This window comes from Streptomyces sp. NRRL S-340, from assembly GCF_000720185.1.
In the GTDB taxonomy this organism is placed as follows: Bacteria; Actinomycetota; Actinomycetes; order Streptomycetales; family Streptomycetaceae; genus Streptomyces.
The window spans coordinates 57,672-115,342 of record NZ_JOIY01000019.1; the positions used below are offsets into that span (position 1 = coordinate 57,672).

A 57,671-nucleotide genomic window follows, 5' to 3' on the forward strand; every position below is an offset into this window, starting at 1 on the left:
GCCGTGTGGCGTGTGACGTGTGACGAGGCTGATCGGAGGTGGGGCGGCGGGGAGGATCCGGTGTCGGGACCGGTCCGTGGCACCGGCGGGGCCGGTCGCGGGTCCGCGGTGGCGTTCAGCAGTGGAGGGGGTTGGTGACGGTGACGTAGACGGACTGGGTGTCGACCGGACCGACGAGTTCGTCCAGGCCGTGCAGCCGGGTCAGCAGGTTGGCCTTGCACGGCAGGACCGGTGAGTCGAGCAGGCGGGCGGGCAGCGTGGAGCGCATGCGCCCCGGGCCGGTGGCGGCGTCGGCGAGGAAGCGGCGGAAGGCGGCCAGGAGCAGGCTCTCGTCGGCGAGGCGCTGGGAGCCGAAGGCGCCGATGAGCCCGAACACGTTGTTGAAGCCGAGGTAGTAGAGGAAGCGGTCGTCGGTGACCTCGTCGGAGACGAAGGTGTCGCTCCGGGCGCCGATGCCGGGCAGCCGGGCGTCGAGTTCCGCTTGCCGCGAGGCGCGGAAGTAGTAGCCCTGGTTGTCGCGGTAGCGACCGCCTGCGGGCCAGCCGTCGGCATCGAGCAGGAGCAGCGTGTTCTGCTGGTGCGCTTCGAGGGCGATCCCCGCCTCGCCGTCCAGCCACAGCACCGGCCGGATCACCTGTTCGAGGTAGCGGAGGAACCACTCGGCGGCGACGGCTCCCCGCGGACGTCCGGTTCGGGCGGCGAGACGCATGATGACCTCGGCGAGGCGGGAGCGCGTCGCCTGACCGGCCGCCGCCCGGGACCGGCTCTCCCCCGGTGGCGGGCACGGCGCGCTCCAGGGGGAAGGCCTGGGGGCGACGAGCCCGGCGACACAGGAGACGTCGTCCGCCGGGCCGAAGGGATTGTGACGGATCATCACGTCCAGCCCCGGCACGGGGGCCCCGTCCTGGTCGTCGACGGCCACCCAGGCCGGGTCGCGCACGATGTCGAAGCCGGGGTGGGCCGCCCGCCACTGCTGGGAGAGACCGCTGCGCAGCAGGCGGTGGACCTCGACGCCGCGGTGCAGTTCCTTCCGGAGGTTCTCACGACGGGAGTTGGTGATGCGAAGGCCCAGGGAGAGCTTGAGCATGGCGGGCGCGCCACTGCGGTGGACGGTCCTTACGGAGGAGGTCGGATGCCAGTCGGGGCCGTGAGGCCCTAGGTCGAGCAGCAGGCCGGCGTCGAGGAGTGCCCTCACCTCGGGGCGATGCAGTACCTCGCGCATCTGCCAGGGGTGCAGGGGCAGGAGTGCGTGGCCGTCGGGCACCCGTGGTCCGTCTCCGGCGAGCCGGGCGGTGATGCGGTCGGCGGACACGGGTCGCCCGGACTCGGTCCAGGCCGAGTCGGCGGCGAGGGCGGCGGGTGCCACCGCCATCCAGTGCAGGGCGAAGGATCCCCGTGACTCGGGTGAGTAGTGCCGGGCCTCGGCTTCCGAGAGACCCTCCCGGCCCTTGGGGGCCGGGTGCAGCGGATGTCCGAACAGGAGGGCTTGTTCAGCGGAGAGGAAGCGGTCGGGTCCGTCGTCCGGGTGGGCGCGACGGTCGGCGAGGAAGAGAGCGGTACGGCGGACGGAGTCGGCGACGCGGGCCACCAAGTCGACCGCCTCGCCCTGGGCTCCGGTGTCGGTGGAGGCTGCCGGCGCCTGCGGTGTCAGGGGTGGAGCGGCCGGATCGGCCGCTTCCCGGGCGAGCAGTGCGGCGACCGTGACGGCGTCGGCCGGTGCGGCGCCCTGGGGAGCGCCGGCCAGGCGGGGCGGCCCGAAGCGGTGCCAGCCGGCCGGTGACCAGTGGTGGACCGGCACCAGCAGCGCGGTGCCACTGGCCGGGAGGGGGATGCGGAGGAAGCCGTCCTGGGGATCGCGGACACCGGTCTCACGGACCCAGCAGCGCAGCAGGTTCTCGACCCCGGCGGCCTGGGCGGCTGCGAACGGGTCGGGGTGATCCAGCAGGTCGGCCGGGACGTCTCGGCCGGCAGCGGCCGTCGCCTGCGGCGGCTGGTGGGGGGAGGGAGTGCCCGGCTGATGAGGGACCGTGTCGTTCGCCTCGGGGGGAGGAACGGAGTGACCGCGGTGTGTGGGGGTGGTGTTCAAGGCGGTTCCTCGGTGTCGGGGGCCGTCCGTGTCGCACGCGCTGCCTGCGTCGGCAAGGTGGGCCGCGTCGTCTGTGTGCTCTGTGCGGTCTGTGTGATCTGTGCGATCTCTATGGTCTGTGCGCCCTCTGCGACGTCTGGGGTTCTCGGCCGTCTGTCGGTGCGTGTCCGGAGACGGGGGCGGCCGGCGCGGTGGGCCACGGGGGTCTGGCCGCGGGCGTCAGTCCGTTCCGTCCGGGCCGGTGGTGGACGGCGGTCGCCGTCCCAGCGGGGGGAACTGCCCGCCCACGCGTCCGGGCCGGCTCAGGGCTGCCGCTCCGACCGCGTCGCACAACCGGTCGAGCACCGCCGTCGCCTGCTCGTCGGTGAGGGTCAGCGGGGGCAGGAGCCGGACCACACTGGCGTGACGGCCGCCGAGTTCGACGATCAGACCCCGTCGCAGGCACTCCCTCTGCACGGCGGCGGCGATCCCCGGCGCGGCGGGCGGCCGGCGCACCGCGGGGTCGGCCGGTGGCGCCACGGACCGCCGGGTGCCGTCGCCCGCCGCGCCGGGGATCGCCGCCGGGCCGGCGGGGGCCGGTCCCGCACTGCCCCCGTCCGCGGCGCCTGCCGCCCTCTCCCCCGGCTCCGTGGCCGCTTCCGACTCCGCGTCGGGATCGACCAGTTCGAGGCCGAGCATCAGCCCGCGGCCCCGCACGTCACCGACGCAGGCATGGTGCCCGGCCAGTTCACGGAGCCGGGAGAGCATGCGGGAACCGAGGACGGCGGCGCGTTCGGCGAGACGGTTCTCGCGGACGTGGGCGAGGGTCGCGGTGCCCGCTGCCATGGCGAGCTGGTTGCCGCGGAAGGTTCCGGCGTGGGCGCCCGGTTCCCAGACGTCGAGGTCGTCGCGGTAGACGACGACGGCCAGCGGCAGGCTGCCGCCGATGGCCTTCGACAGCACCATCACGTCCGGCGTCACCCCGCTGTGGTCCACCGCCCAGAAGGCGCCCGTGCGGCCGACTCCGGTCTGGATCTCGTCGGCGATCAAGGGCACGGACCGTTCCTCGGTGAGCTGCCGGATGCGGCGCATCCAGGTGTCCGGCGCGGGGATCACCCCGCCCTCGCCCTGCACGGGTTCGAGGATCATCCCGGCGGGCAGCGGGACCCCGGACTTGGGGTCGTCCAGTACGGACTCCGTCCAGCGGGCGGCGAGTTCGGCCCCGCGGGAGCCGCCGAGCCCGAAGGGACAGCGGTAGTCCTGCGGGTAGGGCAGCCGCGCGACCCGTACGTCGCAAGCGTGACCGGACGCGGCGAGCGCGGCCTCGGTCATCCCGTGGTAGGCGCCGGTGAAGGCCATGATGCCGCCGCGTCCGGTGGCCGTCCGGACGAGTTTGAAAGCGGCCTCCACAGCGTCCGTCCCCGCAGGCCCGCAGAACTGCACGCGGGCCCGGTCCGCGAGGCCGGCCGGCAGGGTGCGGAACAGCTCGGTGACGAAGGCGTCCTTGACGGGGGTGGCCAGGTCGAGGGCGTGCAGGGGCGCGCCGGAGTCGAGGACCTTGCGGACGGCTTCCAGGACGACGGGGTGGTTGTGCCCGAGGGCCAGGGTGCCCGCGCCCGAGAGGCAGTCCAGGTAGCGCCGGCCGTCCGCACCTTCGATGGTGAGCCCGCGCGCCCTGACCGGCACGATCGGCAGGACGCGCGCGTAGGTGCGGGCCGCCGACTCACGCGCGGACTGGCGCCGCAGGATCCCGTCGTGCAGGAGGTGCGCGTCGTCCGACGCGCACCTCTCGTGCGCAGACTCCGTCACGGTCACGGCTCCCTGTCCTCCGCTGTCCCAGGACACCGGCCTGCGCCTTGGCGGCGGGCCGGACTGCGGGTCCCACTGCCGCACGGCATCGAGCGCCTGCGGCCCCCTCGGCCGCGTGGCGTCGATGTCGCGGCCGCGCTGAGGGCCGTACGCCCGGCGCGGACACGGGCACCGGCGACGACGGCGTCTTCGGCGGTGCGGCGTTCGAGGGCGCGTGGGTCTGGTCATGGACAGCGGGAACCCCACCGCTATAACCGCGGACGATCCTTGCGGTTACGGGTCCGCTCAGGGTCAGGGTCAGGCGGGCGCGGGACCGGGTTCACGGAGCGGCACCGCTCAGGTCAGGGACGCCTGCGACTCGACGACCACGCCGTAGAGGTCTCCGATCGTCGCCAGGGCGCTGTGGTGGATCTGCCGGGCGTCCAGCCAGGTGCCCACCGCCTGGAGCGGGCGCGTCGCGCACGCGTCGGCGACCACCGTGGGCCGGTTGCCGCGCAGGAACGCGCCCTCGGCGGTGAACAGCACGCACATGTGCGTCATGAATCCGATGACGATGACGTCCTCGTTGCCGGCGGCGTCGACGTGCTTGCCGAGTTCGGTGTCGACGAACGCGTTGGGCGCCTTCTTCACGACCACGGGCTCGCCCTCGGCCGGCGCGACGCTCGGGTGGATCCGGCCGGTCTCCGCGCCGATGTCGTACGGAGTGCCTTCGCCGCCGTCGTGGACGACGTGGATGACCTTCGTGCCCGCCTCCCGGGCCCGGGCCAGCAGGGCGGCGGCGGAGTCGAGCGCGGGCCGCCAGCCTGCCAGCTCCATCACTCCGCCGACGTAGGTGTTCTGGTAGTCGACCAGGATCAAGGTCGAGTGCGCGAGCGAAGCCGGCGTCGCGTCGAGGCCGTTGAGTTCGCGCAGAGTCGTCGTCGTCATGGAAATACCCCTCAGCCGATGCACCGAGCAGTCGAAGCCACTCGGGTTCCTGGAGCGCGGCCGTGCGTGCGGTGACCGGCCACGCACATGAACCTACGAGCCACCGCCGCGTGTCGGCAATGTCGCCTAACCTGCAGATCCAGACATCAGTCCGGACACGGTTCCGGGTGCAGCAGCGGACATCGGTTCCGCCGGACGGACGGAGATCCCGTGAGCGTCGTGGAACGACTCGTCGTCATCGTTCTCTTCGAGGGGGTCGACCTGCTCGACGTCACCGGCCCGCCCGAGGTGTTCTCCCTGGTGCAGCGCGAGATGCCGGAGCCGACGGGTTACCGGGTGGTCCTCGCCGCAGAGACGATGGACCCCGTCACCACGTCCGCCGGCGTACGCCTGCTCCCCGACACCACCTTCGGCGAGGTGGCACGAGGCGGCGTCGACACCCTCATCGTGCCCGGTTCCGTCGAGGCGGACGGCCGGCGGGGCGTACGGGCCCGGACCGACCCCGCGGTGGTCGACCGGGTGAGCACGCTCGCCGGCCGGGCGCGGAGAGTCGCCTCCGTCTGTGTCGGGGCGCACCTCCTGGCCGCCGCGGGACTCCTCGACGGCAAACGCGCCACCACCCACTGGTCGACCGCCCGGCAACTCGCCGACGAGCACCCCGCGGTGCGGGTCGACGCCGATCCGATCTTCATCCGGGAGGGCGACACCTGGACCGGCGCGGGGATCAGCGCCTGCCTCGACCTGTCGCTCGCCCTCGTCGCCGACGACTTCGGCGAGACGGTCGCGCTGCGTGTCGCCCGCCAGCTGGTGATGTACCTGAAACGGCCCAGCGGGCAGAGCCAGTTCAGCGTGCCGCTGGAACCCGTCTCGCGCACGCGGCGCGTGGAGGACCTCCGTCACCACATCCTGCGGCACCTCGGGGAGCAGCTCACCGTGGCGGACCTGGCCGAGCACGCCCGCCTCAGCGAACGGCAGTTGACCCGGGTCTTCAAGGCCGAGCTGGGCATGACACCGAGCGCGTACGTGGAAGCGGCCCGCGTGGAAGCGGCGCGCGGTCAGCTGGAGTCCACCGACGCCACCCTCGAACGCATCGTGTCGGTGTGCGGGTTCGGGACGGCGGACACGCTGGTCCGGGCGTTCCGCCGCCGGCTCGGCACGACGCCCACCGAGTACCGGCGCCGCTTCCGCTCCCCCTTCGGCGAACCGGCGCCGAACCGGGAGTTCTCCGGTTGATCGGCCAGGTCAGACGGCTTGTAGCCGAACCGTTGCCGTTCCGTGGGCGGTGGCCCACAGCAACCGCATAGTGTGTGGTGCCGTTCCGGCCGCCGTGGCCGAGGCCCGTGTCCCACCCGGGACCGGTGTGCCGTCCCGGCGGTATCAGCACGTCCGTTCACAGCAGGGGGAGTCGAAACATGCGACCCATACGCCCATCCGTCACCGTTCGCCGGGGAGGGCGCGCCCGGCGCTCGCCCTTCCCCGCGCTGGCCGCCGTCGCACTGGTCTCGACCCTCGCGCTCACCGCCACCGGCTGCAACTCGGACGACACCGGCGCGGCCGGCGAGCCCTCCGCCTCCGCGGCCGCCGGTGGCTCGGGGGCCACGGGCGACGGCAAGATCACGATCCCGGACGACATCCGGAAGAAGCTCAAGGAGCACGGGATCGACGTCGACAAGTGGAAGAACGGCGCCTGGAAGAACTGGAACAAGGACGACTGGCTCCGCGAGGCGAACGACTTCGTCAACCCCATCATCCAGGGCCTGTGGGACCCGGACCGCATGCGCCGGGCCAACGACCCGGACAAGGGCGTCGACGACAACGACATCTCCGGTGACCAGGGCGTCACGGACCCGGCTCCGGCGCCCGTGCAGGCTCAGAAGGTGGCGCCGCCTTACCACACCAGCGCGGCGACGGCGGGCAAGGTCTTCTTCGACTCCCCCGAGGGCACGATGGTCTGTTCGGCCACGGTCGTCGAGGACCCGGCCCACCCCGGCAAGTCCAACCTGGTGTGGACGGCGGGGCACTGCGTGCACGCCGGCAAGAAGGGCGGCTGGTACCGCAACATCGCCTTCGTGCCGTCGTACAACGACGCGGGCCGCAGCACCGCTCGACTGCAGGGCGCCACACGGGAGCAGGTCGCCCCGTACGGGGTGTGGTGGGGCGACTGGGCGCAGACCTCCGACCAGTGGATCAAGCAGGGCGGCGCGACCGGCGGGCAGGGCGCGAGCTACGACTTCGCCGTCATCCACGTCACTCCGGAGAAGGGCGGCAACGGCAAGTCGCTGGAGGAGACGGTCGGTTCCGCGCTTCCGGTGAACTTCGACGCGCCGGCCGTGCCGAAGGTGCAGAGCATCACCGCGACCGGCTACCCGGCCGCGCCGCCGTACGACGGGCAGTCGCTGTACCAGTGCCAGGACAGGCCGGGACGTCTGTCGGTCGCGGCCGCCGACCCGACGATGTACCGCATCGGCTGCACCATGACCGGCGGGTCCTCCGGCGGCGGCTGGGTCGAGAAGGGCACGGACGGCAAGCCCGCGCTGGTGTCCAACACCTCGATCGGCCCGGTGACGGCGGGCTGGCTGGCCGGTCCGCGGCTGGGCACGGTGGCCAAGGGCGTCTACGACTCGGTCAGCAAGAAGTTCGCCGTGCAGTGAGCACGGCCGCAGGCCGGTGACCCGGCCACGGCGGCGGGGTGTCCTACGGAAACCTTCACCACCCCGCCGCCGTTCGTACCCGTCCCCACCTGCATAGTGGGGCAGCACACACACGAACCAACGGGGGTTCATCACATCATGCGTTCCACACGTACGTCCGCAGTGCCCCGGCGCGCGCGCCGGGGCACTGCCCTCGCCGCCACCGGTCTCGTCGCGGCGCTGACGCTCACCGCCACGGCCTGCGACGACTCGGGCGACGGCGCGAGCGGCAAGCCCGGCACCAGCGGTTCGCAGGCCGTGGGCGGCTCCCGGGCCACCGGCAGCGGCGACGGCAGGGGTCACCTCCCGGCCGACCTCGCGAAGAGGCTCAAGGACCACGGGATCGACGTCGACCGGTGGAAGAACGGCGGCTGGAAGAACTGGGACAAGGACAAGTGGCTCAGCGCCGCCAAGGACTTCGTCAACCCGGTGATCAAGGGGCACTGGAAGCCTGAGCGGATGAAGTCCGCCAAGGAGGCCAACAAGACGGTGTCCACTCAGGACTCCGCCGCCGGCCAGGGCGTCAGCGACCCGGCGCCGCGGCCCGTCCAGGCCCAGGCCGAGAAGACCCCGTACCACCAGCACGCGGCCCCGGTCGGCAAGGTCTTCTTCGACTCGCCGCAAGGCTCGATGGTCTGCTCCGGCACGGTCGTCAAGGACGTCAACCACCCGGGCAAGTCGAACCTGGTGTGGACCGCGGGTCACTGCGTCCACGCCGGCCAGGGCGGCGGCTGGTACCGCAACATCGCCTTCGTGCCCGCCTACAACGACCTCGGCCGGTCCGCGTCGCAGCTGAGCGGCGCCAGTCCGACCGAGGTCGCCCCGTACGGCGCCTGGTGGGCCGACTGGGCGTCCACCTCGGGCCAGTGGATCCAGGGCGGCTCGGAGACGGGCGGTGCCGGTGCCGCGTACGACTACGCCGTGCTGCACGTGAAGCCGGAGACCGGCGCGAAGTCGCTGGAGGAGACGGTCGGGGCCGCACTCGACGTGGACTTCTCCGCCCCGCAGGCGCCGCAGGTCGCCACGATGGGTGCCTGGGGATACCCGGCCGCGCCGCCGTACAACGGTCTGACGATGTTCCGCTGCCTGGACCGGCCGGGCCGGCTGTCGCTGAGCCCGTCCCTGCCGACGATGTACCGGATCGGCTGCACCATGACCGGCGGGTCCTCCGGCGGCGGCTGGTTCCGCGTGGTGGGCGGGAAGACCGAACTGGTCTCCAACACCTCCATCGGTCCGTCCGACAACACCTGGCTCGCGGGCCCGCAGCTGGGCAAGGGCGCCGAGGCGCTGTACGAGAACATGAGCCGGACCTACGGCGGCCGGTGACACCGGCATGACGCGGGCCCGCCCCCCTTCCGTCGAAGGGGGGCGGGCCCGTGTGCTGCTCGCGCCGGTGGTGGCCGGAGCGGGTCAGAGCGCGGGAACCGGCGTGTACGGCGTCAGGTCCGCGGCCAGTTCCTCGTGCACCAGTGCCTTGAGCAGGGTGCCCTCCGCGGTGTGCTCCTCGGAGATCACCTCGCCCTCGGTGTGGGCACGGGCGACCAGCTTGCCGTGCGTGTAGGGCACGAGCGCCTCGATCTCCACGGAAGGGCGCGGCAGCTCGTGGTCGATCAGGGCGAGCAGCTCCGCGATGCCGCGGCCGGTGCGGGCCGAGACCGCGATCGAGTGCTTCTCCACCCGCAGCAGCCGCTGCAGCACCAGCGGGTCGGCCGCGTCCGCCTTGTTCACCACGACGATCTCGGGTACGTCGGTGGCGCCGACGTCCCTGATCACCTCGCGCACGGCGGCCAGCTGCTCCTCCGGGTCCGGGTGCGAGCCGTCGACCACGTGCAGGATCAGGTCGGAGTCGCCGACCTCCTCCATGGTGGAGCGGAACGCCTCGACCAGGTGGTGCGGCAGGTGCCGGACGAAGCCGACCGTGTCGGCCAGCGTGTACAGCCGCCCGCTCGGCGTCTCGGCCCGGCGCACGGTCGGGTCCAGGGTCGCGAACAGCGCGTTCTCGACCAGGACACCGGCGCCGGTGAGGCGGTTGAGCAGGGAGGACTTGCCGGCGTTGGTGTAGCCCGCGATGGCGACGGACGGCACCTTGTTGCGGCGCCGCTCCTGGCGCTTGATCTCACGGCCGGTCTTCATGGCCGCGATCTCCCGGCGCATCTTGGCCATCTTCTCGCGGATCCGCCGCCGGTCCGTCTCGATCTTGGTCTCACCGGGACCTCGGGTGGCGAGGCCGCCGCCCTTGCCGCCGCCCATCTGCCGGGACAGCGACTGGCCCCAGCCGCGCAGCCGCGGCAGCATGTACTGCATCTGCGCGAGCGCGACCTGCGCCTTGCCCTCACGGGACTTGGCGTGCTGGGCGAAGATGTCCAGGATCAGCGCCGTGCGGTCGATGACCTTGACCTTGACGACGTCCTCGAGGTGGATCAGCTGGCCCGGACTCAGCTCACCGTCGCAGATGACGGTGTCCGCGCCCGTCTCCAGGACGATGTCACGCAGCTCGCCGGCCTTGCCGGAGCCGATGTAGGTGGCCGCGTCCGGCTTGTCGCGGCGCTGGATCACGCCGTCGAGGACGAGGGCGCCCGCGGTCTCCGCGAGGGCGGCCAGCTCGGCGAGGGAGTTCTCCGCGTCGTGCACGGTCCCCGAGGTCCAGACGCCGACGAGCACCACGCGCTCCAGACGGAGCTGCCGGTACTCGACCTCGGTGACGTCCTCCAGCTCGGTGGAGAGACCCGCGACACGGCGCAGGGCCGCGCGCTCGGAGCGGTCGAACTGGTCGCCGTCCCGCTCTCCGTCGATCTCGTGGCTCCAGGCGACGTCCTCTTCCATCAGGGCATCGGCCCGGAGACCTTCGGGATAGGTGTGCGCGAGACGCTCGGCGGCCTGGGAAGAGGAAGAAGAGGAGGTCATTGGGTCCTTACGTCGTTGGGAATCCGTGCTGCGGCGACGGGTCGGCGGCCGCGGGCGAAGCGCCTCGGCAGCTGTTCCGTCACTTGTCACAACGCGCGGGTGTCCCGGGAGATTCCCGTGCGCCGTGCCGTGCCGACACGACGATCGTCGCACGGCACGGCCCGTCTCGTCACGGCGTTATTCCCGGCTGTCCGGCTGTCCGGCTCGCCGCTTGGCCCGCTCACTGCTTCCGGTGGGCGTCCCGCGCCCACGCCGCCTTCGCCACCGTCCTCGTCGGTGCTGTCTTCGCCCGTCCGGACGTCCTCGCCGTCTGTGCCGCCTTCGCCGGTGCGGTCCTGGGCGGCGGTGTCTGCTTCCAGTCCGGGTGGCCCGGCATGGGCGGCGTCTTCACACCGTAGAGCCAGGCCTTGAAGAAGCCGCCGAGGTCCCGTCCGGCGACGGCCGAGGCCAGACGTTCGAAGTCCGCCGTGTTCGCCGTCGAGTCCCGGTGCTCGCGCACCCAGGCGCGCTCCAGCCGTTCGAAGGCCGGCCTGCCGATCTCCTGGCGCAGGGCGTAGAGGACGAGAGCCGCGCCGTCGTAGACGTTGGCACGGAAGATGCCGATCTTCTGGCCGGCCTTGGGCGGCTTGGGCAGCGCGGGTGGCCCTCCGGCCTCACGCCAGCGGTCGGAGGCCCCGTAGGCGGCCTTCATCCGGGCCTCCATGGACTTGTGCGCCTTCTCGTCGGCGTACAGGGCCTCGTACCAGGTCGCGTGTCCCTCGTTGAGCCACAGGTCGGACCAGCTGCGCGGACTGACGCTGTCGCCGAACCACTGGTGGGACAGTTCGTGCACCATCACCGACTCCACGTACCACTTGGGCCAGGCCGGATCGGTGAACAGCTCCTTCTCGAAGAGGGAGAGGGTCTGCGTCTCCAGTTCGAAACCGGTGGTGGCGGACGCCATGAGCAGGCCGTACGTCTCGAACGGGTAGCGTCCGACCTTGCTCTCCATCCAGGCGATCTGGCCGGGGGTCCTGGCCAGCCAGGGTTCGAGCGCCTCGCGGTCCCCGGTGGGGACGACGTCGCGCACGGGCAGGCCATGCGGACCGGTGCGGTGCAGGACGGTGGAGCGGCCGATGGAGACCTGTGCCAGCTCGGTGGCCATGGGGTGCCCGGTGCGGTACGTCCACGTGACCTGTCCGCCCCTTCGGGCGGTACCGGCGGGCAGCCCGTTGGCGACGGCCGTGTACCCCTCGGGGACGGTGACGTGGAAGGTGAACCTCGCCTTGTCGGAGGGGTGGTCGTTGCACGGGAAGACCAGGTGGGCGACGTCGGCCTGGTTGGCCATGGCGAGCCCGTCCGCGGTGCGCACCCAGCCGCCGTCCCGGCCCTTCTCGGACACCGGGTCACTGGTGTGGTGCACCGTGATGCGCGCCCAGCCGTGCCCGGGCAGCGGGACCTGGGGGGTGACCACCAGGTCCTCCCCCGCGGCGGCGAAGCGGGCCGGGAGTCCGTCGACCTCCACGGAGTCGACCTCGCCGTGCGTGAAGTCGAGGTTCAGGCGGTCGAGGTCCTGGGCCGGCCGGACGTCGATGGTGGTGACGGCCCGCAGCGGCTTGCTGTTGTCCCCGGTGTAGGTGAAGGACAGGTCGTACGACGTCACGTCGTATCCGGGGTTGCCCAGCTGCGGGAAGAGCCGGTCGCCCACGCCGAGCGCGGTGGGCGGGGCGCTCGCGGCGAGGAGACAGGCGCAGGCGCCGGACGCTGCGGACGCGAGGAGGGTCGCCTTGAGGGTTCTGAGGCGACGCGGGACACGGGGTCGGAGGGTGCGCGGCATGCACCACGGCTATCAGCGCGCGGCGCCGCCGCGGCGGCGACGCGCGCCCTTCCCACTCGAACGGGGCCCTCGGGAGTGCGTGCGGCCCGCGCCGGCGCGCGGGACGTTCCGGGGGTGCGCGGAGTGCGCGCCGGGCGCGCCGCCGGAGGCACCCGCCCGGGGCGCGGGCGCCCGCGCCGGGCGGGCGTCACGGACTCGCGCCCGGCGCAGACCGGTTCTCGCGCCGAGCGGGCACCGGAGGCTCGGGGCGCGGTGGCGCGGGACGCACGCGCCGCGGTGGCGACGGACGTTCGCGGCAGGGGGCCCGCGCCGGGCGGGGACCGTCGGGCCCTGGGTCAGTCTCCCGGCGGCTGCGACTGGGCGCGGCTCACGTCGTAGACGCCCGGGACGTTGCGCATCGCCCGCATGAGGGCGGGCAGACGCGCGGCGTCGGGGAGCTGCAGGGTGTACGTGTGGTGGACGCGCTGCTGGGCAGGCGGGGCCACCGTGGCCGAGACGATCTCGACGCCTTCGAGGGCGATGGCCTCGGTCAGATCGGCGAGCAGGTGCGGGCGGCCGAACGATTCGGCGAGCAGGGTCACGCGGCAGGCGGCGGTGTCGCCCCAGCGCACGCCGATCTCCGCGCGCCCCGCGCTCTTCATCCGCGCGACCGTGGCGCATTCCACGCGGTGCACCGTCACCGCGCCCCCGCGCACGGCGAAGGCGGTGATCCGGTCGGGCGGCACGGGCGTACAGCAGCCGGCGAGCCGTACGGGGGCGCGGGGCAGGTCGGCGACGACCACGGTGGCCGTGCCGGGGCGCTCCTCCCGTGCGGACGGCGCGGCTCCGCCGGCCCCAGCGGCCGACCCGGGCCCACCGGTCGTCTGTCCGGGGCGGTCGGCCCCGCCGGGAGGGAGCGCGCCCGGTCCGTTCACCCCGGTGAGCCCGTCGGGGCCCCCTGGGGTGTCCGCCGCTCCCGGGGAGGCGTCCTCGCGGGTCCCGGGGGTGCCGTCCGGGTCGTCGGCCGGGACGGGATGCGCCGCGAGCCACCGCTGGATGGCGATGCGGGCGGCGGGGGTGTGGGCGTGCTCCAGCCACTCACGGGAGGGCTCGGAAGCGGGGTCCTGGCCCATCAGGAGCTGGACGGTGTCGCCGTCCTGGAGGACGGTGCTCAGCCTGGCCAGTCGCCCGTTGACGCGGGCGCCGATGCACGCGTGCGCGTCCTCGCCGTACTGGGCGTAGGCGGCGTCGATACAGCTGGCGCCAGCGGGGAGGCCGAGTGTGCCGCCGTCGGGGCGGAAGACGGTGATCTCGCGGTCCTGGGCCAGGTCCTCGCGGAGCGTGGACCAGAAGGTGTCCGGGTCGGGGGCCGCCTGCTGCCAGTCGAGCAGCCGGGAGAGCCAGCCGGGGCGCGTCGGGTCGACGCGCTCGCCGTCGCCCGTCGGCTGGTCCTCCGCGGGCGGCGCGTACGGGTTGCCGAGCGCGACGACCCCGGCCTCGGCGGTCTTGTGCATCTGGTGCGTGCGGATGAGGACTTCGACGACCTGGCCGTCCGTGGCCGCCCGCTCGGTTCCGTCCGGGCGGGACGGCGGGAGGGCGACGGCGGTGTGCAGCGACTGGTACAGGTTGAACTTGGGTACGGCGATGAAGTCCTTGAACTCGGCGACGACCGGTGTCATACAGGTGTGCAGTTCGCCGAGGACGGCGTAGCAGTCGGCGTCCTCGTTCACCAGGACGAGCAGCCGGCCGAAGTCACAGCCGCGCAGCCGGCCGCGTTTGCGGGCCACGCGGTGCAGGGAGACGAAGTGCCGTGGCCGGACCAGGACTTCCGCGGTGATGCCGGCCTCGCGCAGCACGCCCCGGACCTGCTCGGCCACCTCGGTGAGCGGGTCGTGCGGACGGCTCGCGTTCTCCGCGATCAGTTCGCGGGTGTGCGCGTACTCCTCGGGGTGGAGGATGGCGAAGACCAGGTCCTCGAGTTCCGTCTTGAGCGCCTGCACACCGAGCCGTTCGGCGAGCGGGATGAGCACGTCCCTGGTCACCTTGGCGATGCGGGCCTGTTTCTCGGGACGCATGACGCCGAGGGTGCGCATGTTGTGCAGCCGGTCGGCGAGTTTGATCGACATCACGCGGACGTCGTTGCCGGTGGCGACGAGCATCTTGCGGAAGGTCTCGGGTTCGGCCGCGGCGCCGTAGTCGACCTTCTCCAGTTTGGTGACGCCGTCGACGAGGTAGCGGACCTCCGCGCCGAACTGGTCGCCGACCTGGTCGAGCGTCACGTCGGTGTCCTCGACCGTGTCGTGCAGCAGGGAGGCCGTCAACGTGGTCGTCTCGGCGCCGAGTTCGGCGAGGATGAGGGTGACGGCGAGCGGGTGCGTGATGTAGGGCTCGCCGCTCTTGCGCATCTGGCCGCGGTGCGAGGACTCGGCCAGCAGGTAGGCGTGGCGCAGGGGTTCGAGGTCGGCGTCGGGGAAGTGGGCGCGGTGTGCCTCGGCGACGTGCCCGATGGCGTCCGGGAGGCGGTCGCGGGCGGTGGGGCCGAGCAGGGCGGCCCGGCCCAGTCGGCGCAGGTCGATCCGCGGGCGGGCCCGCCTCCGGGGCGCCGACGGCGCCACCGGGCCCGGGGCCGCAGGGTTTGTGGCATCCGCACTCATGGGCACCTCCGGCTGCGTGGACCGGCGGACGGGATGCCCCAGGGCGTACGCGGCTCAGGGGTTGGCGTCGGACCCCCCGTCCGGGCCGGTGCTTGATGCTATCGAGCCCAGCACCCTCAGCCGACCGCCTCTCGGAGAGCGTGAAACGGATCACCCATTCGAGCGACGGCCCGAGAGGTTTACGGTTTTCGGTCAGGTGACAAGCGGGCACCCGTGGATTTCCCCCGAGGCCCGCCCCCGCCGCCTGGGTCCTGCCCGGCGAGGCGGGCTCCGGCCCTGCGATGTCCGGCCGGGTCCCGGTTCAGCCGACCGCTGTTTCCAGCCATTCCGTGTCGATCTCGCCCTCGGCCACGATCACGGCGGGGCCGGTCATCTCGATCTCGCCGTCCGGCCGCTCGGTGATGACCAGGGTGCCGCCGGGCACGTCGACCCGGTACGTCACCGGCGTGCCCGCGGCGGCGGGGTCGGCGCCGTCGCGGCGGGCGGCGGCCACGGCGACGGCACACGCGCCGGTGCCGCAGGAGCGGGTCTCGCCGGAACCGCGCTCGTGCACGCGCATCGCGACGTGGCGGGGGCCGCGGTCGACGACGAACTCGACGTTGACCCCGTCCGGGTAGGCGGCGGCCGGGCGGAACGGCGGCGGGGAGAGCAGGTCGCCGGCGTCCGCGAGGTCGTCGACGAAGGCGACCGCGTGCGGATTGCCCATGTTGACGTTGCGCGCGGTCCACTCTCGCTCGCCGACGCTCACGGTGACGTCGCCCTCGGGGAGCCGGGCCCTGCCCATGCCCACCGTGATGTCACCGTCCTTGGCGATGTGCACCGTCTTCACGCCCCCGCGGGTGGCGAGGGCGAGGTCGCCCTCCGTCGCGTGCCCGGCGTACTGCAGGTAGCGCGCGAACACGCGTACGCCGTTGCCGCACATCTCCGCGACGGAACCGTCGCCGTTGCGGTAGTCCATGAACCACTCCGCCTCGGCCGCCATCTCCCGGGCCTCCGGGTGCGCGGCGGCGCGCACGACGTGCAGCACGCCGTCGCCGCCGATGCCCGCGCGGCGGTCGCAGAGGGCGGCGACGGCGGCCGGGGACAGCTCCACGGCGTTCTCCGGGTCGGGGATGATCACGAAGTCGTTCTCCGTGCCGTGTCCCTTGAGAAAGGCGATGCGGGTGCTCATGCCTCGATCGTACGGGGTGGGTACGACGATCCCGCGATCACGGCCGCCGGCCCGGCCTTCTCACCGGCGGGGGACACGGAGACCGGCGCGGAAGGCCCTGGACCGGTCGGGGAGGCCCCTGGCGGAGCGGCGGCGGCTGACGGGGAGGCGCGGCGGGGCGCGGCGGGGCGGAGAGTGCTCAGCGCAGGCCCGCGACGCGCCACACCGCCAGGGTGACGACCACGGCGACCAGCAGGACGTACACGCCGATCATGCCCCAGGCGGGCCGCCGGCCGGTGTCGCGCGGCGACAGCCCCGGCCAGGTGTACCCGACGCGGCGGGCGGCCATCGTGCCCCAGCCTGCCGCGCAGAGGCAGATCAGCAGCCCCAGCATGGCGATCATCGCGCCGCTGTCGCCGTCGAAGGCCAGCGGGAAGGCGAACATCAGCGAGCCGACGGCCGCCAGGCCCACGATGGGCGCGAGCTGCCAGATGCGCAGCCGCCGCTGCGGACGCAGCTCGACCTCGACCTCGGGTCCGGCGAACATCTCCTCGGGCTCCGGACCGTCGTCCGTGACACCGCCCTGCGTCTCGTCCGGGCCGTCGGGGCTCAGCGAGTCCTCGTCCTGGTCGTCACCGGCGCGTTCCACGGTGATGCGCTCGGTGCCTCGCGCGGTGACGCGCTCGGTGTCCGCAGCGGTGATGCGCTCCGTGCTCTGTGCGGTGTCGCGAGGGCCGGCCTCCATCGCCACGCGCCCTCCCAACCAGGACTCATCTGTCGATCGAAGTCTGATGATGGCACGGCGCCGGAGGCCTGGATGACGGCCTGGGCTTCCCGATGCCATCACGTGATCAGGCTGTAACCGGTCGTTCCACCAACGCCATGGCCAGGTGCGGAAGTTCCCGGAGATCGGTGGCTGCCCCGCTCAGCCAGTGCACGCGCGGGTCGCGCCGGAACCAGGAGTCCTGGCGGCGCGCGAAGCGTTTGGTGGCACGCACGGTCTCCGCGCGCGCCTCCTCCAGCGTGCACTCCCCCGCGAGTGCCGCGAGGACCTGCTGGTACCCGAGTGCGCGGGAGGCCGTGCGCCCCGCGCGCAGGCCCCGCGCCTCCAGCGCGCGGACCTCCTCCACGAGCCCGGCGTCCCACATGCGGTCGACCCGGCGCGTGATGCGCTCGTCCAGCTCGGGACGCGCCACGTCCACACCGATCTGCACGGTGTCGTAGACCGAGTCGTGACCCGGGAGGTTGGCCGTGAAGGGCCGGCCGGTGATCTCGATGACCTCCAGAGCGCGCACGATACGGCGTCCGTTGCTGGGCAGGATCGCGCGTGCGGCCTCCGGGTCGGCGGCGGCGAGCCGCGCGTGCAGGGCGCCCGAGCCGCGCAGCGTCAGCTCCTCCTCCAGCCGGGCCCGCACCTCGGGGTCGGTACCGGGGAACTGCAGGTTGTCGACGGCCCCGCGGACGTACAGCCCGGAGCCGCCGACCAGGATCGGCCAGCGCCCCTCGGCGAGCAGGGCGTCGATGTGTTGCCGGGCGAGCCGCTGGTACTCGGCGACGGAGGCCGTGACGCTCACGTCCCAGACGTCCAGGAGGTGGTGCGGTACGCCGCCGCGCTCCTCGGGCGTCAGCTTGGCGGTGCCGATGTCCATCCCTCGGTAGAGCTGCATGGAGTCGGCGTTGACGACCTCGCCGCCCAGGCGCTGGGCCAGGAACACGCCGAGATCGGACTTTCCGGCCGCGGTGGGGCCGACGACGGCGATGACGCGGGGGGCGGGGGGTGCGCTGCTCACCGCACCAGTCTCGCAAACCTTCGGCGGGCTCCTCGAACGAGTTACGTGACGGCACGCGAACAGGGTCGTTGCCCGTTGCGAGGTTCCCGCGGCCGGATACCGGCGGGCGGTGGTTCGGGCGTCACGCACAGACGCACCGGGCTACGCGGGATGCCGCCCGCACGAGTAACGTATGGAGTTGATATGGGCGTTTTTGCAAGGATTTTCCGGAGGTCGAAGGCGACTGAGGAGGTGCCGGGCGCCGGGGAGCCGGCCGGCCCGGCGGCGAGCGGCGCGGCGGCGGCCGGGTCCGAGGCGGTCGGCGGTGCCGCGGCCGAGGGCGCCGCGGACGGTGCGGCGGACGCGGTGAAGGCCGCGCGGACGCCCAACAGCGGCGACGACACGGCGGGCGCGCAGGAGGACAGCGCCGCCGAGGGCGTGGAGATCCCCAAGCAGCAGTCCGCCGACGAGGCGGCAGGGCACGGAGCCGGAGAGGGCGCCCGCAGGTAGCTCTCCCGCCAGGGAAGGTGAACCATGGGTCTGCTGGACAACATGAAGGCCAGGCTGGGCCCGGCCAGGGACAAGGTGTCGGACCTCGCACAGCGCCACGGGGGCTCGATCGAGCACGGGCTCGACAAGGCCGCGAGGATGGTCGACGAGAAGACCAAGGGCAAGTACAGCGACAAGATCCACGCGGGCACGGGCAAGGCCAAGGAGGCCGTGGACCGGCTCGCGCACCGGGACGGGGCGGCCCCGGGCGGGACCGCCGGCGCACCTGCGGAGACTGCGCGGGGTGCGGCGCCGGGTGGCTCCGGTACGAGTGAGCCCGCCACGGGCGGTCCGGGCACGGGTGGCCCGGCCACCGGCGGTCCGGGCACGGTCCCGGGCGGCGACGCCGGGCGTACGGCTCCGCCCCCGCAGGAACCTCCGCAGGGGCCGCCGCCCGTGTCATGAGCGGCGCGGCCGTGCCATGAGCGGGGCACCCGTGTCATGAGCGGGACCTCCGGGGCATGAGCGGCGGAGGCCGGCGGACGGCCGGGAGCAGGACCTGGTGTCCCGGCCGTCCGCCGGCCTCCGTCCGTCGGTCTCCACCGGTCGTCCACCGTCCGCCGGCGACCCGGCGCGCGCCCTGAGCACCCCGCCGCTCGGGGCCCTCTCGGCGTCAGGACCAGGCGGCCACCAGGTAGCCCACGCCGTACGGCGCCTCGTCGTAGAGGAGCGCCCCAGAGAGGTGCGCGCCCTCGGCCGCGCCCGCGAGCACCTGCCACGGGGCCCGGCCCGACACCTTGAGTTCGTACGCCAGTTCCGCGTCGAGCGCGGTGAGGGCCGCCACGTCCGCGGCGCCGAGTGCCCGGGCGGCCTCGGTGTCGAAGGGCTCGGCCCGCTCGTCGAGGTATCCCGGCGCCTTCAGCGACCGGCAGGCGCTGCCGTCGCCCATCACCAGCATCGCCACCCGTTCCGGCCGTGCGGCGATGTCCCGGCCCGCCGCCACGCACCGGTCCGCCGCCAGGGGCTCACCGACGCCCAGCCCCTCGACGGGGGCGGCCGACCAGCCGGTCCGTTCGAGCAGCCACGCCGCGACGGCGAGCGAGGGCGGCAGCTCGCGCTCGGGCGCGCTGCCCGTGGCCGGGCCCAGCCGCACGTCCAGGTCCACGCCGAAGCCGCGGAACGACCCCCGGGCTCCCTGCGGGTGCGGGCCGCGCCCGGACTGCTCGGCGGGGCCGACGACCAGGAGCCGGTCCGGCCGGGCGGCGGCGAGCACTCCCAGGGCGTCCGTGCACGCGGCGCGCGCGGCGTCCAGCTCGGGCGCGGCGCCCTGGGCGACCGCGGGCACGAGAAGGGGCGGGCAGGGACAGACTGCGGCGGCGACAAGCATGATCGGCAGACTAGCCCGGAACGCCGGACGACGACGGGCCTCCCCCGCCGACCGGGCCGCCTCGCCCCCACGGCCCACCACTGGCTCGCCTCCGGGCCACGACCGGCCCGGGTCGGCCCCGCAACGGACTCGGATCCGGTCCACCGTTCACAGCCGACTCCGGACAACTCACGCCCGGCCACCGGCCCGCGTCCGGCCCACGGACAACTCACGCCCGGCCACCGGCTCACATCCGGCCCGTGACCACCTCGCGGCCGACCCACGAAGGACCGGCTCCCCGCTCACGGCCGCCCCGTGCCCATGGCCGGCCGCCCCGCACCCGCCTCCGGTCGGCCGCCCCCGCGCCGGCCGCCGGCGGAGCGGCGCCGGAAGCGGCCACGCGAGCGCCGTCCGCGAGCGCTGTCGGAGCCGTCCGCGACCGCAGCACGCTCCCGGTGGGCGGCACGAAGGCGGGTCAGTCGCAGCCGCAGCCGCTGTTCGCCGCGACCGGCAGCGGCTCCGGGACGCCGATCTTCGGCAGGCCCAGCATGACGCCGGCGGGCTTGGCCGCCTCGGCCGCGGTGCGCTTCTCCCAGGCGTCGCCCGCGCGGGTACGGCGCACCTCCAGCACCGGGCCCTCGGCGAGGAGGTGGTGCGGGGCGGCGTAGGTGACCTCGACGGTGACCACGTCGCCGGGGCGGACGTCCTGGTCGGGCTTGGTGAAGTGGACCAGGCGGTTGTCGGGGGCGCGGCCGGAGAGGCGGTGGGTGGCGCCGTCCTTGCGGCCCTCACCCTCGGCGACCATCAGCTCCAGCGTGCGGCCGACCTGCTTCTTGTTCTCGTCCCAGGAGATCTCCTCCTGGAGGGCGACGAGCCGCTCGTAGCGCGCCTGGACGACCTCCTTGGGGATCTGGTCGTCCATCTCGGCGGCCGGGGTGCCGGGCCGCTTGGAGTACTGGAAGGTGAACGCCTGCGCGAACCGCGCCTCGCGCACCACGTGCAGCGTCTGCTCGAAGTCCTCCTCGGTCTCGCCGGGGAAGCCCACGATGATGTCGGTGGTGATCGCGGCGTGCGGGATGGCGGCGCGCACCTTCTCGATGATCCCGAGGTAGCGCTCCTGGCGGTAGGAGCGGCGCATCGCCTTCAGGACCGTGTCGGAGCCGGACTGCAGGGGCATGTGCAGCTGCGGCATCACGTTCGGCGTCTCGGCCATGGCGGCGATCACGTCGTCGGTGAAGTCCCGCGGGTGCGGGGAGGTGAAGCGGACGCGCTCCAGGCCGTCGATCGTCCCGCAGGCGCGCAGCAGCTTGCTGAACGCCTCCCGGTCGCCGATGTCGGAGCCGTAGGCGTTGACGTTCTGGCCGAGCAGCGTGATCTCGGAGACACCCTCGCCGACCAGGGCCTCGACCTCGGCGAGGATGTCGCCCGGACGGCGGTCCTTCTCCTTGCCGCGCAGCGCCGGGACGATGCAGAAGGTGCACGTGTTGTTGCAGCCGACCGAGATGGACACCCAGGCCGCGTACGCGCTCTCGCGCCGCGTCGGCAGCGTGGAGGGGAACGCCTCCAGCGACTCGGCGATCTCGACCTGCGCCTCCTCCTGGACGCGGGCGCGCTCCAGCAGGACGGGCAGCTTGCCGATGTTGTGCGTGCCGAAGACGACGTCGACCCAGGGCGCCTTCTTGACGATGGTGTCGCGGTCCTTCTGGGCCAGGCAGCCGCCGACCGCGATCTGCATCCCGGGCCGCTTCGCCTTCTTCGGGGCGAGGTGGCCGAGGTTGCCGTAGAGCCGGTTGTCGGCGTTCTCCCGGACGGCGCAGGTGTTGAAGACGACGACGTCCGCGTCACCGTCGGAACCCTCCGGGGCCCGTACGTAACCCGCGTCCTCGAGCAGCCCGGCCAGCCGCTCGGAGTCGTGGACGTTCATCTGGCACCCGTAGGTGCGGATCTCGTAGCTGCGCGTGACGCCCACTTCTCGGCTCCGGTCGATGCTGCTCATGCCCATAAGGGTAGGCGCTCGCGGAAGTGCGCCCGGACGGCCCGCGCCCTGTCGCCCGGCAACCGGACCGCCGCGGCCCGGCAGCCACCGCGGACAGCGCCCCACCCTGCCCGGCAGCCGGCGAGGGGCCGCCCGCACCCCGGCCGGCAACCCGGTCCCCGGCGCCCGCCGCCCCACTCACTCCTGCCCGCTCCCCGGGCCACACCGCCGCACGACGGCACGACGGCCAGGTGCCGCGACGCCGCGGCGGCGGCCGCGACACGACCCGGGACAACCGGTCGGTGACTCCGGGGGCGGGGCTCCGGGCCCAGAATGGGGCATACCCGCCCAGAAGCGTTGTTTTCCGCTCACGGCAGCCCCTCCCGGACAGGTACGTGTGATGCAGCTACGTGACGCCCTGCGGACCTCCGCCCCGGACGTGGCCCCGGCCGCCGCGCTGCGCGGTTGGCTGCTGCGCCCCGCCGGAGCGGCCTGGGTCGCCCTGCTCGCCGCCGTCCTGGTGGCGCGCACCGCGCACGTGGCGGTCGTGTACGCCCAGGGCGGCATGGACAACGCCTTCGTCGTCCGCGCCGGACAGACGTGGCTGCACGGCGGTGCCCCGTACGCCGACCGGCGTTTCCTGTACCTTCCGAGCGCCGTGCTGTTCGCCGCGGGTCAGGCGGCGCTGCCGGCGGTCGTGCTGAGGGTCGCCGCGCCCGTGGTGTGCGTGGGGCTGGTCGTGGCCGGCTGGTGGTGCGCCGTTCGGCTGTTCCGGGTGCCGGCGCGCAGCCGGTTCGCGGTGCTGGGGCTGCTGGCCCTGGTGCTGTGCTGGGCGCCCGTCGGACATCTGATCGACCTCGGCAACTGGACCGCGGTCAGTGCCCTGGCGCTGCCCCTGGCGCTGCTGCTGGCCGACCGGGGGCGCTGGGGCGCGGCCGGGGTGGTCCTGGGGCTGTCCGTCGCGGTCAAGCCGCTGCTCGTGCCCGTCGCCGTGCTGCTGCTCCTGGCCCGGCAGTGGCGCGCCCTGGCCTGGATGGTGGCGCTGCCGCTGGCGCTTTCCGCCGGGATGGCGCTGGTCATGCCGGATCCGGGCGGGTTCTTCACGCGCACGCTGCCGTTCCTTCTCAGGGGCGGCGACGCCCTGATGCGGCCGTTCGACTGCTCGCTGCCCGCCGTGCTGCCGCGGCTCGGGGTGCCGCCGGTCCTCGCCGAGGCGGTGGCGCTCGCGGCGGCGGCGGCCGGTGTGCTGTGCGCCTGGCGGCGCTGGCGGCGCGCCGACCCCGGTCCGGCGCGGCTCGCGGACACGGCCGCCATGCTCATGCTCGCCTCGTACCTGCTGGCCCGGCCGTCCTACGAGCACTACCTGGTCGTCGTCGTGCCCCTGCTGGTCGCCGGGGCGTTCGAGGACGGGTCGGTGACGCGCTCACCGTGGTTCTGGGCCGTGCTGGTGCCACAGGTGCCGGAGTTCGCGTTCCCGCACCTGGAGGTGTCCACGCGGCGGGCGTTCAAGGACGCCGTCGCGCTGTGCGGGCTCGCGCTGGTCCTCGGGCTGGGGTGCGCGCGGCGGCGGCCGCCCCGGGCGCCCTCCCGGCGGACCGCCGATCCGGTGCCGGAGCTGTCCGGCCCGGTGCGCTGAGGGACGCCGGGCCCGTCAGGGACGGTCGGGCTGCCAGCCCTGGCGGCGCAGCACCCCCGACACGTCCGGTGCCTGGTAGTGATCTCCCTTGAGCACCTTGCCGTCGGCGCGGCGGGCGACCTGGCCGTCGGGGCCGAGCTTGGTCATGTTCGAACGGTGGATCTCGGCGATCACCTGGTCGAGGTCGATGCCGTGCACCAGGGCGGTGCCGTACGCCACGTACACCACGTCGGCCAGTTCGTGCGCCAGCCGGTCGAGCGGGCCGTCGACCGAGACCTCGGCCACTTCGGCCGCCTCCTCGGCCAGCAGGTCCCCCCGGTGCGCCGCCAGCTCGGGCGGCACGCGTACCGGTGTGCTGCGGACGTCGAGCCCGAAGGCCCGGTGGAACTGACGGACGAGGTCGGCGGGCGAGGAACTCATACGGCGACTCTAACCGCCGCCTGTGACACAGCCGCACCGCCCGAGCGTCCCGCCGCCCACCCGCTCCGCAACCACCCACCGCAACCCGTCGCCCACCCGCTCCGCAACCACCAGCGCCCTCCGCCACCGCCCCCATCGCCCCCACGGCCGCCTCCCCTCAAGGCCCGCGTCCCGGCCCCCGGCCCCGCCCGCCCCTGGCCAGTTCCGCACCCCGGCTGGCAGGATCGCGCGCATGTCCAAGCTGTTCCGTTCCGTCGGCAGGCGCCGTGGTCTGCAGGGCACGGCCGTCCTCGCCGTCGTCCTCGGGCTGCTGCTGTGGTGGCTGCTGCCGCTGGGCGACGACCCGCCGAGGGGGACGATCGCCTTCAGCACCGGCACCACGCGCGGGGTCTACCACGAGTACGGGGTGCGGCTGCGCACCGCGTTCGCCAAGGACATGCCGGGCCTGGAGGTGCGGTTGCTGACCAGCGACGGTTCGCAGGAGAACGTCGCACGGGTGGCGACCCGCAAGGCCGACTTCACGATCGCCGCGGCCGACGCGGTGGAGACCTACGTACTGGACCACGGACCGGGCGCGTCCCGGCTGCGCGGGGTCGCCCGCCTCTACGACGACTACGTGCAGCTCGTCGTGGCGCGTGACTCGCCCATCCACTCGGTGGCGGACCTGCGCGGCAGGCGGGTGGCGGTCGGCCCGCCGGAGTCGGGGGTCCGGCTGATCGCGGAACGGGTGCTCGAGGCCGCCGGTATCGACCCGCACACGGGCATCCGGCCCATGGCCGACGGGATCGACACCGGGCCGGGCCGGCTGCGTACGCACGCGATCGACGCGTTCTTCTGGTCGGGCGGACTGCCCACGGACGGGCTCACCCAGCTCGCCTCGAAGTTCGCCTTCCGGTTCGTGCCGATCGACACCGACCTGGTGGCCAGGCTGCACGCCGAGGGCGGCGCCACCCGCTACTACCGCGCGACCAACATGCCGGAGTCGGCGTACCCGGCGGTGCAGGAAGGCTCGACGGTGCCGACCATCGCCGTCTCCAACCTGCTGATGACCCGCGAGGACGTGGACCCGAGGCTCACCGAGTGGCTGACCCGGGCGGTGATCAGGAGCCGCGACCAGATCGGCGCCCACGTCCACTCCGCCCAGCTGGTCGACCTGCGCACCGCGATCTACACCGACCCGCTGGTCCTGCACGAGGGCGCCCGCCGCTACTACCGGTCCGTCAAGCCGTAGGCGGCGCGGCGCCACCGCTGCCCGTCCCGGCCCGCACCCGCCGCCCCGCCGGCGCACACCCCCGTCCGCGCCGGCGCCTCGTCAGGCCATCGGCGCGCCGGCCGGCGGACCGGGGCGCGGGTCCGTCCTCGGGACGGTCACCGTCACCTTCAGCCCGCGCGGCTCCTCGGCGCGGTGGGCGGCGTACGAGAGGGAGCCGCCGCCCGCCGCGAGCAGCGCGCGGGAGATGGACAGGCCGAGTCCGGACCCGCTGACGTTCTGGTGGCGGCCGCTGCGCCAGAAGCGGTCGCCGACGCGGGCCAGTTCGTCGTCGGTGAGGCCGGGGCCGTGGTCGGCGACCACGACCGTGGAGGTGTCGCCGCCGCCGGAGACCGTCACCTCGACGCGTTCGCCCTCCGGCGTGAACTTCACCGCGTTGTCGATCACCGCGTCCAGCGCGGAGGAGAGCGCCACCGGATCGGCCCAGGCCGTGGTGGCCGGGCACTCTCCGACCAGGCGCACCCCCTTGGCCTCGGCGGCGGGCGACCAGGCGGCCACCCGCTCCCCGGTCAGCTCGCCGATGTCGATGAGCTGGAGGTCGGCCTCCGCGTGCTCGGCGAGCGCCAGGTCCAGCAGGTCGTCCAGGACCTGCGCGAGCCGCTTGCCCTCGGTACGGACGGAGGCGATCTCCTCGTTGCCCTCGGGCAGTTCCAGGGCGAGCAGTTCGATGCGCAGCAGGAGCGCGGCCAGCGGGTTGCGCAACTGGTGGGAGGCGTCGGCGACGAAGGCCCGCTGCTGCTCCAGGACGTCCTCGACGTTGCCCGCCATCTCGTTGAACGACCGGGCGAGCCGTCTGAGTTCCGGCGGGCCGCCGGCCACCGCGACCCGGGACTTCAGGCGCCCGGTGGCGATGTCGTGGGTGGTGGCGTCGAGCACCCGGACGGGCCGCAGCACCCAGCCGGTCAGGCGCAGGGCCGCGCCGACGGCGACCAGCATGGCGACGGTCTCGCCCGCGCCGAGGATCAGCCAGTCCTGCAGCGTCCGGGCGCGCATCTGCCCGGTCGGTGAGTCGGTGACGACGACCGCGACGACGTCACCGTCCCGGATGACGGGCGAGGCGACGACGAGCCGGTGCCGCTGCCAGGGCCAGACCTGTTCGGGGTCGTGGCTGCGGCGGCTCAGCTTGGCCTCGCCGAAGGCCTCGCGCACCTCTCCCTCGGCGGGCAGCGCCCAGTCGGCCGGGGCGCTGGCCATGGGGATGCCGGTGCGGTAGAAGACGCCGGCCCGGATGCCGTACACCTCGTGGTAGCTCGCGAGTTCGCGTCTGAGCGTCTCCAGCCGCTCGTCGGGGACGGTACGGCGCGAGCCCATGGGCCGGTCGGTGACGAACTGGGCGAGGGCGGCGAAGCGTGCCGTGTCGTCGATGCGGTCGACGACGACCTTCTGCTGTTCGCCCGCGGCGAGGCTGACGGCGAGCGGGAACCCGAGGGCGAGCAGGACCGCCGCCATCAGGACGATCAGCAGCGGCAGCAGACGTGTGCGCACCCGGACCCGCTACGCGGCCGGGGCGACGAGGCGGTAGCCGACGCCGCGGACGGTCTCGATCAGCGCCGGCATCCGCAGTTTGGAGCGCAGGGAGGCGACGTGCACCTCCAGGGTGCGGCCGGTGCCCTCCCAGCTGGTGCGCCACACCTCGCTGATGATCTGTTCCCGCCGGAAGACCACTCCGGGACGCTGGGCGAGCAGGGCGAGCAGGTCGAACTCCTTGCGGGTCAGCTGGACCGACGTACCGTCCACGCTCACCTGCCGGGTGGGCAGTTCGATGTGGACCGGACCGAGCCGCAGGCCGCCCTCGGCGGCCCCGCCCGGGTCCTCGTGGACGGTGCGCCGGCTGACGGCGTGGATGCGGGCGAGCAGCTCGCCGGTGTCGTACGGCTTGACGACGTAGTCGTCGGCACCGAGGTTGAGGCCGTGGATGCGCGAGCGGACGTCGGCCCGCGCGGTGACCATGATCACCGGGGTGCTGGTGCGCTTGCGGATCTTGCCGCAGACCTCGTAGCCGTCCTGGTCGGGCAGACCGAGGTCGAGCAGGACCACGCCGAAGCAGGCCCCCTCCGGGACGAGTGCCTGGAGTGCCTCCTCGCCGCTGCGGGCGTGGGTGACGTCGAAACCGTGCCGGGCCAGGATCGCGGACAGTGCGGCGGCGACGTGGTTGTCGTCCTCGACCAGGAGCAGTCTCAACCCGGGCCCCTCCCGTTCATCGTCATGTCGTCGTACGCCGGGCGCAGCGAAGCGGTGCGCACGCGCGCGTGGGTGCACCATGGCAGTCACGCCGATGGACGAGGACGTCGTCAAGGGGCTGCCGGTTGCACGCCCCCTGTCGTTATCCAGCCGGTACGCGCTTTCGTGTGACGCGCCACGACGGGTGTCCGATTGCTATCGGATCGTGATGCTCAGATGTACCTCAGATGTACTGACGCTGGTCGCGCGGCGTGGCTACTGTCCTCCGAAACCGATGAGGACGGAGCCTGAAAGCGATGACCGAAGTATCGGTGGCCAAGGAAGACGTGGCCTCGACCGGCGATCTGGTCGTCCTGAAGAGCGTCAACAAGCACTTCGGCGCGTTGCACGTGCTCCAGGACATCGAGCTGACGATCTCCCGCGGCGAGGTCGTCGTGGTCATCGGGCCCTCCGGGTCCGGGAAGTCCACCCTGTGCCGCACCATCAACCGTCTGGAGACCATCGACTCCGGCACGATCACGATCGACGGCCGTCCGCTGCCCCCGGAGGGCAAGGAGCTGGCCCGGTTGCGTGCCGACGTCGGGATGGTCTTCCAGTCCTTCAACCTCTTCGCGCACAAGACCGTGCTGGAGAACGTGACGCTGGGCCAGGTCAAGGTCCGCCGCACGGACAAGCAGGCGGCGGAGGAGCGGGCCCGGGCCCTGCTCGACCGGGTCGGCGTGGGCGCGCAGGCGGACAAGTACCCGGCGCAGCTCTCCGGCGGCCAGCAGCAGCGCGTGGCGATCGCGCGGGCGCTGGCGATGGAGCCGAAGGTCATGCTCTTCGACGAGCCGACCTCCGCGCTGGACCCCGAGATGATCAACGAGGTGCTGGAGGTCATGCAGCAGCTCGCCCGGGACGGCATGACGATGATCGTCGTCACCCATGAGATGGGATTCGCCCGATCGGCTGCCAACCGGGTGGTCTTCATGGCGGACGGCCGGATCATCGAGCAGGCTGCGCCCGACCAGTTCTTCAGCAATCCGCGCAGCGACCGGGCCAAGGACTTCCTGTCGAAGATCCTGCACCACTGAGGACCGCTCCGGCCGCGGGCGCCGCGCACGGCCTGCGTCCGGCCCGCCACGACCGGCCGGGACGGCGCACCGCCCACCGGCCGACGCCCCACCGATCGGACCGCGGCCAGCGGCCGGGCACGTACGACGTCCGGCCGGCCACGCACCATCGGCCGGACCACGCACCACCAGCCGGTCCGCGCCACCGCAGGACGGTGGACCGGCTGCCGCCCACCGGCGGCGCGGGGCGGCGTCCGGCTCCTTCCGGCACCCGTGCCGGCCTCCGTACCCGCCCCCACGGCGCCGTCACCCCGCAGGGTCCCGGCTCCTGACCGGGCCTTTGAGACTTTCAGCAAAGGAAGTTCAGCATGAAGCTCCGCAAGGTCACCGCCGTCTCGGCCGTCGTGCTCGCCCTCGCCGTCTCGGCGACGGCGTGCGGTTCGGACAAGAAGGACGGCGGGTCGTCGGGTGGCGGCAAGAAGATCGCCATCGGCATCAAGTACGACCAGCCCGGCCTCGGCCAGAAGACGCCGCAGGGCTACTCCGGCTTCGACGTGGACGTGGCCAAGTACGTCGCCAAGAAGCTCGGTTACAACGAGGACCAGATCGAGTGGAAGGAGTCGAAGAGCGCCGACCGCGAGACCATGCTGGCCCGCGGTGACGTGCAGTTCATCGCCGCCACCTACTCGATCACCCCGGAGCGCGAGAAGAAGGTCGACTTCGCCGGCCCGTACCTGCTCGCCCACCAGGACGTCCTGGTCCGCGCCGACGACGACTCGATCAAGTCGGCGGGCGACCTGAACAGCAAGAAGCTGTGTTCGGTCACCGGTTCGACCTCGGCGCAGAACGTCAAGGAGAAGCTGGCCCCCAAGGCGAACCTGCTGAAGTACCCGACGTACTCGGCCTGCCTCAACGGCCTGCAGAACAAGGCGATCGACGCCCTGACGACGGACGACTCGATCCTCGCCGGTTACGCCTCCCAGGCCCAGTTCAAGGGCAAGTTCAAGCTGGGCGGCCTGAAGATGACCAACGAGAACTACGGCATCGGCGTCAAGAAGGGCAGCGACCTCAAGGCCAAGATCAACAAGGCGCTGACGGACATGGTCTCCGACGGTTCCTGGGAGAAGGCCGTGAAGGCCAACTTCGGTCCGGCGAACTACCAGTACGAGCAGGCGCCGAAGATCGGCGACGTCAAGAGCTGAGTCAGCGCCCGCCGGGTGCGCCGCTCCCCAGGGGGCGGCGCACCGGGGCCCACCACACGCGGAAGCGCGGGAGATCGTGTTCGACTTTCTTGAAGGCTACGACCTGCTGGGAGCCTTCTGGGTGACGGTGCAGCTCACCCTGCTCTCGGCCGTCGGTTCCCTGGTCTGGGGCACCCTGCTGGCCGCCATGCGCGTCGGCCCGGTGCCGCTCATGCGCGGCTTCGGCACCGCGTACGTCAACGTCGTGCGGAACATTCCGCTGACGGTGATCATCCTGTTCACCTCGCTGGGCCTGAACCAGACCCTCGGCGTGCGCCTCGGCTCGGAGAACTTCGACACCATCAACTTCCGGCTGGCCGTGCTGGGTCTGATCGCCTACACCTCGGCGTTCGTCTGCGAGGCCATCCGCTCCGGCATCAACACGGTGCCGGTCGGCCAGGCGGAGGCGGCCCGCGCGCTCGGGCTGAACTTCACCCAGGTACTGACCCTGGTGGTGCTGCCGCAGGCGTTCCGCTCGGTCGTCGGCCCGCTCACCAACGTCCTGATCGCGCTCACCAAGAACACCACGGTGGCCGCCGCGATCGGTGTGGCCGAGGCGGCCCTGCTGATGAAGGACATCCTGGAGAACGAGGCACAGCTCCTGCTGACCGCGGCGGTCTTCGCGTTCGGCTTCGTGTGCCTGACGCTGCCGACCGGCCTGGTCCTCGGCTGGGTCAGCAAGAAGGTGGCGGTGAAGCGATGAGTTCCTCGGTGCTGTACGACGCGCAGGGGCCCAGGGCCAAACGGCGCAACGTCGTCTACTCGATCGTGTTCGTTCTCGCGCTCGCGGCCCTCCTGTGGTGGGTCTACCAGGGCCTGAGCGACAAGGGACAGCTGGACTGGGAGAAGTGGAAGCCGTTCTTCGCCGGTTCCGAGGCGTGGACGACGTACATCCTGCCGGGCCTGAAGAACACGCTGATCGCGGCCGCCCTGTCGATGGTCATCGCCTTGCCGCTGGGTGCGGTCTTCGGCATCGCGCGACTCTCCGACCACGCCTGGATCCGGGTGCCGGCCGCCGTGATCGTGGAGTTCTTCCGCGCCATCCCGGTGCTGATGCTGATGATCTTCGGTCTGGCGCTGTTCGCCCAGTACACGAACGTCGGTTCGGACGACCGGCCGCTGTACGCCGTCGTCACCGGCCTGGTGCTCTACAACGCCTCGGTCCTGGCGGAGATCGTCCGGGCGGGCATCCTGTCGCTGCCCAAGGGGCAGGCCGAGGCGGGTCAGGCCATCGGTCTGCGCAAGACCCAGGTCATGACGTCGATCCTGCTCCCGCAGGCGGTCACCGCGATGCTGCCGGCCATCGTGAGCCAGCTCGTGGTGATCGTGAAGGACACCGCGCTGGGCGGCGCGATCCTCACCTTCCCCGAACTGCTGGCGTCGGTCTCCCCGATGAGTTCGTACTACGGTGCGAACACCATCGCCAGCTTCACCATCGTCGCCGTCATCTACATCCTGCTGAACTTCAGCCTCACCAGCTTCGCGAGCTGGCTGGAACGCCGGCTGCGGCGGGCCAAGAAGTCCACCGGCGCGGTGCTCGGGCCGACGGCGGTGGCGGACGCCGAGTCGACGGGTGCCACCGTCTGACGGCCGGTCACCCGGCAGGCGCCACACGGGGGCAGCGGAGTGATCACCGCTGCCCCCGTCACTTGACGCAAGCAGCGGCAATGGGTTGCATACGTTCTGTGATCGTGCACCCTGCTCCAACCGTCTGTTCACGTCTGTCCGTCAGGACACCGCTGCGGGCAGGGGGCGCCGCGCCGTGGATCCGGTGATCGTCGTCGGAGCGGGGCCCGTCGGGCTCACGCTCGCCCTGGCGCTGGCACGTCAGGAAGTGCCGTCCGTCGTGCTCGACGAGACACCGGGCACGGAGCCGGTGCGGGCGGCGCGCACCGTCGTCCTGCGCGAGGACACCGCCGCCCTCGTGGAGCGGCTGGCCGGTACCCCGCTCGGCCGGGCCGGACTGCGCTGGGCCGGGTGGTGGTCCATGCGCCGCAAGCAGGTGACCGGCGAGGTCGCCTTCGACGCGGCCGATCCGGCGCCGCTGCACATCGCCCAGCACGACCTCACCGGCGCCCTGCGCGCCGCCGTGGCCCGCGAGCCGCTGGTCGAACTGGCCACCGACAGCCGGCTCGACGCCCTGGAACAGGAGACGGCGGGCGTGAGCGCGCACACCCGTGGTGCCGCCGGCACCTGGTGGCGCGGCAGCTACCTCGTCGGCTGCGACGGACCGCGCTCGACCGTGCGCAAACTCCAGGACATCCGGTTTCCCGGCCGCACCGCCGTCGAGCGGTACGCCGTGGCCGCGCTGCGCACCGCGCTCCCTCGGCCCGAGGAAGCGTTCCTCCACCGGAACCCGCCGTGGCGGACGTCCGGCCCCTCTGCCGGTGAGATCACCGCTCGGCCGCTGCCGGACGGCGTGTGGCGCCTCGACTGGCTGCTGCCGCCCGGCAAGGACCTGGTCACCCCCGAACTGCTGCTCGCCCGCATCCGCGAGACCCTCACCGGCTGGACCGGCGAGAGCGCACCGGCGTACGAACTGCTGGACACCGGCGTGCACACGGTGCATCACCGGGTGGCCCGCCGCTGGCGCAACGGACGCGTCCTCCTGGCCGGGGACGCGGCGCACCTGCTGGGCGCGTTCGGCACCCAGGGACTGGACGAGGGACTGCGCGACGCCGACAACCTCGCCTGGAAACTGGCCCTCGCCTGGCACCACGGCCCGCACGAGGCGCTGCTCGACAGCTACCAGACGGAGCGGCGGGCGGTCGTCGCCTCCCGGCTGCGCGCCGCCGACCAGCTGCTGCCCGTGCTGCGCGGGGGCGGCGGGCTGCGGTCCTACGTCCCCGGGGCGGCGCGCGGACACGACGCGTCGCTGATGGACGGCCACCTGGGGCGCGGAACCCTGGGTGCGCCGGGGGCGTACGCGGACTCGCCGCTCGCCCCCCCGGGCTTCGAGGCGGAGGCACCCGTGGACACGCCCCCCGGAGCAGCGGTCGCGGACGTGGTGGTGACCGCGGAGGACGGCTCGTTCGTACCGCTGCGGGACCGGCTCGGCCGCGGGGCGCTGCTGGTCGTGCTGGTGGCGCCGGGCACGGTGGTGTGGGAGCGCCGGCACTGGGTGAGCGCCGGGATCATGCCCCGGCTGGCCGCCGCGGTGGCCGCGCTGCCGCACCCCGCCGAACTGCTGGTGGCCGAGAGCTACCCGGGCGCGGCGCCGCACACCGTGCTCCTGGTGCGCCCCGACGGGCACCTGGTCACCGCGCTGAGCGGGGTCCGCCCCGCCGACCTGTACACCGCGGCCGAGGCCACCCTGGGCGGCGCGGCACCCGCCGGTGCCCGGGCGGAGGCCGGCGCCCACTGAGACACCCGACCGGGGGAGCGGACAGGCCGTCCCGGCACGACCGGTCCGGGCCGCGACGTGGCGTGGCTCGGGCGGCCTGGAGGTTCTGGGTGGCCTGGGTGGCCTCGGCGTCCTGGGGTGGCTCGGGGGCCTGGGGCGGTTCGGGGCCTGGGGCGGTTCGACGGCCTGGCGTAGCTCGGGGACCTGGGGCGGTTCGGAACCTGGGGCGGTTCGGGACGTTCGGGGGCCTGGGGCGGTTCGGGACGTTCGGGGGCCTGGGGTGGCTCGGGGGCCTGGGGCGGTTCGGGACGTTCGGGGGCCGATGGTGGCTCGGGGGCCTGGGGCGGTTCGGGATCTGGACGCCCTGGGGTGGCCTCTGAACGGCCACTCACCGTCACCGTCGTCCGCATGGTGACAGTGTGTTGACCGCTTCCGTCCCCCATGGTGTACTCCGGATCGTGACCGGCACCGATGTGCGCCTGTGGCGGAGGGTCCATATGGACCTCCTCCGCTATGCGGGCTGCGTGTGTCGCCCGTCCCGCTGAATTCGCGCCCTCTTCTGCTTCTCTCTTCCGCGCGCCGACGCCTGCGCAGCGCTGTTCACGCGCTGTGTTCCCGTGTCGTGGCTCCACGGCTGCTCCCTCACCACGCTGTTCTGCGCAGGGGTGCCGTCGCGCGCGTTCCGCGAACCCACTTCAGGACGGTGTGCATGTCTGTCTTCTCCTCCCCGTCGGCCCCCGCCCCCTCCCCCGCCCCCACCGCCTCCCTTCCCGCCGCACCCACCACTGAGCCGCCCACGCAGGCGGAACTCCTCGACTTCGTCCGACGCGCCGCCGCCGACGCGGAGCTGATCGCCTCGCTGCCGCTCGACCCCGAGGGCCGCACCTGGGTCCGTCTGGACGGGCCCGGGGGCAGTGAGGCCTGGCTGATCGGCTGGCCGCCCCGCACCGGTACCGGCTGGCACGACCACGCCGACTCGGTCGGCGCCTTCGTCACCGCCACCGGCGAACTCACGGAGAACTCGCTCGCCGCACGGCTGCCCACCGACGGCTGGAAGACCCTGGAACTCACCGAGGGCGTCGACCGCGAACGACGGCTGCCGGCCGGTCGGGGGCGCGCCTTCGGCCGACACCACGTCCACGAGGTGCTGAACGAGTCGAGCGACCGGCACGCTGTGTCTGTGCACGCCTACTACCCGCCGCTGCCCCGGATCCGCCGTTACAGCCGCTCCGGACCGGTGCTGCGCCTGGAGCAGGTGGAGCGCCCCGAGGACTGGCAGTGAGCAGCGATGCGACAGACGCGAAAGGACCGGCAGTGAGCGACGTGAACGAAGAGCAGACCGGGATCGACGAGTTGCTGGAACAGGTGCGCCGCACCTACGTGCGGGTCGAACCGCACGAGGCGTACGCCGCCGCCCGGACCGGCGAGGCCCTGCTGGTCGACATCCGCTACGCCGCGCTGCGGGAGCGGGACGGGCTGGTGCCCGGTGCTCTGGTCGTCGAGCGCAACGAACTGGAGTGGCGGCTTGATCCCCAGGGCAGCCATCGCCTACCCGAGGCCACCGGTCACGACCTGCGCGTCGTCGTCATCTGCAACGAGGGCTACGCGTCGAGCCTCGCGGCCGTCTCCCTGCACCAGCTCGGTCTGCGCCGGGCGACCGACCTGGCCGGCGGATTCCAGGCGTGGCGATCGGCCGGTCTTCCGGTCCTGGCCCCGGCCCTCCCCTGAGACCCCGGGCCTGATTTTCGGGGTCCCGGGCTCGGACTCCACCTTCCGGCTCGGGACCCTGGGCACCGGTGGCACCGTCCCAGCCTCGGCTCCCGGGCTCGGGCGTCGCACACCGGCAATCGCCTCTCTGGGCTGGGGCCTGGGCTCCGGCAGCGGCCTCACCTCTCGCCCCGGGCGTCGGCCCAGCTCGCGTCTCGGGCTCCGGCGTCAGCCCTCCTCCTGGGGACGCCTCAGTACCCCTCCTCCCCGAGGAACTCGGTGTCCTCGCCCTCCTCCTCCAGTGCCTGGCGCACCACCCGCAGGGCCAGGCCCTGGGAGTAGCCCTTGCGGGCGAGCATGCCCGCCAGACGGCGCAGCCGTTTGTCACGGTCCAGGCCCCGGGTGGAGCGCAGCTTGCGGGTGACCAGGTCCCGCGCGGTGGCTTCCTCCTGCTCGGCGTCGAGCCGGCCGACGGCCTCGTCGATCAGCGCCCCGTCGACCCCCTTGGTACGCAGTTCCTGGGCGAGCGCACGACGGGCCAGTCCACGCCCGTGGTGCCGGGACTCCACCCAGGCGTCCGCGAACGCGCTGTCGTCGATCAGCCCGACCTCCTCGAAACGGGACAGCACCTCCTGCGCCGCGTCGTCCGGGATCTCCCGCTTGCGCAGGGCGTCCGCCAGTTGCTTGCGGGTGCGCGGGGTCCCGGTGAGCAGGCGCAGACAGATCGCCCGTGCCCGCTCCACCGGGTCCCCCGGAGACTCTCCCTGTTCGGCCCTCGGCGAGGAAGAGTTGTCTCCGTCCACCGCGGACGCCGCGCCGGTGCCCCGCCGACGACGCCCGCGCCCGCCGTACGGCCCGCCGTCACGCGAGCCGCCCCGGCGTGCGCCACCTGTGCCGGAGCCGGACGCGCCGCGTGACCCGCCCTGGGCCCGGCGCCGCCCGGCACCGCGCCCGTCGCCTCCGTACGCGTCGGCGTCGTGGGGGTCATGAGGGTCGTGTCCGTGGACGTCTCCCCCGTGGACGTCGTCCCCGTGAACTACCGGACCGGTGGACGCGCCGGCACCGAGGCGGTCTCCGGTGCCCCTCCCCCGTGGGGCACCGAAGGCCGGGTCCGCGTACCCGTCCTCGTCCTCGGGCCAGTCCGTTCGCCGTGTCACGGTCAGCTCTTGGCGGTGGCGGCCTTGGGCTTGGTCGCCTTGGCGGCCGCCGGGGCGGGCACCGTCTTGGCCGCGTCACCCGTGGCGGTGGCTGCCGTCGCGTCCGCGTCCGGCTCGGCGGCGGGCTCCTCCGGACGCACGCCGACGCCCAGCTTCACCTTGATCTTCTTCTCGATCTCGTTGGCCAGGTCGGGGTTGTCCTTCAGGAAGTTGCGCGCGTTCTCCTTGCCCTGGCCGAGCTGGTCGCCCTCGTACGTGTACCAGGCACCGGCCTTGCGGACGAAGCCGTGTTCCACGCCCATGTCGATCAGGCCGCCCTCACGGCTGATGCCCTGGCCGTAGAGGATGTCGAACTCCGCCTGCTTGAAGGGCGGCGCGACCTTGTTCTTGACGACCTTGCAGCGGGTGCGGTTGCCGACCGCCTCCGTGCCGTCCTTCAGGGTCTCGATGCGGCGGATGTCGATGCGCACCGAGGCGTAGAACTTCAGCGCGCGGCCACCGGTCGTGGTCTCCGGCGAGCCGAACATCACGCCGATCTTCTCGCGCAGCTGGTTGATGAAGATCGCGGTGGTCTTCGACTGGTTGAGCGCGCTGGTGATCTTGCGCAGGGCCTGGCTCATCAGACGGGCCTGCAGACCGACGTGGCTGTCGCCCATCTCGCCCTCGATCTCCGCGCGCGGCACGAGCGCGGCGACGGAGTCGATGACGATGAGGTCGAGCGCGCCGGAGCGGACCAGCATGTCCACGATCTCCAGCGCCTGCTCGCCGTTGTCCGGCTGGGAGAGGATCAGGTTGTCGATGTCGACGCCGAGCTTCCTCGCGTACTCGGGGTCGAGGGCGTGCTCGGCGTCCACGAAGGCGACCTGGCCGCCGGCCCGCTGCGCGTTCGCCACTGCGTGCAGGGTCAGGGTCGTCTTGCCGGAGGACTCCGGGCCGTAGATCTCCACGACGCGGCCGCGCGGCAGGCCGCCGACGCCGAGGGCCACGTCGAGCGCGGTCGACCCGGTCGGGATGACCTCGATGGGCTCGTTCGACCGCTCGCCCATGCGCATGACCGCGCCCTTGCCGAATTGCCGTTCAATCTGTGCGAGCGCGGCGTCCAGCGCCTTCTCGCGGTCGGTTCCTGCCATGGGTTCCACCCGATTTGCTTGAGTCGATCGCTTCACGTCAAAGACGCTAACGCCTGCCACTGACAATGCGCCTCGACGCCCGTCCGGCCTGTGGATAACCAGAGGGCAAAACGCCCTATAGGTGGGCGAAATCCCCTCGGTTGAGCCTCACCGGCGCCTCCATAAGAATGGATGTTCGATTTTCGTGTCAAGCGCACCACGCACCACCCCAGCCCCGGGGACCGGCCCCTGAACCAGCGCCGTCCCCGCCTGCTCCCAACGGGGTACAACAGGTGCCTCCACCCGGACGACGCCGGGAGGCGGCGCCGCCGTGAGGCTGCCGCCATGGCAGTCCCCACTCCCCCGCCGCGCCCGTCACACCTGACCATGGAGACACCCTCTGACACGGCGGTGTCGATGACGCTCGCCGTGGGCGGCGGGGTCCTCGTGGTCCTCCTGACCGCGTTCGCCCCGGCGTCCCTGCGGCGCCGTCCCGAGGGGCCCGCGGGGACGGCCCCCGCGCTGCGCTCCGGGGTCGCGGTCCTGCTCGTCGCCCTCGCCTCGGGTACCGCGATGATCGCGCGCGGGGCGGTGCCGACCCGGACCGGTCACCAGGAGGCGGCGTACCGCTCGGCGGCCCCGCTCAAGCCGCTGCACGACGTGAGTCTGCACGCCGCCTGGTACTGCCCGCGCCGGCCTGGCTGCCCTCCCGCGCCGCTTCGGACACACAGGTCCGTGGGCGGACCGTCGCCGCCGCGGCCGGCGTCTGTGCGGCGGCGGTCGCCGGCGCCGCAGCCCGGGCGGGCCTCAGCCTGTGACGTCCCGCCGGTTCACTCGCCGGTGGCGCCTTCCTCGGCCACCGCGGCGCCCCCGGTCTCCGCCGCCCGGGTCCCGGCCACCGCCGCCGCGGTACCGGACTCCTGCCGGGCGGCACCCGGCTCCTGGGTCCTGGCCGGCTCCGCCGCCCACAGCCGTCGTACGCGGGTGCGCAGGGCCGGTGCCGGGGTCCGGGTGCGGTGACCGTGGACGCGGGGGTCGTCGGTGACGGCGTACCGCTTCACGTACGCCCCCAGGAAGGCCTGCAGGGTGGCGACCGCCGGGATGGCGATCAGCGCACCGACGGCACCGAGCAGTGCGGTGCCCGCGATGACCGAGCCGAAGGCGACCGCCGGGTGGATGTCGACGGTCTTCGCGGTCAGCTTGGGCTGCAGCATGTAGTTCTCGAACTGCTGGTAGACCACGACGAAGACCAGCACCCACAGCGCGTACCACGGGTTGACCGTGAAGGCGATCAGCATCGGCAGGGCGCCCGCGAGATAGGTGCCGATGGTCGGGATGAACTGCGACACGAGGCCCACCCACACGCCGAGCACGGGCGCGTACGGGACGCCCAGCGCCTGGAGCAGGACGTAGTGCGCAACCCCGGAGACGAGCGCCATGAGACTGCGCGAGTACAGGTAGCCGCCCGTCTTGTCGACGGCGATCTCCCACGCGCGCAGCACCTCGGCCTGGCGGGCGGGCGGCAGCACCGAGCACAGGGCACGGCGCAGCCGCGGCCCGTCGGCGGCGAAGTAGAACGAGAACAGGCCGATCGTGAGCATCTGGAAGAGGCCGCCGAGCACCTGCGTGGACACGTCGAGCACACCGGCGGCGCCGTTCTGCGCGTACTTGCGCAGCCAGTCGGAGTGGAGCAGCCCTTCCTGGATGTCGACCCGCCGCAGCTCGGTGTGGAACTTCGCGTTGACCCAGTGGATGACGGAGTCGAGGTACTCGGGGAAACCCTCGACCATCTTGATGATCTGCCCGGCGAGCATCGACCCGAGCAGGGTGACGAAACCCGCGACGGCGACCGTCAGGCCCAGGAAGACCAGGAAGGTGGCGAACCCCCGGCGCATGCCGCGGGCCGCCATGCGGCTCACCGCGGGTTCGATGGCCAGGGCCAGGAAGAACGCGATGAGGATGTTGACCAGCAGGCCGGTCACCTGGTGGAAGGCCCAGCTGCCGAACTGGAAGGCGGCCACGAGCGCGAGGGCGAGCACCATGGCGCGGGGCAGCCAGCGCGGCATGCGCGCGGTCGGCCGGGCAGCGCCCTCGGCGGGGGGCCGGGGAGGCGGTGTCGTACCGGTCGGGGTGGTGTGCGGGGTCGTCTGCCCGGACTCGTCAGTGGGTGCCACCATGCCAGTGTCGCCCACGCCACCGACAGTCCCGTACGGCCCGGCCGCCTTTGTGACCGGTCAGCGTCTTTCCCCTGGGACGTTCATCACGTGGCAGACCACGCGCCAGACGTCCTTGGCCTCCCAGCCGGCCGCCAGCGCCTCGTGCACCGTGCGCCCGCCCAGTTCGGACATGACGTGATCGCGCGCGAAGGTTTCGGCGTACCCGGCACCGAAGTGCTCCGCCATCCGCTCCCAGAAGACCGTCAACCGCATGCCCCCAGTATCCCGCCCCTGGGAGTGACCCCCGGCCGGGACGGCCTGCGCGGACGGTGGGGCACCCTACGGTCTGAACCATGGCCGAGACAGGAGCCCTCACCCCTTCCCCGCCGCCCCCGGCGGGGACACCGCTGCTCCGCGCGGAGCACTTCGTGTGGCACACCGCGCGCGTACTGGAACAGCGGCTCTTCGCACACCTCTTCCTGAACGGCGACGCGGACCCCGTGGAGACCGCCCTCGACGCCTACGCCAACGACGACGGCGGCTACGGCCACGCCCTGGAGCCGGACCTGCGCGGTCCGGCCAGCCGGCCGCCGCACACCGCGCACGCCCTGCACGTCCTGGACGCCCTCGGGCGGTGCAGCGGCCGGCGTGTGGAGCGCGTGTGCCGCTACCTGACCTCCGTGTCCACCCCGGAGGGCGCGCTCCCCGCGGTCCGCCCCGGCGGGTACGACCGTCCGGCGGCCCCCTTCGTGCCGGCGCCGGCCGACCCGCCGGGCGACCTGGCGGCCACCGGTCCGGTGGTCGGCCTGCTGCACCGCAACGACGTGTGGCACGCCTGGCTGTTCCGGGCGACCGACTTCTGCTGGCAGCGGATCGAGTCCCTCGGCACCCCCCGCCCCTGCGAGGTGCAGGCGGCCGTCGCCTTCCTGGACGCCGTACCCGACCGCACACGCGCGCGGGCCGCCGCCGGCCGGCTCGGTGCCCTGGTGCGTGAGCAGCGGCTCGCGGTCCTGGACGCGGGCTGCCCCCAGGACCGGCCGGCCGCTGCGGGCCGCGCGCCGGGAGAGCACCACTTCCCGCACGACTTCGCGAGGACACCGGACTCCCTCGCGCGCGCGTGGTTCACCGACGAGGAGATGGCCCGTTCGCTCGACCTCCTCGCCGCCCGGCAGCAGGAGGACGGCGGCTGGCCGGTCACCCGGCGCCGGTCGGCTCCCGGTGCCGCCCTGGAGGCGCGGTCCATGGCGACGATCGAGGCCCTGCGCACCCTGAGAGCCCACGGTCGTGCCCTCGGCTGAGGGCGTCCCCTGCCTTCCTCAGCCCCCCATGGCGCGCACCCCGGCGGTCACCACCACGGCAGCGGCGACGATGACCAGGAAGGGCGCCCGCAGGAACAGTGCCACGGCGGCGGCAGCCAGGCCCGCCGCCCTGGCGTCCAGGACGAGGACGCGTCCGTCGGAGAACGTCTGCTGCGCGGTGAGGGCGGCGAGCAGGGCGACGGGGAGCAGCGCGGCGAGCCGCCGCACCAGGGGCCGCTCCAGGGCTCCCGCCGGAACGAGCAGCCCGGCGAGCTTGACGGCGTAGCAGCCGAGTGCGGTCACGGCGACCGCGGTCCAGGTGTTCACCGGTCTTCCTCCCGTACATCGCTCCGGGGCCGTACGTCGTTCTGGGGCCGCGCATCGTTCTGTGGCCGTACGCCGCTCTGTGCGCCGCCCCTGCGGCGGCCCTCGAGGTACAGCACGGCGGGTGCGGCCAGGGCTGCCACCAGGACCGGCACGCCGGCCGGCAGGACGGGCAGCGGACCGAGCCCGAGGAGCACCGCCACGGCGGCCACCGCGCGCTCCGTCGCGGTCTTCAGCATGGGCGCGAGCAGGGCCAGGAACACGGCGGGCCCGGCCGCGTCCAGACCCCACGCGCGGGTGTCCCCGACGGCCTCGGCTCCCAGGGCGCCGAGCAGCGTGGTGAGGTTCCACAGGACGTAGAGGGTGACCCCGGTGACGGTGAAACCGATCCGCGCGCTGCGCCGGCCGGGCTGCGCGAGGGCCACCGCGGTGGTCTCGTCGATGACCCAGTGGGCGGCGAGGGGCCGTGCCGCGCGCGGGAGGGCCAGCAACTGGGAGAGCCTCAGCCCGTAGAACGCGTTGCGGACCCCGAGGAAGAAGGCGCCCGCAGCGGCGGTGAGCGGGTTGCCCCCGGCCGCCAGCGCCCCGACGAGGGCGAACTGCGAGGCGCCGGTGAACACCAGGAGGCTGAGCACGCAGGTCTGGAGCAGGGTGAGCCCGCTGCCCGCCGAGGTCACCCCGAAGGCGAACCCGGACAGTCCTACGGCGACCCCGACCCCGAGGGCGTCCCGGACGACGGCGGAGTCCGGTTTCCCCCCGCCGGCTCCGTCCGCGCCGGCCGCCCCGCGGCGGCCGGCGCGCATGTCTGCGCAAGCTGTCTCTTCTGCCACGCACCGGACGGTAGGAGAAGGCGCGACCGCGCGTCTTGTACGTTCTTGCGCTCGCGCTGGTAGGCACCCGGGGGGACGCCGACGATCCGGGAGAAGTGCCGGCTGAGGTGGGACTGGTCGGTGAAGCCGACGGCCGCGGCGACGTCGGCCGGCGCGGTGCCCGCCTGAAGCAGCCGCAGCGCCCGGCGCACCCGGGCGTCGGTCAGCCAGGTGTGCGGCGGCATCCCGTAGGCGTCCCGGAAGGCCCGCAGCAGGGCGAAGGGGCTCGCCCCCAGCTCCGCCGCCAGGGCTTCCAGCGTCGGCGGCCGGGTCATCCGCTCCTCCAGGACGGCACGCGCGCGTGCCGCGATGCCGTGCCCCGCCGTGCGGACCTGGCGCTGGGGCAGGGTGCCGCCGTTCAGACGCAGCAGCCGGGTCACGGCGACCCGCAGCAGCGTGTCGGCGGCGAGCGCGTTCCCCTCGTCCGCCGCGCGCAGCACCTGGTGCACCAGGTGGGCGGCGTAGGGGTCGTCGAGCACCGGGTTCACGAAACTCGGTGTGCCGCGGAGCGTGGTGGTCTCCGCGGCGATCTCGGCCACCAAGCCGGGCGCCGGGTACACCGCGCCGTAGCGCCATCCCTCGGGCACGCCCGCGCGGCCCGTGTGCGGTGTGTCCGGATTGACGAGCGCGAGGGCGCCCGTCCCGGCGTACTGGTCGGCCCCGCGGTGGTGGAACACCTCGACGCCCTCGGCGATGGCGGCGATCACGAAGTGCTCGTGGGTGTGCCGTACGAACTCCTTGCGGACGTAGCGGGCACGGAGCAGATCGACACCCGGCAGTTCCTCGTACTGCCAGTGCCGGGCCCGTTCCTCGCTGCGTTCCGCCACACGTCGATTCTCCGTCGCCGCCGGCTCCGATGCGTCCCGCGCACCTCTCAGGGCGTGGCAAATGCCCAGGTCAGCCCGCATTGTCAGTGGCCGGGTGCAGGATGGACGCATGGTCAGCGACGCACACCGAGCCCTCGACGGCTTCTCCCCCGCGACCCGCGGCTGGTTCACGGGGGCGTTCTCCGCGCCCACCGCGGCCCAGGCCGGCGCGTGGCAGGCCATCGGCGCGGGCTCGGACGTCCTGGTGGTCGCCCCGACCGGTTCCGGCAAGACGCTGGCCGCGTTCCTCGCCGCCCTCGACCAGCTCGCCTCCGCCCCGCCCCCCGCCGATCCGAAGAAGCGCTGCCGGGTCCTGTACGTCTCCCCGCTCAAGGCCCTCGCCGTCGACGTGGAGCGCAACCTGCGCAGCCCGCTCACCGGCATCCGCCAGGAATCCGTCCGCCTGGGGCTGCCCGAGCCGGAGGTGAAGGTCGGCATCCGCTCGGGCGACACCCCGGCCGCCGAGCGCCGCGCCCTGGCCACCCGTCCCCCGGACATCCTGATCACCACCCCCGAGTCCCTGTTCCTGATGCTCACCTCGGCCACCCGCGACGCGCTGACCGGCGTCGAGACGGTGATCCTGGACGAGGTGCACGCGGTGGCCGGCACCAAGCGCGGCGCCCATCTCGCGCTGTCCCTGGAGCGCCTGGACGAGCTGCTGCCGGCACCGGCCCGCCGCATCGGACTCTCCGCGACCGTCCGCCCGGTCGACGAGATCGCCCGTTATCTGTCGCCCCGCCGCAAGGTGGAGATCGTCCAGCCCGCCTCCGGCAAGGAGTTCGACCTCTCGGTCGTCGTCCCCGTGGAGGACCTCGGCGAGCTGGGCGCCTCCCGGGCCGCCGACGGTGACGAGGGCGCGGAGCGGCCGTCGATCTGGCCGCACGTGGAGGAGCGGATCACCGACCTGGTCCAGGCGCACCGCTCGACGATCGTCTTCGCCAACTCCCGCCGACTCGCCGAACGCCTGTGCAACCGGCTCAACGAGATCGCCTACGAGCGGGCCACCGGGCAGCCGCTGGACGAGCACCACTCCCCGGCCGAGCTGATGGGCGGCTCCGGCGCGGCGCACGGCGCGCCGGCGGTCATCGCCCGCGCGCACCACGGATCGGTCTCCAAGGAGCAGCGCGCCCTGGTCGAGGAGGACCTGAAGGCGGGCCGTCTCCCGGCGGTGGTCGCCACCTCCAGCCTGGAGCTGGGCATCGACATGGGTGCCGTGGACCTCGTCGTCCAGGTCGAGTCACCGCCGTCCGTGGCCTCCGGCCTGCAGCGCGTCGGCCGCGCGGGACACCAGGTCGGCGCCGTCTCCACCGGTGTGGTCTTCCCGAAGTACCGCGGTGACCTGGTCCAGGCCGCGGTCGTCACCGAGCGGATGCGTTCCGGTGCCATCGAATCCCTGAGAGTGCCCGCCAATCCGCTGGACGTCCTCGCCCAGCAGCTCGTCGCGATGACGGCCCTGGACACCTGGCAGGTCGACGACCTGCTCGCCCTGGTGCGCCGGGCGGCGCCGTTCGCCTCGCTGCCGGAGTCTGCTTTCACCGCCGTGCTCGACATGCTCGCCGGCCGCTACCCCTCGGACGCGTTCGCGGAGCTGCGCCCGCGCGTGGTGTGGGACCGCGTGGCGGGCACGGTCACCGGCCGTCCCGGTGCCCAGCGCCTCGCCGTCACCTCCGGGGGCACGATCCCCGACCGCGGCCTGTTCGGGGTCTTCCTCGCCGGTTCCGACCCCAAGAAGGGCGGCGGCCGGGTCGGCGAGCTGGACGAGGAGATGGTGTACGAGTCCCGGGTGGGCGACGTGTTCACCCTGGGCACGAGTTCCTGGCGCATCGAGGACATCACCCGCGACCGGGTCCTGGTCTCCCCCGCCCCCGGGGTGCCCGGCCGGCTGCCCTTCTGGAAGGGCGACCAACTGGGCCGCCCGCTGGAGCTGGGCCGCGCGGTGGGGGCGTTCCTGCGCGAGGTCGGCGCCCTGTCCGACGAGGACGCGCGGCTGCGGCTCCTCGCGGCGGGCCTGGACGCATGGGCCGCGGACAACGTGCTGTCCTACCTGGCCGAGCAGCGCGAGGCCTGCGGTCATGTGCCGGACGACCGGACGATCGTCGTGGAGCGCTTCCGCGACGAACTGGGCGACTGGCGGGTCGTCGTCCACTCGCCCTTCGGTGCCCAGGTGCACGCACCCTGGGCACTGGCCCTGGGCGCCCGCCTGTCCGAGCGGTACGGCATGGACGCGCAGGTCATGCACGCGGACGACGGGATCGTGCTGCGCCTGCCCGACGCCGACCTCATGGGACTGGACCTGCTCGACGCGCAGCCCGTGAAGACCGGTGCGGAGTACGACGCCGAGCAGGCCCCGGTCGGTGCCGCGGACGTCGCCTTCGACAAGGGCGAGGTCGACCGGATCGTCACCGACCAGGTCGGCGGCTCGGCGCTGTTCGCCTCCCGCTTCCGCGAGTGCGCCGCCCGCGCGCTGCTGCTGCCGCGCCGCAACCCCGGCAAGCGCACCCCGCTGTGGCAGCAGCGCCAGCGGGCCGCCCAGCTGCTGCAGGTGGCGAGCGAGTTCGGCTCGTTCCCGATCGTCCTGGAAGCGGTGCGCGAGTGCCTGCAGGACGTCTTCGACGTCCCGGGCCTGGTCGAGCTGATGGGAGACCTCGAGTCCCGCAAGGTCCGCCTCGTCGAGGTGACCACCCCCGAGCCGTCCCCCTTCGCCCGCTCGCTGCTCTTCGGTTACGTCGCCCAGTTCCTGTACGAGGGCGACTCGCCGCTGGCCGAGCGCCGCGCCGCCGCGCTCTCCCTGGACTCCCGGCTGCTGGCCGAACTGCTGGGCCAGGCGGAGCTGCGGGAACTGCTCGACGCCGATGTACTGACGGAGCTGGAGCGCGAGCTGCAGTGGCTGACCGAGGACCGCCGGGTCAAGGACGTCGAAGGGGTCGCGGACGTCCTGCGACTGCTCGGACCGCTCACCGATGCGGAGCTGGCCGAGCGCGGTGCGGAGCCCGGCTGGGCCGAGGAACTGGCCGGCCGGCGCCGCGCCATCCGGGTCAGGATCGCGGGCGCCGACCACTGGGCCGCCGTCGAGGACGCCGGCCGCCTGCGCGACGCCCTGGGCACCGCCCTGCCGGTCGGCGTCCCGGAGGCGTTCACCGAACCGGTCAAGGATCCCCTGGGCGACCTCCTCGCCCGTTACGCCCGCACGCACGGCCCGTTCACGTCGGCGGCCGCGGCGGCCCGTCTCGGCCTGGGCGCGGCGGTCACCGAGGGCGCCTTGCAGCGGCTGGCCGCCGGGGGCCGGGTGGTGCAGGGCGAGTTCCACCCGGCGGGCATCGGCCAGGAGTGGTGCGACGCCTCCGTACTGCGCCGGCTGCGGCGCCGCTCGCTGGCCGCGCTGCGGCACGAACTGGAGCCGGTCCCGCCGGCCGCGCTCGCGCAGTTCCTGCCGCAGTGGCAGCACATCGGCAAGGGACACGGGCTGCGCGGCGTCGACGGACTGGTACGGGCCGTCGAGCAGGTGCAGGGGGCGTCCGTACCGGCGTCCGCGCTGGAGAAGCTCGTCCTGCCCTCCCGGGTGGCCGGCTACACGCCGTCCATGCTCGACGAACTCACCGCGGCCGGTGAGGTGGTGTGGGCGGGTGCGGGCGCGCTGCCCGGCAAGGACGGCTGGGTCGCGCTCTACCTCGCGGACGCGGCCCCGCTGCTCCTGCCGCCGCCGCACCCGCTGGAGCCGACCGCGCTGCACAGGTCCGTCCTCGACGCCCTCTCCGGCGGCTACGGCCTGTTCTTCCGCCAGATCGCCGACCAGGTCCGGGCGACCACCCACCCCGAGGCCACCGACCCCGAACTGGCCGACGCGCTGTGGGACCTCGCCTGGTCCGGACGGCTCACCAACGACACCCTCGCCCCGATGCGTGCCCTGCTCGGCTCGGGCCGCACCGCCGGGTCCACGGCCCACCGCGCCAAACGCTCCGTCCCGCGCGGACGGTACGGCTCCCTGACGGCCGCGGCCCGCCCCGTCTCGCGCGGCGGTCCGCCGACCGTCGCCGGCCGCTGGTCCCTGCTGCCGGTGCGCGAGGACGACCCGACCGTCCGCGGCCACGCCCTGGCCCGCACGCTGCTCGACCGGCACGGTGTGGTCACCCGGGGAGCGGTGGCCGCGGAGGGCGTCGAGGGCGGTTTCTCCGCCGTGTACCGGATCCTTTCCGCTTTCGAGGACAGCGGTCAGGCCCGCCGTGGGTACGTCGTGGAAGGGCTGGGCGCCGCACAGTTCGCGATGGACGGCGCCGTCGACCGTCTCCGTGCCGTGGCGAACGCCCTGGAGCGGCGCGGGGGCCTGCCCGGTCCTGGGTTCGACACCGGTGGCCCGGACGGCTTCGGCCCGCCCTCTGCCGGACGGGCCGGGCACGGCCCGGTGCCCGACGCCGGGTCTTTTCCCTACGACGGCTTCGGCACGGCGGGTCCGGGCGCGGACCTGGACCGGTCGGACGGAAACCCGGAGCCGGACCGGCCGGCAACCGGTCGCCTCTCCCCCGGGGACCATCTCTCGCCCTCGGACCTCGCCGATCCGGGCAGCGGCGGGCCCAGAGGCGGCGGGCACTCCTTCGCGTACGGCACGGGCCCCGGCAGCCGGCGAGGCGGTGGCCATGACGTCCCCGCCGGCTCCCGGGCGGTCGTGCTCGCGGCGGCCGATCCCGCGAACGCCTACGGTGCCGCCCTGGCGTGGCCCGAGCCGCCGACCGGCGCCGGACACAAGCCGGGGCGCAAGGCCGGTTCCCTGGTGGTCCTCGTGGACGGCGAGCTGACGCTCTACATGGAGCGCGGCGGCAAGACCCTGCTGGCCTGGCCCGCCGGTCCCGCCGCCGAGCCGTCCGCGGCCACCGGCGATCCCCGTCTGGCGGAGGCCGCCGAAGGCCTGGCCGCGGCAGCCCGGGCGGGTTCCCTGGGCACCGTCACGGTGGAGCGGATCAACGGCGTCTCCGCACTGACCTCTCCCCTGGGCACCCTGCTGGAAGGAGCGGGTTTCATCGCGACCCCGCGCGGACTGCGTCTGCGCGCATGACCGGAACCGGACGGCCGCACCGCACGACCGGCCGGCACCCGACGCCCGGCACCCACGCCGGGCGCCGCGGTGCCGCACCGCCGGGCCGTGGCTCCCGGCAGCGACCGGACGACCGCAGATCCCACGGGGCCGGGCGTACGCCCACAGCCGGAACGCCGCACCGCCCGCCGCAGCCGCAGCCGCAGCCGCAGCCGGAAGGCTCACCCCCGTGTCACCCTTGACGCATGCCCGAGGGTGACACGGTCTGGCAGGCCGCGAGGCGGTTGCACGACGCGCTCGCGGGCAAGGTGCTGACCCGCAGCGACTTCCGGGTGCCGAAGTACGCCACGACCGACCTGGCCGGACGGACCGTGCTGGACACCGTCTCACGGGGCAAACACCTGCTCACCCGCTTCGAGGGCGGCCTCACCCTGCACTCGCACCTGCGGATGGAGGGTGCCTGGAAGGTCTACGGCAGCGGCGAACGCTGGAAGGGCGGCCCCGCACACCAGATCCGGGCCGTCCTCACCACCGCCGACCGCGCCGCCGTCGGCTACCGCCTCCCCGTACTGGAACTGCTGCGCAGCACCGAGGAGGAGCGGGCCGTCGGCCACCTCGGCCCGGACCTCCTCGGCCCCGACTGGGATCCGGACCTGGCCCTGGCCAACCTCCTCGCCGACCCCTCCCGGGAACTGGGCGAGGCCCTGCTCGACCAGCGCAACCTCGCCGGAATCGGCAACGTCTACAAGAGCGAGCTGTGCTTCCTGCTCGGCGTGACCCCGTGGCTGCCCGTCGGCGCCCTGCCCGCCGACCGCGCGGCGCGGCTGCCTGCCCTGGCCCAGCGTCTCCTGGAGGCCAACCGCGACCGCCTGGTCCGCCGGACCACGGGCCTGCGCGGTCAGCGCGGCCAGAGCCAGGACCTGTTCGTCTACGGCCGTGCTCCCCGCCCCTGCCTGCGCTGCGGAACCTCCGTCCGCGTCGCCGACCAGGGCGACGGCTCCCAGGAGCGCCCCACCTACTGGTGCCCGGCCTGCCAGACGGGTCCGGCCCCGCCGCCGGGTTCGCCGCAGAAGTGGCGGGACCGTTACTCGCATCCCCGTCCGTACCGCTGACATCGCCGCCCGTACCGCTGACGTCGCGTCAGGTCCCTTCCGCCTCTCCCGCTCCCCGCGCTCCCTCTCCGTCCCTCGTGTCGCCCCACAGGTCCCGCTGGTCCCACCGGTCCCGCTCGTCCCCCTCGTCCCGGAGCGAGTTCTCCGGGGTCCCGAACGGCCAGCCTCCCCCCTCGGCGGACGGCGCGCGCCCGCTGTGTCCGTAGGGCCACCCCTGGGGATCCCCGAGCAGCGTCCCGCCGACCACGCCGGGGGCGGAAACCGGGGCATCGCTCTCCGGGGAGGCGGGCGGCAGCCCGGGAGCGGGACCGGGGCCGCTCGGCACCGGTTCGCTGTCCTGCCGTCGCGACCGTCGAGACCCGAGGAAGTCGCGGGTCTCAAGGCCGTCTCGACCGCCAGGGCCGTCGCCACCGTCGCCGCCGTCAGGCCCACCGAGGCCGTCGAGGTCACCGCGCGCGTCAGGGCGGCCGTCGAGACCACCGCGCACGTCAGGGCGGTCAGCGCGGCCGTTGAGGCCGGCGGAGTCTTCCGGGATCTCGCCGTCGTGGGAGGCGCCGAGACCCGGGGTGCGGCGCGGCGCCCGAACGCAGTGCAGCGGCAACACGCTCAGCCCCCAGCCGCCCGCCGCGACCGCCGCCTCCAGCAGTCCCCCACCACCCGTCAGCACCAAGCGCAGCACAGACCACCACCACACCGCGCCGAGCGCCAGGGCGGCGCCCCGGCGCACTATCGGCCCCGCGTCCGCACCCACGCACTCACCTCCAGCCCCACGCCGCCCGCCGGCGAACCGACGCGCCACCAGAACCGCCCTCACGTACGGGAGGGTGCACCGGGGTCCCTGGAACGCTGCTTCCGCTCCACCGCCGGTCGACCGGGACCCTGCCCGGCCTCCACCATCACCGGACCGCCGCGCAACGGCAACGCGACAGGTGCTCAAGGCGGTCCCGGTCCACGGCCTGGCACAGCAGGGCACCACGCGGCGCGGCACCTGTGTTCCTCACCCAGCACGAAGGCCCCGGCCGTACTCCTCCGGTCTCCCGGAGAAGCCCCGGCCGGGGCCTCGCGACGTATGCGTCAGCTCACGCGCACGTGACCGTCACGCGGCGACCACGTCCACCGCCTCGGCGGCGGGCGCCTTGATCGTCACCCGTTCCGGTGGCACACCGGTCACCGACACCGAACCCAGCATCGGGCGAACCGGCGCGGGCACGTGATCGGTGGCCGCAGCAGACTGGGCCAGCTCAGCAAGGGCGAGTTCGTCGCTCACTTCTCGCATGAGTTCGGACATCCGTACGTCCAGCGCGTCGCAGATGGCGGAGAGCAGCTCGGAGGAAGCCTCCTTCTGCCCCCGCTCCACCTCGGAGAGATAGCCGAGCGAGACTCGGGCGGACGAGGAGACTTCGCGCAGAGTACGGCCCTGGCGTTGGCGCTGCCGACGCAGCACGTCACCCAGCAGGCGACGGAGCAGAATCATCGGTGGCTCCCTCCTCGGACCGCGTAGCCGCATCCTTCACGCCCCACCGTACCGCCTCGCGACGCGGCCGTGCGGGGAGCGATGTCGTGTTCACTCAGGGCTGCAAACATCAAAACCCCCCGTTCCGTTCCGTATCCTGTGCCCGCTCATTTCCGCTCTGTTCGCCCGCGATCTGCTCAAGGAGCAGTGCGAGTACGCTCCGTACACTCTCCATACGAATGTCCGCCCGGCCGCCGTTCAACCGCAGGGCAGCCGTTTTCCCGCCACGCGCCGCCTGGTTGTGCGGCCCGTGCGGCCCGTCCACGGCCACGAAGACCGTCCCGACGGGCTGTCCGTCCTGGGGGTCGGGGCCGGCGACTCCCGTGGTCGCGATGCCCCAGTCCGCGCCGAGGGCCTCGCGCACTCCGGCCGCCATCTCGGCCGCGACCTGCGGATCCACCGCTCCGCGCTCGGCCAGCAGAGTGGCTTCCACGCCCAGCAGCCGGTGCTTCAGCTCCGTGGCGTAGGCCGTGACCGAACCGCGGAAGACCCTGGACGCCCCCGGCACCGCGGTGATCTCCGCGGCGACCAGGCCGCCGGTCAGCGACTCCGCGACGGCGAGCGTCTCGCCCCTCACCGTCAGTAGTTCCACGACCTCGGCGGCCCTCGAACTCACGCTTCCGATTCCTTCAACGCGGCCCGGCGCTCGGCGATTCCCTGCCTGCGCAGCACAATGGCCTGTTTCACATAGTCCAGTCCGGTCGCCACCGTCAGCACCACGGCCGCCGCCATCACCCAGAACCGGAGGGTGGCGAGCCAGCCCGTCAGCGCCAGGACGTACATGCCCACGGCCACGCCCTGCGTGAGCGTCTTGAGCTTGCCGCCCCGGCTGGCCGGGATGACCCCGTAGCGGATGACCAGGAAACGCAGGAGGGTGATCCCCAGTTCCCGGCCGAGGATCACCCCGGTCACCCACCAGGGCAGGTCGTCGAGAGCGGAGAGACAGATGAGCGCCGCTCCCATGATCGCCTTGTCGGCGATGGGGTCGGCGATCTTCCCGAAGTCGGTGACGAGGTCGTACGTGCGCGCCAGGTGTCCGTCGAACAGGTCGGTGATCATGGCGACGGCGAAGGCGGCCCAGGCGAACGAGCGCCACGCCGGGTCGTACCCGCCGTCCGCCAGCATCAGGGCGACGAAGCCGGGCACCAGCAGCAGCCGGAGCATGGTCAGCAGATTGGCGACGTTCCACACGCTGGCCTGGTTGACGGCCGCCGCCGTGATCTTGCCGCCGCGCGCGGGCCTCCCGTCGTCCTGCTCCAGGACCGCTTCCCCGGCTCCACCGGAAACCGTGGCACCGGACGTCACGTCACCGGGGCCGTCGCCGCCATCGGAGTCGCCGGGCCTTTTGGCGGCGTTCGCGGTCCCGTCCGCACCGGAGCGGCGTGCGGCCGCTCCTTTGGCCGCCGACCGCGCGCCGGAGGAGCCGCCCGCCGCGGATGCCGGGACTCCGGTCATCTGCCCGCCTCCTCACTCCATCCGAGCGACCCGGTCAGCGGCTCGGCCACCAGGTCGACGCCCGTCGTGCCGACCACCTTCGCCTCGACCATACGGCCGGGGACCAGGCCCTCGCCGTCGGTGAGCAGCACCTGGCCGTCGGTCTCCGGTGCCTGGTGCGCGGCCCGGCCGGACACGCCGTCCTCGACGTCCACGGACTCGACGAGTACCCGCACCGTCTCGCCCACCCGCTCCTCGGCGCGCTGGGAGACGAGTTCCTCGGCAAGCCGGGAGACACGTGCCAGCCGCTCGGCGACGACCTCCTCGTCCAGCTTGTTCTCGTACGTCGCCGCTTCGGTGCCCTCCTCGTCGGAGTAGCCGAAGACACCGATCGCGTCGAGCCGCGCGCCGTTCAGGAACCGCTCCAGCTCGGCCAGGTCGGCCTCCGACTCGCCGGGGAAACCGACGATGAAGTTGGAGCGGACACCGGCCTGCGGCGCCTTGGAGCGGATGGTGTCGAGCAGCTCCAGGAAGCGGTCGGTGTCGCCGAAGCGGCGCATGGCGCGCAGCACGTCCGGCGCGGAGTGCTGGAAGGAGAGGTCGAAGTAGGGGGCGACCTTCGGGGTGGAGGTGAGGACGTCGATGAGGCCGGGGCGCATCTCGGCGGGCTGCAGGTAGCTGACCCGCACCCGCTCGATGCCGTCGACCTCCGCCAGCTCGGGCAGCAGGGACTCCAGCAGGCGGATGTCGCCCAGGTCCTTGCCGTAGGAGGTGTTGTTCTCGGAGACCAGCATGATCTCCTTGACGCCCTGCTCGGCCAGCCACCGCGTCTCGTTCAGCACGTCGCTGGGGCGGCGGGAGATGAAGGAGCCGCGGAAGGAGGGGATGGCGCAGAAGGAGCAGCGCCGGTCGCAGCCGGAGGCGAGCTTGACGGAGGCGACCGGGGCGCCGTCGAGGCGGCGGCGCAGCGGCGCGCGGGGTCCGGACGCCGGGGCGACGCCCTCGGGCAGGTCGGCGGGGCCGTGGCCGGGCAGGGCGACGGCCGCGCCGGCCTCCTGGCGCTGGGCCGGGCTGATGGGCAGGAGCTTGCGGCGGTCGCGCGGGGTGTGCGCGGCGTGGATGCCGCCGCTGAGGATGGTCTGCAGACGGTCGGAGATGTCGGCGTAGTCGTCGAAGCCGAGCACGCCGTCGGCCTCGGGGAGGGCTTCGGCGAGTTCCTTGCCGTACCGCTCGGCCATGCAGCCGACCGCGACGACGGCCTGCGTTCTGCCGTGGTCCTTGAGGTCGTTGGCCTCCAGGAGGGCGTCGACGGAGTCCTTCTTGGCGGCTTCCACGAAGCCACAGGTGTTGACGACGGCGACGTCGGCGTCCGCGGCGTCCTCGACGAGCTGCCAGCCGTCCGCCTCCAAACGGCCTGCGAGCTCCTCCGAGTCCACCTCGTTACGGGCGCAGCCGAGAGTGACGAGTGCGACGGTACGGCGTTCAGGCATGGGCTCAAGACTACTTTGTCCGGCCGACACCCCACGTCGAAGGGGTTGGCCGATCTTGGCCAACCCCTTCACCGCCTGCCTGCCCGGGCTCCGCCGCACGGGCTGTCCCCTTGCGCCGCCCGGCCTGCGGGCCCAGGTCACCCGATCTGGGGGTCACCCTTGGTGTACGTGAGGCGTTCCACGGCGCCCGGCTGGAACTGGTCCTCGATCTTCTTGCCGTTGACGTAGAGCTGGACCGCGCCGGCGTCGCCGAGGATCAGGTTGATCTTCGTGCTGTCCTGGAAGGTCTTGGACTCGCCCTTGTTCAGCAGCCCGTCGAAGAGCATGCGGCCGTTGTGGTCCTTGGCGGAGATCCAGCTGCGCCCGTTCGGTGCGCTGACCTGGACGGTCACCTTGTCCTGGGGCGCGGCGGCGATGGCACTGTCGGAAGGAGCGGGCTTCGGGGCGGCGGGCTTGGTGTGCTGCGGGCGGGGTGAGGCCGGGGTGCTGGTGCTCGGCGTGGAGCCCTCGGCGGCCTGGGCCTTGGCACTGCTGTCACCGCTGTCGCCGCCCTTGAAGGCGGTGAAGCCGACGAAACCGATGACGACGACGATCGCCGCGACCATGGCGGCGGTCCAGTTGGGGCCGCGCCGTTCCGGGCGGATACGTTCCGCCTCGAAGAGCGGGGCGGCGGGGGTCGGCGCGGGACGCCCCCCGTGTTCGGCGTCGTACCGGGCGAGCAGCGGGGCGGGATCGAGGTGCACCTCGCGCGCCAGCGTGCGGATGTGGCCGCGCGCGTAGACGTCCCCTCCGCAGGGGGCGAAGTCGTCGGACTCGATGGCGTGCACGATGGCGACACGGACGCGGGTGGCCGTGCTGACCTCGTCGACGGTCAGCCCGGCGGCGAGCCGGGCGTCCTTCAGGACTCGGCCGATGGAGGGGCGGGCTTCCTCGGAAACGTCTTCGAACGGACGCTCGTCTTCAGGGGAGTTGCCGATGGACACGGGGGCGCCTTTCGAGCGTGTAGCCGCCTGTGCTGGAGGTTCAGTCTAGGGGTGTGCCAAAGGGTGGAGCGACCCGGCGGCGGTACTTTGTACGCCATCGGAATGGCCGGACGATCCGACGGTGGGACAGGGTGCGGGAGCGCTGGTGCCGCCCGCACCGGGTGTCTCGCTCAACTTGACGTACGGCCAGGCGAAAGGGTTGCCCGCCGTCGGCTAACGGGTGGATCACGGCCCACCCGTGCGGCCCGCGGCGCCGCGTCCGCCGGGCGGCCGTCGGCCCCGGCGGACGTCCTTCGCGCCTACCCCTGGAACCGGCTGCGAATCCGCCTGCCGGCGGATCCGCCCCCCGGTCCGCCGGTCCGTCCCTCGATCGGGTGCTCTTGCCGCGGGCCGGCCCGGCTATCCCTCGGTCTCGCCCCGGATCACGGCCAGCACGCCGTCCAGTTCGTCGGCCTTCACCAGCACGTCCCGCGCCTTGGAGCCCTCGCTGGGGCCGACGATGTTCCGCGACTCCATCAGGTCCATGAGCCGGCCGGCCTTGGCGAAGCCGACGCGCAGCTTGCGCTGGAGCATGGACGTGGACCCGAACTGCGTGGAGACGACCAGTTCGGCGGCCTGGCACAGCAGGTCGAGGTCGTCACCGATGTCCTCGTCGATCTCCTTCTTCTGCTTGGTGCCGACGACGACGTCGTCCCGGAAGACCGGCGTCATCTGGTCCTTGCAGTGCTGCACGACGGCCGCGACCTCGGCCTCGGTGACGAAGGCGCCCTGCAGCCGGGTCGGCTTGCTCGCCCCCATCGGCAGGAAGAGCCCGTCGCCCTTGCCGATCAGCTTCTCGGCGCCGGGCTGGTCGAGGATGACGCGGCTGTCGGCGAGCGAGGAGGTGGCGAAGGCGAGCCGGGAGGGCACGTTGGCCTTGATCAGGCCGGTGACGACGTCGACCGAGGGCCGCTGGGTGGCGAGCACCAGGTGGATGCCGGCCGCGCGGGCGAGCTGGGTGATGCGCACGATCGCGTCCTCGACGTCGCGCGGCGCCACCATCATCAGGTCGGCCAGCTCGTCCACGATCACCAGCAGGTACGGGTACGGCTGCAGCTCGCGCTCGCTGCCCTCGGGCGACTTCACCTTGCCGCTGCGCACGGCCGCGTTGAAGTCGTCGATGTGCCGGAAGCCGTACGCGGCCAGGTCGTCGTAGCGCAGATCCATCTCGCGGACGACCCACTGCAGCGCCTCGGCGGCCCGCTTGGGGTTGGTGATGATCGGCGTGATCAGGTGCGGGATGCCCTCGTACGCGGTCAGTTCGACGCGCTTGGGGTCGACCAGGACCATGCGGACGTCCTCCGGTGTCGCCCGCATCATGATCGAGGTGATCAGGCAGTTGATGCAGGACGACTTGCCGGAGCCGGTCGCGCCGGCGACCAGGATGTGCGGCATCTTCGCGATGTTGGCCATCACGTAGCCGCCCTCGACGTCCTTGCCGAGCGCGACCAGCATCGGGTGGTCGTCCTCGGCCGCGTCCGCCAGGCGCAGCACGTCACCGAGGTTGACCATCTCGCGGTCGGTGTTGGGGATCTCGATGCCGACCGCGGACTTGCCGGGGATCGGGCTGATGATCCGCACGTCCGGGCTGGCGACGGCGTACGCGATGTTCTTCGTCAGGGCGGTGATCCGCTCGACCTTCACGGCCGGGCCGAGTTCCACCTCGTAGCGGGTGACCGTCGGGCCGCGGGTGAAGCCGGTGACCCGGGCGTCGACCTTGAACTCGGTGAAGACGTTGGTCAGCGCGTCCACGATGGCGTCGTTGGCGGCGCTGCGCGCCTTGCCGGGGCCGCCCCGCTCCAGGAGGTCCAGCACGGGCAGGGAGTAGGTGATGTCGCCGGAGAGCTGGAGCTGTTCGGCGCGCGGCGGCAGGTCCCGGGTCTCGGCGGGCGGGGCCTTGGTGAGGTCGGGAACCCCGGCGGGCGGCTCCTCGGGCTCCGGGCGTGCCGGTGCCTCGGTCCTGGGGCGCGCGACCGGAGCGTCCTGCTCGGGGCGCGCGGCGGGCACCGGGGTGGGGGTGGGGGTCTCGGCGCGGTCGCCCACGCTGACGCCCTGGGTGAGGTCGGCGACGACGGGCGAGGGCGGCATGCCGTGCAGCACGGCACCGTCGAGCGCGGCGGCAGCGGCGGCCGCCACGTCCACGGCGTCCAGCTGCCGTTCCATGTCGGGCTGCGGTACGGCGGAGCGCCGGGGGCGGCCGCGCCGCTTGGCCAGCGCCTCCTGCTCCGCCCGGTCGGGGTCGTGCTCCTGGGGGGCGTTCTGACGTCTGCGGGGGCGCGCGGGCAGCGCTTGGCGCCACTGCTCGTCGTAGCGCGCGTCGTCCTCGGGGTACTCCGGGTACTCGGTGTCCTCTTCGTCCTCCGGGTCGGGCAGCAGGCCCAGCTTCACGCCGAGCAGCCGCAGCCGCTGCGGGATGGCGTTGACGGGGGTGGCGGTGACGACCAGCAGACCGAACACGGTCAGCAGCACCAGCAGCGGTACGGCGAGCACCTCGCCCATGGAGTACGTCAGCGGGGTCGCCGCCCCCCAGCCGATGAGGCCGCCGGCGTCCCTTATCGCCTGCATGCCGTCGCTGCGGGCGGGCGAGCCGCAGGCGATGTGCACCTGGCCGAGCACGCCCAGGACGAGCGCGGACAGGCCGATGACGATACGGCCGTTGGCCTCGGGCTGTTCGGGGTGCCGGATGAAGCGCACGGCGATGATCCCGACCAGGATCGGCACCAGCAGGTCGAGCCGGCCGAACGCGCCGGTGACCAGGATCTCGACCAGGTCACCGACGGGGCCGCGCAGGTCGGCCCAGGTGCCCGCGGCGACGATCAGGGCGACGGCGAGCAGCAGCAGGGCGATGCCGTCCTTGCGGTGCGCGGGGTCGAGGTTCCTGGCGCCCTGCCCTATGCCGCGGAAGACGGCGCCGACGGCGTGCGCGAGGCCGAGCCAGAGGGCGCGCACGAGACGGAACACGCCCCCGGTGGGGCTCGGCGCGGGCCGGGGCGCGGGCCTGCTCGCCGCGGCCTTCTTGGCCGGCGCCTTCCGGGCGGGAGCCTTCTTGGCGGCGGCCTTCCTGGCCGGGGCTTTTTTCGCGGCGGCCTTCTTCGCCGGAGCCTTCGCGGAAGCAGCCGCCTTCTTCGCGGGCGGCTTGTTGGCTGCGGAGGGACGTGAGGCCATAGGTGCGAGATTACCGTCGCGGGCGACGCCGGACACGTGTGCCCAGTGCTTCACCCGTTCGTGTCGCGCCTATGCGGTCGGCAGTTGACCAGGCCTCACCCGGCTTGCGGGACGGCAGGAGTTGCCCGGTCGGAGGGCGGCGGAACCTCGCCCGGCCGCCCCAACGTGCCCGAGGCGTGCGTCAGTTCTGCGACGGGAGCGAGGAGGGGCTGCCCGTGCCCGGCTCCAGCGCGTCCAGCGCCCGGCGCAGCCCCGTCAGCTTGCGCTCGAGGTGGGCCGCCGTGGCCACCGCCGCGGCGTCCGCGGAGTCGTCGTCGAGCTGCTTGGAGAGGGCTTCCGCCTGCTCCTCCACCGCCGCGAGGCGCGCGGACAGCTCTGCGAGCAGTCCGGCCGCCTCCTTGCCGTCACCGACGCCGCCCTTGCCGCCGCCCTCCAGCTGGAGCCGGAGCAGGGCCGCCTGCTCCTTCAGCTGGCAGTTCTTCATGTACAGGTCCACGAAGACCGAGACCTTGGCGCGCAGCACCCACGGGTCGAACGGCTTGGAGATGTAGTCCACCGCGCCCGCCGCGTAGCCGCGGAAGGTGTGGTGGGGACCGTGGTTGATCGCGGTGAGGAAGATGATCGGGATGTCCCGGGTCCTCTCCCGCCGCTTGATGTGCGCGGCCGTCTCGAATCCGTCCATGCCCG

At 73.2% G+C, this 57,671-nt stretch carries 46 protein-coding genes and 1 pseudogene (1 of these 47 only partly in view); 19 read left to right on the top strand and 28 right to left on the bottom strand.

From position 1 onward, the window contains the following. Positions 1-115: 115 nt before the first annotated feature. From IG64_RS16765 to IG64_RS16775, 3 genes are all read right to left on the bottom strand, one after another. Positions 116-2,086 carry an IucA/IucC family protein gene (locus tag IG64_RS16765; protein ID WP_078884048.1) on the bottom strand — a complete coding sequence of 657 codons (1,971 nt, stop codon included), beginning with the start codon at positions 2,084-2,086 and terminating at the stop codon, positions 116-118. Between the two features lie 219 nt (positions 2,087-2,305). After that, the gene (locus IG64_RS16770; protein ID WP_078884049.1) at positions 2,306-3,880 is read right to left on the bottom strand and encodes a diaminobutyrate--2-oxoglutarate transaminase family protein; all 1,575 of its coding nucleotides are present in this window, start codon (positions 3,878-3,880) and stop codon (positions 2,306-2,308) included. Between the two features lie 330 nt (positions 3,881-4,210). Continuing rightward, the gene (locus tag IG64_RS16775) at positions 4,211-4,801 is read right to left on the bottom strand and encodes an isochorismatase family protein (protein WP_037856793.1); all 591 of its coding nucleotides are present in this window, start codon (positions 4,799-4,801) and stop codon (positions 4,211-4,213) included. A 210-nt stretch (positions 4,802-5,011) separates the two neighbouring features. Between IG64_RS16775 and IG64_RS16780 the strand changes: the two genes are divergently transcribed. From IG64_RS16780 to IG64_RS16790, 3 genes are all read left to right on the top strand, one after another. Beyond that, complete coding sequence (locus IG64_RS16780) at positions 5,012-6,034, top strand: GlxA family transcriptional regulator (protein WP_037856794.1); 1,023 nt, start codon at positions 5,012-5,014, stop codon at positions 6,032-6,034. Between the two features lie 179 nt (positions 6,035-6,213). Then, on the top strand, positions 6,214-7,452 hold the full coding sequence (locus IG64_RS16785) for a trypsin-like serine peptidase (protein ID WP_037856795.1): 1,239 nt from the start codon (positions 6,214-6,216) through the stop codon (positions 7,450-7,452). A 138-nt stretch (positions 7,453-7,590) separates the two neighbouring features. Then, positions 7,591-8,817 carry a trypsin-like serine peptidase gene (locus IG64_RS16790; protein ID WP_037856797.1) on the top strand — a complete coding sequence of 409 codons (1,227 nt, stop codon included), beginning with the start codon at positions 7,591-7,593 and terminating at the stop codon, positions 8,815-8,817. 84 nt (positions 8,818-8,901) lie between these two features. Here IG64_RS16790 and hflX read toward each other — a convergent pair whose 3' ends face one another. The 6 genes from hflX to miaA form a co-directional block, all read right to left on the bottom strand. Continuing rightward, a complete protein-coding gene (hflX, locus tag IG64_RS16795; protein WP_037856799.1) occupies positions 8,902-10,395 on the bottom strand; it encodes a GTPase HflX in 1,494 nt (497 codons plus the stop codon). A gap of 220 nt (positions 10,396-10,615) precedes the next feature. Beyond that, complete coding sequence (locus tag IG64_RS16800) at positions 10,616-12,211, bottom strand: M1 family metallopeptidase (RefSeq protein ID WP_051812982.1); 1,596 nt, start codon at positions 12,209-12,211, stop codon at positions 10,616-10,618. Between the two features lie 335 nt (positions 12,212-12,546). Continuing rightward, positions 12,547-14,844: a RelA/SpoT family protein gene (locus tag IG64_RS16805; RefSeq protein ID WP_037856802.1), complete on the bottom strand. Its 2,298-nt coding sequence runs from the start codon at positions 14,842-14,844 to the stop codon at positions 12,547-12,549. A gap of 301 nt (positions 14,845-15,145) precedes the next feature. Beyond that, positions 15,146-16,015 (bottom strand): diaminopimelate epimerase, encoded by an 870-nt coding sequence (gene dapF, locus IG64_RS16810; protein WP_037856804.1) that lies wholly within the window; start codon positions 16,013-16,015, stop codon positions 15,146-15,148. Positions 16,016-16,193: 178 nt separating this feature from the next. Continuing rightward, positions 16,194-16,739 (bottom strand): hypothetical protein, encoded by a 546-nt coding sequence (locus IG64_RS16815; RefSeq protein WP_037856805.1) that lies wholly within the window; start codon positions 16,737-16,739, stop codon positions 16,194-16,196. A gap of 106 nt (positions 16,740-16,845) precedes the next feature. Then, the gene (gene miaA, locus IG64_RS16820) at positions 16,846-17,784 is read right to left on the bottom strand and encodes a tRNA (adenosine(37)-N6)-dimethylallyltransferase MiaA (protein ID WP_037856808.1); all 939 of its coding nucleotides are present in this window, start codon (positions 17,782-17,784) and stop codon (positions 16,846-16,848) included. A gap of 231 nt (positions 17,785-18,015) precedes the next feature. On the opposite strand from miaA, the gene IG64_RS41165 reads away from it, so the two are divergent. Next, positions 18,016-18,273, top strand: coding sequence for a hypothetical protein (locus IG64_RS41165; RefSeq protein WP_158771580.1), 258 nt, complete (start codon positions 18,016-18,018; stop codon positions 18,271-18,273). Between the two features lie 24 nt (positions 18,274-18,297). After that, complete coding sequence (locus IG64_RS16830; RefSeq protein ID WP_037856814.1) at positions 18,298-18,717, top strand: antitoxin; 420 nt, start codon at positions 18,298-18,300, stop codon at positions 18,715-18,717. 208 nt (positions 18,718-18,925) lie between these two features. Here the strand turns inward: IG64_RS16830 and IG64_RS16835 are convergent, their stop codons facing one another. Beyond that, on the bottom strand, positions 18,926-19,639 hold the full coding sequence (locus IG64_RS16835) for a class III extradiol dioxygenase subunit B-like domain-containing protein (protein WP_037856815.1): 714 nt from the start codon (positions 19,637-19,639) through the stop codon (positions 18,926-18,928). Positions 19,640-20,093: 454 nt separating this feature from the next. Then, positions 20,094-21,614 (bottom strand): tRNA (N6-isopentenyl adenosine(37)-C2)-methylthiotransferase MiaB, encoded by a 1,521-nt coding sequence (gene miaB / locus IG64_RS16840; protein WP_037856885.1) that lies wholly within the window; start codon positions 21,612-21,614, stop codon positions 20,094-20,096. A 379-nt stretch (positions 21,615-21,993) separates the two neighbouring features. On the opposite strand from miaB, the gene IG64_RS16845 reads away from it, so the two are divergent. Next, positions 21,994-23,229, top strand: a complete 1,236-nt coding sequence (locus IG64_RS16845; protein ID WP_051812984.1) for a glycosyltransferase family 87 protein — start codon at positions 21,994-21,996, stop codon at positions 23,227-23,229. A gap of 15 nt (positions 23,230-23,244) precedes the next feature. Here the strand turns inward: IG64_RS16845 and IG64_RS16850 are convergent, their stop codons facing one another. Next, positions 23,245-23,649, bottom strand: a complete 405-nt coding sequence (locus tag IG64_RS16850; RefSeq protein WP_037856817.1) for a MazG nucleotide pyrophosphohydrolase domain-containing protein — start codon at positions 23,647-23,649, stop codon at positions 23,245-23,247. A 232-nt stretch (positions 23,650-23,881) separates the two neighbouring features. On the opposite strand from IG64_RS16850, the gene IG64_RS16855 reads away from it, so the two are divergent. Beyond that, positions 23,882-24,880 (top strand): TAXI family TRAP transporter solute-binding subunit, encoded by a 999-nt coding sequence (locus IG64_RS16855; RefSeq protein WP_037856818.1) that lies wholly within the window; start codon positions 23,882-23,884, stop codon positions 24,878-24,880. 81 nt (positions 24,881-24,961) lie between these two features. Here IG64_RS16855 and IG64_RS16860 read toward each other — a convergent pair whose 3' ends face one another. Both IG64_RS16860 and IG64_RS16865 read right to left on the bottom strand, forming a co-directional pair. Then, positions 24,962-26,404: a sensor histidine kinase gene (locus IG64_RS16860; protein ID WP_037856821.1), complete on the bottom strand. Its 1,443-nt coding sequence runs from the start codon at positions 26,402-26,404 to the stop codon at positions 24,962-24,964. Between the two features lie 9 nt (positions 26,405-26,413). Further along, the gene (locus IG64_RS16865; protein WP_037856823.1) at positions 26,414-27,100 is read right to left on the bottom strand and encodes a response regulator transcription factor; all 687 of its coding nucleotides are present in this window, start codon (positions 27,098-27,100) and stop codon (positions 26,414-26,416) included. 296 nt (positions 27,101-27,396) lie between these two features. On the opposite strand from IG64_RS16865, the gene IG64_RS16870 reads away from it, so the two are divergent. The 8 genes from IG64_RS16870 (at position 27,397) to IG64_RS16900 (ending at position 34,464) form a co-directional block, all read left to right on the top strand. Further along, a complete protein-coding gene (locus IG64_RS16870) occupies positions 27,397-28,173 on the top strand; it encodes an amino acid ABC transporter ATP-binding protein (protein ID WP_037856825.1) in 777 nt (258 codons plus the stop codon). 347 nt (positions 28,174-28,520) lie between these two features. Beyond that, positions 28,521-29,354: a glutamate ABC transporter substrate-binding protein gene (locus tag IG64_RS16875; RefSeq protein WP_037856827.1), complete on the top strand. Its 834-nt coding sequence runs from the start codon at positions 28,521-28,523 to the stop codon at positions 29,352-29,354. A gap of 76 nt (positions 29,355-29,430) precedes the next feature. Continuing rightward, positions 29,431-30,096: an amino acid ABC transporter permease gene (locus IG64_RS16880; RefSeq protein WP_037856832.1), complete on the top strand. Its 666-nt coding sequence runs from the start codon at positions 29,431-29,433 to the stop codon at positions 30,094-30,096. Next, positions 30,093-30,980 (top strand): amino acid ABC transporter permease, encoded by an 888-nt coding sequence (locus IG64_RS16885; RefSeq protein WP_037856835.1) that lies wholly within the window; start codon positions 30,093-30,095, stop codon positions 30,978-30,980. Before IG64_RS16880 ends, IG64_RS16885 begins: the two co-directional genes overlap by 4 nt. Before the next feature lie 175 nt (positions 30,981-31,155). Further along, entirely contained in the window at positions 31,156-32,757 is a 1,602-nt protein-coding gene (locus IG64_RS16890) for an FAD-dependent monooxygenase (protein WP_037856837.1), read from the top strand. A 452-nt stretch (positions 32,758-33,209) separates the two neighbouring features. After that, positions 33,210-33,281, top strand: coding sequence for a putative leader peptide (locus IG64_RS43085; protein ID WP_324609579.1), 72 nt, complete (start codon positions 33,210-33,212; stop codon positions 33,279-33,281). 164 nt (positions 33,282-33,445) lie between these two features. Continuing rightward, on the top strand, positions 33,446-34,018 hold the full coding sequence (locus tag IG64_RS16895; protein ID WP_037856839.1) for a cysteine dioxygenase: 573 nt from the start codon (positions 33,446-33,448) through the stop codon (positions 34,016-34,018). A 32-nt stretch (positions 34,019-34,050) separates the two neighbouring features. Next, positions 34,051-34,464, top strand: coding sequence for a rhodanese-like domain-containing protein (locus IG64_RS16900; RefSeq protein WP_037856840.1), 414 nt, complete (start codon positions 34,051-34,053; stop codon positions 34,462-34,464). A gap of 230 nt (positions 34,465-34,694) precedes the next feature. Here the strand turns inward: IG64_RS16900 and recX are convergent, their stop codons facing one another. Together recX and recA are read right to left on the bottom strand one after the other, a co-directional pair. Then, positions 34,695-35,600, bottom strand: coding sequence for a recombination regulator RecX (gene recX, locus IG64_RS38865; RefSeq protein WP_078884051.1), 906 nt, complete (start codon positions 35,598-35,600; stop codon positions 34,695-34,697). A gap of 2 nt (positions 35,601-35,602) precedes the next feature. After that, positions 35,603-36,730 carry a recombinase RecA gene (gene recA, locus IG64_RS16910; RefSeq protein WP_037856845.1) on the bottom strand — a complete coding sequence of 376 codons (1,128 nt, stop codon included), beginning with the start codon at positions 36,728-36,730 and terminating at the stop codon, positions 35,603-35,605. Positions 36,731-37,081: 351 nt separating this feature from the next. Between recA and IG64_RS42225 the strand changes: the two are divergent. Then, positions 37,082-37,527: pseudogene (locus tag IG64_RS42225) on the top strand (hypothetical protein); the annotation flags it as partial. Between the two features lie 12 nt (positions 37,528-37,539). Here the strand turns inward: IG64_RS42225 and IG64_RS16915 are convergent. Together IG64_RS16915 and IG64_RS16920 are read right to left on the bottom strand one after the other, a co-directional pair. Further along, on the bottom strand, positions 37,540-38,883 hold the full coding sequence (locus tag IG64_RS16915) for an AI-2E family transporter (protein WP_107474276.1): 1,344 nt from the start codon (positions 38,881-38,883) through the stop codon (positions 37,540-37,542). A gap of 60 nt (positions 38,884-38,943) precedes the next feature. Further along, positions 38,944-39,138 (bottom strand): DUF3046 domain-containing protein, encoded by a 195-nt coding sequence (locus IG64_RS16920; protein WP_037856847.1) that lies wholly within the window; start codon positions 39,136-39,138, stop codon positions 38,944-38,946. 80 nt (positions 39,139-39,218) lie between these two features. Here IG64_RS16920 and IG64_RS16925 point away from each other — a divergent pair, with 80 nt between their 5' ends. Then, a complete protein-coding gene (locus tag IG64_RS16925; RefSeq protein ID WP_037856850.1) occupies positions 39,219-40,163 on the top strand; it encodes a hypothetical protein in 945 nt (314 codons plus the stop codon). An 18-nt stretch (positions 40,164-40,181) separates the two neighbouring features. Here the strand turns inward: IG64_RS16925 and IG64_RS16930 are convergent, their stop codons facing one another. From IG64_RS16930 to IG64_RS16940, 3 genes are read right to left on the bottom strand one after another with little or no spacing between them, the layout of a single operon-like run. Then, a complete protein-coding gene (locus IG64_RS16930) occupies positions 40,182-40,490 on the bottom strand; it encodes an AzlD domain-containing protein (RefSeq protein WP_037856852.1) in 309 nt (102 codons plus the stop codon). After that, complete coding sequence (locus IG64_RS16935; protein ID WP_051812989.1) at positions 40,487-41,290, bottom strand: AzlC family ABC transporter permease; 804 nt, start codon at positions 41,288-41,290, stop codon at positions 40,487-40,489. Before IG64_RS16935 ends, IG64_RS16930 begins: the two co-directional genes overlap by 4 nt. Beyond that, on the bottom strand, positions 41,188-42,183 hold the full coding sequence (locus IG64_RS16940; RefSeq protein ID WP_037856853.1) for an AraC family transcriptional regulator: 996 nt from the start codon (positions 42,181-42,183) through the stop codon (positions 41,188-41,190). Before IG64_RS16940 ends, IG64_RS16935 begins: the two co-directional genes overlap by 103 nt. Positions 42,184-42,292: 109 nt before the next feature. Between IG64_RS16940 and IG64_RS16945 the strand changes: the two genes are divergently transcribed. Then, positions 42,293-47,269, top strand: a complete 4,977-nt coding sequence (locus IG64_RS16945) for an ATP-dependent helicase (protein WP_037856855.1) — start codon at positions 42,293-42,295, stop codon at positions 47,267-47,269. A 224-nt stretch (positions 47,270-47,493) separates the two neighbouring features. After that, positions 47,494-48,360, top strand: coding sequence for an Fpg/Nei family DNA glycosylase (locus IG64_RS16950; protein ID WP_037856857.1), 867 nt, complete (start codon positions 47,494-47,496; stop codon positions 48,358-48,360). Between the two features lie 1,096 nt (positions 48,361-49,456). Here IG64_RS16950 and IG64_RS16960 read toward each other — a convergent pair. The 7 genes from IG64_RS16960 to IG64_RS16990 all read right to left on the bottom strand — a co-directional run. After that, positions 49,457-49,834 (bottom strand): helix-turn-helix domain-containing protein, encoded by a 378-nt coding sequence (locus IG64_RS16960; protein ID WP_037856860.1) that lies wholly within the window; start codon positions 49,832-49,834, stop codon positions 49,457-49,459. 109 nt (positions 49,835-49,943) lie between these two features. Beyond that, positions 49,944-50,489: a CinA family protein gene (locus IG64_RS16965; RefSeq protein ID WP_037856861.1), complete on the bottom strand. Its 546-nt coding sequence runs from the start codon at positions 50,487-50,489 to the stop codon at positions 49,944-49,946. After that, entirely contained in the window at positions 50,486-51,328 is an 843-nt protein-coding gene (gene pgsA / locus IG64_RS16970; RefSeq protein WP_037856862.1) for a CDP-diacylglycerol--glycerol-3-phosphate 3-phosphatidyltransferase, read from the bottom strand. Before pgsA ends, IG64_RS16965 begins: the two co-directional genes overlap by 4 nt. Next, positions 51,325-52,797 carry a 30S ribosomal protein S12 methylthiotransferase RimO gene (gene rimO, locus IG64_RS16975; protein ID WP_078884052.1) on the bottom strand — a complete coding sequence of 491 codons (1,473 nt, stop codon included), beginning with the start codon at positions 52,795-52,797 and terminating at the stop codon, positions 51,325-51,327. The genes pgsA and rimO overlap by 4 nt, the downstream gene beginning before the upstream one ends. Before the next feature lie 137 nt (positions 52,798-52,934). Continuing rightward, positions 52,935-53,780 (bottom strand): helix-turn-helix domain-containing protein, encoded by an 846-nt coding sequence (locus IG64_RS16980; RefSeq protein ID WP_037856865.1) that lies wholly within the window; start codon positions 53,778-53,780, stop codon positions 52,935-52,937. Between the two features lie 399 nt (positions 53,781-54,179). Further along, positions 54,180-56,984 (bottom strand): DNA translocase FtsK, encoded by a 2,805-nt coding sequence (locus tag IG64_RS16985; protein WP_037856866.1) that lies wholly within the window; start codon positions 56,982-56,984, stop codon positions 54,180-54,182. Positions 56,985-57,165: 181 nt separating this feature from the next. After that, positions 57,166-57,671, bottom strand: partial view of a response regulator gene (locus IG64_RS16990; protein ID WP_037856867.1) — the 3' portion only. Its footprint extends 175 nt past the window's final position; 506 of the gene's 681 nt are visible here — the last part of the coding sequence; the start codon falls outside the window, past its right edge; its stop codon occupies positions 57,166-57,168.

Coding starts and splice junctions, on each gene's coding strand:
- IG64_RS16775 (WP_037856793.1), bottom strand. CDS start 4,801: ATGACGACGACGACTCTGCGCGAACTCAACGGCCTCGACGCGACGCCG.
- IG64_RS16785 (WP_037856795.1), top strand. CDS start 6,214: ATGCGACCCATACGCCCATCCGTCACCGTTCGCCGGGGAGGGCGCGCC.
- IG64_RS16790 (WP_037856797.1), top strand. CDS start 7,591: ATGCGTTCCACACGTACGTCCGCAGTGCCCCGGCGCGCGCGCCGGGGC.
- hflX (WP_037856799.1), bottom strand. CDS start 10,395: ATGACCTCCTCTTCTTCCTCTTCCCAGGCCGCCGAGCGTCTCGCGCAC.
- IG64_RS16800 (WP_051812982.1), bottom strand. CDS start 12,211: ATGCCGCGCACCCTCCGACCCCGTGTCCCGCGTCGCCTCAGAACCCTC.
- IG64_RS16805 (WP_037856802.1), bottom strand. CDS start 14,844: ATGAGTGCGGATGCCACAAACCCTGCGGCCCCGGGCCCGGTGGCGCCG.
- dapF (WP_037856804.1), bottom strand. CDS start 16,015: ATGAGCACCCGCATCGCCTTTCTCAAGGGACACGGCACGGAGAACGAC.
- IG64_RS16815 (WP_037856805.1), bottom strand. CDS start 16,739: ATGGAGGCCGGCCCTCGCGACACCGCACAGAGCACGGAGCGCATCACC.
- IG64_RS16830 (WP_037856814.1), top strand. CDS start 18,298: ATGGGTCTGCTGGACAACATGAAGGCCAGGCTGGGCCCGGCCAGGGAC.
- IG64_RS16835 (WP_037856815.1), bottom strand. CDS start 19,639: ATGCTTGTCGCCGCCGCAGTCTGTCCCTGCCCGCCCCTTCTCGTGCCC.
- miaB (WP_037856885.1), bottom strand. CDS start 21,614: ATGAGCAGCATCGACCGGAGCCGAGAAGTGGGCGTCACGCGCAGCTAC.
- IG64_RS16845 (WP_051812984.1), top strand. CDS start 21,994: ATGCAGCTACGTGACGCCCTGCGGACCTCCGCCCCGGACGTGGCCCCG.
- IG64_RS16850 (WP_037856817.1), bottom strand. CDS start 23,649: ATGAGTTCCTCGCCCGCCGACCTCGTCCGTCAGTTCCACCGGGCCTTC.
- IG64_RS16855 (WP_037856818.1), top strand. CDS start 23,882: ATGTCCAAGCTGTTCCGTTCCGTCGGCAGGCGCCGTGGTCTGCAGGGC.
- IG64_RS16870 (WP_037856825.1), top strand. CDS start 27,397: ATGACCGAAGTATCGGTGGCCAAGGAAGACGTGGCCTCGACCGGCGAT.
- IG64_RS16875 (WP_037856827.1), top strand. CDS start 28,521: ATGAAGCTCCGCAAGGTCACCGCCGTCTCGGCCGTCGTGCTCGCCCTC.
- IG64_RS16885 (WP_037856835.1), top strand. CDS start 30,093: ATGAGTTCCTCGGTGCTGTACGACGCGCAGGGGCCCAGGGCCAAACGG.
- IG64_RS16895 (WP_037856839.1), top strand. CDS start 33,446: ATGTCTGTCTTCTCCTCCCCGTCGGCCCCCGCCCCCTCCCCCGCCCCC.
- recA (WP_037856845.1), bottom strand. CDS start 36,730: ATGGCAGGAACCGACCGCGAGAAGGCGCTGGACGCCGCGCTCGCACAG.
- IG64_RS16920 (WP_037856847.1), bottom strand. CDS start 39,138: ATGCGGTTGACGGTCTTCTGGGAGCGGATGGCGGAGCACTTCGGTGCC.
- IG64_RS16925 (WP_037856850.1), top strand. CDS start 39,219: ATGGCCGAGACAGGAGCCCTCACCCCTTCCCCGCCGCCCCCGGCGGGG.
- IG64_RS16935 (WP_051812989.1), bottom strand. CDS start 41,290: ATGCGCGCCGGCCGCCGCGGGGCGGCCGGCGCGGACGGAGCCGGCGGG.
- IG64_RS16945 (WP_037856855.1), top strand. CDS start 42,293: ATGGTCAGCGACGCACACCGAGCCCTCGACGGCTTCTCCCCCGCGACC.
- IG64_RS16950 (WP_037856857.1), top strand. CDS start 47,494: ATGCCCGAGGGTGACACGGTCTGGCAGGCCGCGAGGCGGTTGCACGAC.
- IG64_RS16960 (WP_037856860.1), bottom strand. CDS start 49,834: ATGATTCTGCTCCGTCGCCTGCTGGGTGACGTGCTGCGTCGGCAGCGC.
- pgsA (WP_037856862.1), bottom strand. CDS start 51,328: ATGACCGGAGTCCCGGCATCCGCGGCGGGCGGCTCCTCCGGCGCGCGG.
- rimO (WP_078884052.1), bottom strand. CDS start 52,797: ATGCCTGAACGCCGTACCGTCGCACTCGTCACTCTCGGCTGCGCCCGT.
- IG64_RS16985 (WP_037856866.1), bottom strand. CDS start 56,984: ATGGCCTCACGTCCCTCCGCAGCCAACAAGCCGCCCGCGAAGAAGGCG.